Annotated in this window: 50 protein-coding genes (1 of these 50 running past the window's edge); 28 read left to right on the top strand and 22 right to left on the bottom strand. The window is 57.5% G+C overall.

What is annotated here, in order from left to right; genetic code table 11:
• A protein-coding gene (locus KR51_RS08990) for an RnfABCDGE type electron transport complex subunit D (RefSeq protein WP_022606990.1) crosses the window boundary here: on the top strand, nucleotides 1-58 show its 3' portion. 929 nt of this gene lie to the left of the window's left edge; only the last 58 of its 987 coding nucleotides appear in the window; its start codon lies beyond the left edge, outside the window; it ends in the stop codon at nucleotides 56-58.
• Nucleotides 1-1332: a DUF2330 domain-containing protein gene (locus KR51_RS08985; protein WP_022606989.1), complete on the top strand. Its 1332-nt coding sequence runs from the start codon at nucleotides 1-3 to the stop codon at nucleotides 1330-1332. The genes KR51_RS08990 and KR51_RS08985 overlap by 58 nt, the downstream gene beginning before the upstream one ends.
• Before the next feature lie 225 nt (nucleotides 1333-1557).
• Nucleotides 1558-2892: a DUF2330 domain-containing protein gene (locus KR51_RS08980; protein WP_022606988.1), complete on the top strand. Its 1335-nt coding sequence runs from the start codon at nucleotides 1558-1560 to the stop codon at nucleotides 2890-2892.
• Between the two features lie 32 nt (nucleotides 2893-2924).
• Here the strand turns inward: KR51_RS08980 and KR51_RS08975 are convergent, their stop codons facing one another.
• A complete protein-coding gene (locus tag KR51_RS08975) occupies nucleotides 2925-4352 on the bottom strand; it encodes a serine/threonine protein kinase (RefSeq protein WP_198016739.1) in 1428 nt (475 codons plus the stop codon).
• A gap of 56 nt (nucleotides 4353-4408) precedes the next feature.
• Between KR51_RS08975 and KR51_RS19600 the strand changes: the two genes are divergently transcribed.
• Nucleotides 4409-4579: a hypothetical protein gene (locus tag KR51_RS19600; RefSeq protein ID WP_156915052.1), complete on the top strand. Its 171-nt coding sequence runs from the start codon at nucleotides 4409-4411 to the stop codon at nucleotides 4577-4579.
• A 42-nt stretch (nucleotides 4580-4621) separates the two neighbouring features.
• On the opposite strand, the gene KR51_RS18720 is transcribed toward KR51_RS19600, so the two are convergent.
• Nucleotides 4622-4945 (bottom strand): type II toxin-antitoxin system HicA family toxin, encoded by a 324-nt coding sequence (locus KR51_RS18720; protein WP_022606986.1) that lies wholly within the window; start codon nucleotides 4943-4945, stop codon nucleotides 4622-4624.
• A 361-nt stretch (nucleotides 4946-5306) separates the two neighbouring features.
• On the opposite strand from KR51_RS18720, the gene KR51_RS19595 reads away from it, so the two are divergent.
• Nucleotides 5307-5462 carry a hypothetical protein gene (locus KR51_RS19595; RefSeq protein ID WP_156915051.1) on the top strand — a complete coding sequence of 52 codons (156 nt, stop codon included), beginning with the start codon at nucleotides 5307-5309 and terminating at the stop codon, nucleotides 5460-5462.
• Between the two features lie 32 nt (nucleotides 5463-5494).
• Here KR51_RS19595 and KR51_RS08965 read toward each other — a convergent pair whose 3' ends face one another.
• On the bottom strand, nucleotides 5495-6859 hold the full coding sequence (locus KR51_RS08965) for a serine/threonine protein kinase (protein WP_022606985.1): 1365 nt from the start codon (nucleotides 6857-6859) through the stop codon (nucleotides 5495-5497).
• Between the two features lie 241 nt (nucleotides 6860-7100).
• Here KR51_RS08965 and KR51_RS08960 point away from each other — a divergent pair, with 241 nt between their 5' ends.
• Nucleotides 7101-8471, top strand: a complete 1371-nt coding sequence (locus KR51_RS08960; RefSeq protein ID WP_022606984.1) for a GTP-binding protein — start codon at nucleotides 7101-7103, stop codon at nucleotides 8469-8471.
• 172 nt (nucleotides 8472-8643) lie between these two features.
• Here KR51_RS08960 and KR51_RS08955 read toward each other — a convergent pair whose 3' ends face one another.
• The 4 genes from KR51_RS08955 to KR51_RS08940 form a co-directional block, all read right to left on the bottom strand.
• Nucleotides 8644-9285, bottom strand: a complete 642-nt coding sequence (locus tag KR51_RS08955; protein WP_022606983.1) for a class I SAM-dependent methyltransferase — start codon at nucleotides 9283-9285, stop codon at nucleotides 8644-8646.
• An 804-nt stretch (nucleotides 9286-10089) separates the two neighbouring features.
• The gene (locus tag KR51_RS08950; RefSeq protein ID WP_022606982.1) at nucleotides 10090-11238 is read right to left on the bottom strand and encodes a CO2 hydration protein; all 1149 of its coding nucleotides are present in this window, start codon (nucleotides 11236-11238) and stop codon (nucleotides 10090-10092) included.
• A 71-nt stretch (nucleotides 11239-11309) separates the two neighbouring features.
• On the bottom strand, nucleotides 11310-12821 hold the full coding sequence (locus KR51_RS08945) for an NADH-quinone oxidoreductase subunit M (protein ID WP_022606981.1): 1512 nt from the start codon (nucleotides 12819-12821) through the stop codon (nucleotides 11310-11312).
• Between the two features lie 109 nt (nucleotides 12822-12930).
• Nucleotides 12931-14784: an NAD(P)H-quinone oxidoreductase subunit F gene (locus KR51_RS08940; protein WP_022606980.1), complete on the bottom strand. Its 1854-nt coding sequence runs from the start codon at nucleotides 14782-14784 to the stop codon at nucleotides 12931-12933.
• Nucleotides 14785-15485: 701 nt separating this feature from the next.
• Between KR51_RS08940 and KR51_RS08935 the strand changes: the two genes are divergently transcribed.
• The 8 genes from KR51_RS08935 to KR51_RS08900 all read left to right on the top strand — a co-directional run bounded on the left by KR51_RS08935 (nucleotide 15486) and on the right by KR51_RS08900 (nucleotide 22407).
• Nucleotides 15486-15791 (top strand): carbon dioxide-concentrating mechanism protein CcmK, encoded by a 306-nt coding sequence (locus KR51_RS08935; protein WP_022606978.1) that lies wholly within the window; start codon nucleotides 15486-15488, stop codon nucleotides 15789-15791.
• Between the two features lie 182 nt (nucleotides 15792-15973).
• On the top strand, nucleotides 15974-16312 hold the full coding sequence (locus tag KR51_RS08930; protein ID WP_022606976.1) for a carbon dioxide-concentrating mechanism protein CcmK: 339 nt from the start codon (nucleotides 15974-15976) through the stop codon (nucleotides 16310-16312).
• On the top strand, nucleotides 16312-16611 hold the full coding sequence (locus KR51_RS08925) for a EutN/CcmL family microcompartment protein (protein ID WP_022606974.1): 300 nt from the start codon (nucleotides 16312-16314) through the stop codon (nucleotides 16609-16611). Before KR51_RS08930 ends, KR51_RS08925 begins: the two co-directional genes overlap by 1 nt.
• A 116-nt stretch (nucleotides 16612-16727) precedes the next feature.
• Nucleotides 16728-18788 carry a ribulose bisphosphate carboxylase small subunit gene (locus KR51_RS08920; RefSeq protein WP_022606972.1) on the top strand — a complete coding sequence of 687 codons (2061 nt, stop codon included), beginning with the start codon at nucleotides 16728-16730 and terminating at the stop codon, nucleotides 18786-18788.
• Nucleotides 18789-18848: 60 nt separating this feature from the next.
• Entirely contained in the window at nucleotides 18849-19490 is a 642-nt protein-coding gene (locus KR51_RS17500; protein ID WP_022606970.1) for an LbetaH domain-containing protein, read from the top strand.
• 570 nt (nucleotides 19491-20060) lie between these two features.
• Nucleotides 20061-21476, top strand: a complete 1416-nt coding sequence (locus KR51_RS08910) for a form I ribulose bisphosphate carboxylase large subunit (protein ID WP_022606968.1) — start codon at nucleotides 20061-20063, stop codon at nucleotides 21474-21476.
• A 48-nt stretch (nucleotides 21477-21524) separates the two neighbouring features.
• Nucleotides 21525-22004 (top strand): chaperonin family protein RbcX, encoded by a 480-nt coding sequence (locus KR51_RS08905; RefSeq protein WP_022606966.1) that lies wholly within the window; start codon nucleotides 21525-21527, stop codon nucleotides 22002-22004.
• A gap of 67 nt (nucleotides 22005-22071) precedes the next feature.
• Complete coding sequence (locus KR51_RS08900) at nucleotides 22072-22407, top strand: ribulose bisphosphate carboxylase small subunit (protein ID WP_022606964.1); 336 nt, start codon at nucleotides 22072-22074, stop codon at nucleotides 22405-22407.
• Nucleotides 22408-22620: 213 nt separating this feature from the next.
• Here KR51_RS08900 and ccmS read toward each other — a convergent pair whose 3' ends face one another.
• On the bottom strand, nucleotides 22621-23046 hold the full coding sequence (ccmS, locus tag KR51_RS08895; RefSeq protein ID WP_022606962.1) for a beta-carboxysome assembly chaperone CcmS: 426 nt from the start codon (nucleotides 23044-23046) through the stop codon (nucleotides 22621-22623).
• A gap of 223 nt (nucleotides 23047-23269) precedes the next feature.
• Here ccmS and KR51_RS08890 point away from each other — a divergent pair, with 223 nt between their 5' ends.
• From KR51_RS08890 to glyQ, 5 genes are all read left to right on the top strand, one after another.
• Complete coding sequence (locus KR51_RS08890) at nucleotides 23270-23992, top strand: BMC domain-containing protein (RefSeq protein WP_198016740.1); 723 nt, start codon at nucleotides 23270-23272, stop codon at nucleotides 23990-23992.
• 917 nt (nucleotides 23993-24909) lie between these two features.
• The gene (locus KR51_RS08885) at nucleotides 24910-26763 is read left to right on the top strand and encodes a serine/threonine phosphatase (protein WP_022606958.1); all 1854 of its coding nucleotides are present in this window, start codon (nucleotides 24910-24912) and stop codon (nucleotides 26761-26763) included.
• A 135-nt stretch (nucleotides 26764-26898) separates the two neighbouring features.
• Complete coding sequence (gene psbZ / locus KR51_RS08880; protein WP_022606956.1) at nucleotides 26899-27087, top strand: photosystem II reaction center protein PsbZ; 189 nt, start codon at nucleotides 26899-26901, stop codon at nucleotides 27085-27087.
• 339 nt (nucleotides 27088-27426) lie between these two features.
• Nucleotides 27427-28011: a 6,7-dimethyl-8-ribityllumazine synthase gene (ribH, locus tag KR51_RS08875; RefSeq protein ID WP_022606954.1), complete on the top strand. Its 585-nt coding sequence runs from the start codon at nucleotides 27427-27429 to the stop codon at nucleotides 28009-28011.
• Between the two features lie 40 nt (nucleotides 28012-28051).
• Nucleotides 28052-28954: a glycine--tRNA ligase subunit alpha gene (gene glyQ, locus KR51_RS08870; protein WP_022606952.1), complete on the top strand. Its 903-nt coding sequence runs from the start codon at nucleotides 28052-28054 to the stop codon at nucleotides 28952-28954.
• Nucleotides 28955-29324: 370 nt separating this feature from the next.
• On the opposite strand, the gene KR51_RS08860 is transcribed toward glyQ, so the two are convergent.
• A complete protein-coding gene (locus KR51_RS08860; protein WP_022606949.1) occupies nucleotides 29325-30551 on the bottom strand; it encodes a DUF790 family protein in 1227 nt (408 codons plus the stop codon).
• Nucleotides 30552-30647: 96 nt separating this feature from the next.
• Nucleotides 30648-31052 (bottom strand): NINE protein, encoded by a 405-nt coding sequence (locus KR51_RS08855; RefSeq protein ID WP_022606946.1) that lies wholly within the window; start codon nucleotides 31050-31052, stop codon nucleotides 30648-30650.
• Nucleotides 31053-31315: 263 nt separating this feature from the next.
• On the opposite strand from KR51_RS08855, the gene KR51_RS08850 reads away from it, so the two are divergent.
• Nucleotides 31316-31636, top strand: coding sequence for a DUF1825 family protein (locus KR51_RS08850; RefSeq protein WP_022606944.1), 321 nt, complete (start codon nucleotides 31316-31318; stop codon nucleotides 31634-31636).
• Between the two features lie 56 nt (nucleotides 31637-31692).
• Here KR51_RS08850 and KR51_RS08845 read toward each other — a convergent pair whose 3' ends face one another.
• The 4 genes from KR51_RS08845 to KR51_RS08830 all read right to left on the bottom strand — a co-directional run bounded on the left by KR51_RS08845 (nucleotide 31693) and on the right by KR51_RS08830 (nucleotide 38345).
• On the bottom strand, nucleotides 31693-32568 hold the full coding sequence (locus KR51_RS08845) for an alpha/beta fold hydrolase (protein ID WP_022606942.1): 876 nt from the start codon (nucleotides 32566-32568) through the stop codon (nucleotides 31693-31695).
• Nucleotides 32565-33374: an SWIM zinc finger family protein gene (locus tag KR51_RS08840; protein WP_408638106.1), complete on the bottom strand. Its 810-nt coding sequence runs from the start codon at nucleotides 33372-33374 to the stop codon at nucleotides 32565-32567. The genes KR51_RS08845 and KR51_RS08840 overlap by 4 nt, the downstream gene beginning before the upstream one ends.
• Before the next feature lie 169 nt (nucleotides 33375-33543).
• The gene (mnmG, locus tag KR51_RS08835; protein ID WP_022606939.1) at nucleotides 33544-35448 is read right to left on the bottom strand and encodes a tRNA uridine-5-carboxymethylaminomethyl(34) synthesis enzyme MnmG; all 1905 of its coding nucleotides are present in this window, start codon (nucleotides 35446-35448) and stop codon (nucleotides 33544-33546) included.
• Nucleotides 35449-35615: 167 nt separating this feature from the next.
• Entirely contained in the window at nucleotides 35616-38345 is a 2730-nt protein-coding gene (locus KR51_RS08830) for a valine--tRNA ligase (RefSeq protein ID WP_022606937.1), read from the bottom strand.
• 124 nt (nucleotides 38346-38469) lie between these two features.
• On the opposite strand from KR51_RS08830, the gene KR51_RS08825 reads away from it, so the two are divergent.
• The 4 genes from KR51_RS08825 (at nucleotide 38470) to KR51_RS08810 (ending at nucleotide 42789) form a co-directional block, all read left to right on the top strand.
• On the top strand, nucleotides 38470-38736 hold the full coding sequence (locus KR51_RS08825; protein WP_040655697.1) for a HAMP domain-containing histidine kinase: 267 nt from the start codon (nucleotides 38470-38472) through the stop codon (nucleotides 38734-38736).
• Between the two features lie 134 nt (nucleotides 38737-38870).
• A complete protein-coding gene (locus tag KR51_RS20210) occupies nucleotides 38871-40634 on the top strand; it encodes an RDD family protein (RefSeq protein WP_022606932.1) in 1764 nt (587 codons plus the stop codon).
• A gap of 90 nt (nucleotides 40635-40724) precedes the next feature.
• A complete protein-coding gene (gene rbsK / locus KR51_RS08815) occupies nucleotides 40725-41681 on the top strand; it encodes a ribokinase (RefSeq protein WP_022606930.1) in 957 nt (318 codons plus the stop codon).
• 382 nt (nucleotides 41682-42063) lie between these two features.
• Nucleotides 42064-42789 (top strand): lysophospholipid acyltransferase family protein, encoded by a 726-nt coding sequence (locus KR51_RS08810; protein ID WP_022606928.1) that lies wholly within the window; start codon nucleotides 42064-42066, stop codon nucleotides 42787-42789.
• 233 nt (nucleotides 42790-43022) lie between these two features.
• Here the strand turns inward: KR51_RS08810 and KR51_RS08805 are convergent, their stop codons facing one another.
• Complete coding sequence (locus KR51_RS08805) at nucleotides 43023-43367, bottom strand: thioredoxin family protein (protein ID WP_022606926.1); 345 nt, start codon at nucleotides 43365-43367, stop codon at nucleotides 43023-43025.
• A 92-nt stretch (nucleotides 43368-43459) separates the two neighbouring features.
• Nucleotides 43460-44173 carry an NnrU family protein gene (locus KR51_RS08800; RefSeq protein ID WP_022606925.1) on the bottom strand — a complete coding sequence of 238 codons (714 nt, stop codon included), beginning with the start codon at nucleotides 44171-44173 and terminating at the stop codon, nucleotides 43460-43462.
• Between the two features lie 239 nt (nucleotides 44174-44412).
• Here KR51_RS08800 and htpG point away from each other — a divergent pair, with 239 nt between their 5' ends.
• Complete coding sequence (gene htpG, locus KR51_RS08795; RefSeq protein ID WP_022606923.1) at nucleotides 44413-46377, top strand: molecular chaperone HtpG; 1965 nt, start codon at nucleotides 44413-44415, stop codon at nucleotides 46375-46377.
• Nucleotides 46378-46525: 148 nt separating this feature from the next.
• Nucleotides 46526-46666: a hypothetical protein gene (locus KR51_RS19590; protein ID WP_156915050.1), complete on the top strand. Its 141-nt coding sequence runs from the start codon at nucleotides 46526-46528 to the stop codon at nucleotides 46664-46666.
• Between the two features lie 392 nt (nucleotides 46667-47058).
• Here KR51_RS19590 and stpA read toward each other — a convergent pair whose 3' ends face one another.
• From stpA to KR51_RS08780, 3 genes are all read right to left on the bottom strand, one after another.
• Complete coding sequence (stpA, locus tag KR51_RS08790; protein ID WP_022606921.1) at nucleotides 47059-48348, bottom strand: glucosylglycerol 3-phosphatase; 1290 nt, start codon at nucleotides 48346-48348, stop codon at nucleotides 47059-47061.
• 242 nt (nucleotides 48349-48590) lie between these two features.
• Nucleotides 48591-49700, bottom strand: a complete 1110-nt coding sequence (mraY, locus tag KR51_RS08785) for a phospho-N-acetylmuramoyl-pentapeptide-transferase (protein WP_022606919.1) — start codon at nucleotides 49698-49700, stop codon at nucleotides 48591-48593.
• Nucleotides 49701-49804: 104 nt separating this feature from the next.
• Nucleotides 49805-50035 (bottom strand): DUF3134 domain-containing protein, encoded by a 231-nt coding sequence (locus KR51_RS08780; RefSeq protein ID WP_022606917.1) that lies wholly within the window; start codon nucleotides 50033-50035, stop codon nucleotides 49805-49807.
• Nucleotides 50036-50448: 413 nt separating this feature from the next.
• Here KR51_RS08780 and KR51_RS08775 point away from each other — a divergent pair, with 413 nt between their 5' ends.
• On the top strand, nucleotides 50449-51114 hold the full coding sequence (locus tag KR51_RS08775) for a nitroreductase family protein (protein WP_022606915.1): 666 nt from the start codon (nucleotides 50449-50451) through the stop codon (nucleotides 51112-51114).
• Between the two features lie 570 nt (nucleotides 51115-51684).
• Nucleotides 51685-51882, top strand: coding sequence for a DUF4327 family protein (locus KR51_RS08770; protein WP_456300044.1), 198 nt, complete (start codon nucleotides 51685-51687; stop codon nucleotides 51880-51882).
• Between the two features lie 89 nt (nucleotides 51883-51971).
• On the opposite strand, the gene KR51_RS08765 is transcribed toward KR51_RS08770, so the two are convergent.
• From KR51_RS08765 to infB, 3 genes are all read right to left on the bottom strand, one after another.
• Nucleotides 51972-52928, bottom strand: coding sequence for a ribonuclease Z (locus KR51_RS08765; protein WP_022606911.1), 957 nt, complete (start codon nucleotides 52926-52928; stop codon nucleotides 51972-51974).
• 48 nt (nucleotides 52929-52976) lie between these two features.
• Nucleotides 52977-54143 carry a low-complexity tail membrane protein gene (locus tag KR51_RS18265; RefSeq protein WP_022606909.1) on the bottom strand — a complete coding sequence of 389 codons (1167 nt, stop codon included), beginning with the start codon at nucleotides 54141-54143 and terminating at the stop codon, nucleotides 52977-52979.
• Nucleotides 54144-54224: 81 nt separating this feature from the next.
• Entirely contained in the window at nucleotides 54225-57314 is a 3090-nt protein-coding gene (infB, locus tag KR51_RS08755) for a translation initiation factor IF-2 (RefSeq protein WP_022606907.1), read from the bottom strand.
• Nucleotides 57315-57671 lie beyond the last annotated feature (357 nt).

The following is a 57671-nucleotide window of genomic DNA, read 5'->3' as shown; positions in this document are numbered from 1 at the left end:
ATGGAACGCTTCACCCGCATCGTTCGCACGCTCGGGCTCGCGATCGCCATTGTCTTAGCGGTTGCCGCACCCGCTCGCGCATTCTGCGGTTTCTATGTATCGCAAGCAAATGCCGAGCTATACAACCAAGCCTCGCAAGTCATCATCGCGCGGGATGGCGATCGCACGATCCTGACGATGGCCAATGACTTCCAAGGCGACGTACAGGACTTCGCACTCGTCGTCCCCGTCCCCGTTTTGCTGACAGAAGATCAAGTGCGCGTCGGCGACCCGAAGATTATTCAGCGTCTGGATAGTTTTAGCGCTCCGCGTTTGGTCGAATACTTCGATGCAGATCCTTGCGCGCCGCCGCGACCCTATGCATTTTCGTCCCCTGCCCTGGAGGAGGCAGCCCGCACGATGTCACAAGCTGATGCGCAAGCGCGCAAACGGTATGGTGTCACGGTTGAAGAGCGCTTCACGGTGGGGGAGTACGACATTCTCATCCTCAGTGCCAAAGAATCGAACGGTCTCGAAGACTGGTTGCGCGCGAACGACTACAACATTCCCGCAGGCGCAAGCCGCTTGTTGCAACCGTACATTCGCCAAAACTTGAAGTTCTTCGTCGCAAAGGTCAATCTCGAAGAATACGCGACGAGCGAGTTTCAATCTTTACGCCCGTTGCAAATGGCCTTTGAGTCACCGCGCTTCATGTTGCCGATTCGGCTGGGAACCTTGAATGCCCAGGGTCTGCAAGATCTGCTCGTCTACTTACTGTCACCAACCGGACAGGTCGAACTGGCGAACTATCGCACGGTTAACGTGCCCAGCGATGTCGAGATCCCGGAGTTCGTCCAAGAGAAATTTGGCGACTTCTACACGTCGATGTTCGACAAAACCTACCAGCGCGAGAATCAGCGCGTTGCCTTCCGCGAATATGCCTGGAACATGGCTAATTGCGATCCCTGCTCGGCTCCGCAGTTAACGCCGGATGAGTTAAAGGCAGCTGGTGTTTTCTGGGCCGAACCGGGAATGGTTCCGAACGTATTCATCACGCGCTTGCACGTGCGGTATTCGATCGAAGACTTCCCCGAAGATCTGCGTTTTCAATCGACACCCAACCAGCAGTTTTTCCAGGGACGGTATATCATTCGCCATCCCTATCGCGGCGACACTAGCTGCGCGGCTGGGCGCGACTATCGGCAGCAAGTGCGCGATCGCCAAGAACGTGAAATGCAAACCCTGGCCCAACTCACTGGCTGGGATCCGACCGAGATCCGGCAACAAACCGATCTCATTGATGTAACTGCCGGGGGCGATTCCCAACCCTGGTGGCGGCGCATCTGGAATTAATGGCAAATTCTTCGTTCGGCTGTTCGGAACTGCTCGCTGACCCCGCTTGCAGGGGGATACAGGGCACCTGCCCAGATTGACTGGCGATCGCGTTCGGAATCTACACCCGACGCGATCGCACCACCCAAGGCAGCGTAGTTCGAGATGCGATCGCTCCGTTCGCCGGCCCCGGCAAGACTCTTGCCAGCGGTTTTCTCATCGCTCGGATGCTAACTGGAAGGAATCATGAAACGCTTTATCCGGATTGTGCGCGCGCTCGGATTCGCGATCGCGATCGCCCTATTGGTTGCCGCGCCCGCTCGGGCATTCTGCGGCTTCTACGTGTCGCAGGCGAATGCCGAACTATACAACCAGGCGTCGCAAGTCATCATCGCGCGGGATGGCGATCGCACGATCCTGACGATGGCCAATGACTATCAGGGCGACGTGCAGGATTTTGCTCTCGTCGTACCCGTGCCCGTGTTGTTAAAAGAGGACCAAGTCCGCGTGGGCGATCCGAAGATTATCCAGCGCTTGGATAGCTTTAGTGCCCCTCGCCTTGTTGAGTACTTCGACGCAAATCCTTGCGACCCAGTGGTCATACGCGAAGTTTCACCCTCCAACTTAAGAGCGGCGCCGTCGGATGTCAGCAACGATGCCGAAGGGCAGTTGGGCGATCGCTACGGCGTCACCGTCGAAGAACGCTTTTCATTAGGCGAGTACGACATTCTCATACTTAGCGCGAAAGAGTCGAACGGACTTGAAGACTGGCTGCGAGCGAACGACTACAACATCCCGGAGGGTGCGAGCCGGTTGTTGCAGCCGTACATTCGCCAAAATCTAAAATTCTTTGTCGCCAAGGTCAACCTCGAAGAATATGCTGAGAGCGAGTTTCAATCGTTGCGACCGCTATTAATGGCGTTCGAGTCGCCGCGGTTCATGTTGCCGATTCGCTTGGGTACGGTCAATGCTAAGGGTCCACAAGATCTGCTTGTATATTTACTGTCACCAACCGGACAAGTAGAGTTGGCGAACTACCGCACGGTAAACGTGCCCAGCGATGTTGAAATCCCGGAGTTCGTTCAAGGGAAATTTGGCGACTTCTACACGTCGATGTTCGACTTAGCCTATCAGCGCGAAAACCGTCGAGTTGCCTTCCGCGAATATGCCTGGAACATGGCAAACTGCGATCCCTGCTCGGCTCCCCAGTTAACGCCCGACGAGTTGCGGGCAGCGGGTGTTTTCTGGGCAGAACCGGGAACAGTTCCAAACTTATTCATCACTCGCCTGCACGTGCGATATACATTTGATGATTTCCCAGAGGATCTGCGCTTTCAGACGACGCCTAACCAGCAGTTCTTCCAGGGACGTTACGTCATCCGCCATCCCTTTCGCGGTAACATCAGCTGTGCGGCTGGACGTGAGTATCGTCGGCAACTCCGCGCTCGCCAACTGCGCGAAATGCAAACCCTGGCGCAACTCACTGGCTGGAATTTGCCCGAGCTCCGCCAACAACCCGAATTTATTGATACACCTACCGAGAGCGATTCCCCACCCTGGTGGCGGCGTGTCTGGAATTAGTCGGGGTGATTATATCAGAAGTGACCGGCCCGCTAGGGACTGGGAGGCGATCGCAACCAGTCCTGAATTTCCTGCACCAGCCAGGCACATTCTTCTTCACCGAGTGCGCCTCCGAGACTGATGTTGCCGTCCCGCGATCGCAGGTAGACATCAAAGGCACTGCCCTGCTGGCGCATAACTACACCGAGGATGCTGTCGAATGCGAGCTCGCGTTTGCGATCGAAAATCGGCAGGGTGAAATGACGCAGCCTCAGACGTGCGCGATCGGCAACGATCTGCGTGCGCTCGCCGAAATACTCCAAAAGCTTCCACAACCCCAACACCCATGCGGCTGCAAGCGGTAAGGTCAGTGGTGAAAACAGCCCCAGAACAAGAATCGAAACCCCAGCGAGAAACATCAGCAGCCACGCACCCAACACCAAATTCAGGCAGCCGCGGACAATCCCTAATTGCATCACCTTGCGCAATCCGGGAGCGGGAATGTAAACCTTGAGACGATCGCGAGTCTGCCGACAGTCAATCCGGCTGTAGGGCGGTGCTGGCAAGCGATCGCGTTGCGAGGCGGTCAGGGGCAAATCCGTCGCGCCCGTCTGCAGCGTAGCGAGGGCATCGCGAGCGTTCGCATAGCGATTGTCGGGCTCGACCTCGGTTACCGTCTCCAGCCAGAGCGCGAAGCTCGGCTCCACTTCGAGGCGATCGCGAAACCGAATCCGCGTCCCGTTTGCGGTCAGATCGATGGGCGGCACGCCCGTCAACAAGTGGATCAGCGTTGCACCGAGCGCGTAGAGATCCGATGCAGGTAATGCCCGTCCCCAGAATTGCTCCAGCGGTGCATAGCCGCCCGTACCCACGACCGTAAAGGTGAGACCGGTGACGGCGGCCTGGGCCTGCACTGCCCCGAAATCTACGAGGTAGACGCGATCGTCATCGCCCCAAATCAGGTTGCTGGGCTTGAGGTCCCGATGGAGAACGGGCGGACTTAGTTGGTGTAAGTAAATTAAAATTCGCAGTACATCCGTGGCAATTTGCTTGACTTGCCACGGTTTGAAGCGCTTGCCAGCATCGAGCATAGCCTGCAGGGAAGCACCGGGAATGTAGCTTTGCACTAACCCAAACCAGGTCAGTCCGCCGCTAACCTCAGCGTCGAGGGCAAAATAATCGAGGTAGGACGGGATGCGCGGGTGGTCGAGGGCGCGCAGGACTTCCCCTTCACGCTCGAACAAGCGTAGTTCTTCCCACTGCAGATGCGGTCCAAATGCCAACAACTTGAGCACTACCAACTCGCCAGCCTGTAGGTCGGCAGTCAACCAGGTTTGGCGGCCGGCACCCGTTTGCCCGAGTCGGGTTCGCAGTTGGTAACGCTCTTGCAATACCTGGTTTTCCCTCAGCATGGCACGCATCACCTCTTTGGTCTCTAGACCTTTCCCAGTATTCGCCATGCCCTCAGCGGATGACAACATTCGCCGCACGTTCGTCCCAACGCTAGCAGGGGCCCGATGCAGAGACCGAGCGCGCCATGACTCGCGGCGATCGCCCCGCCGACGAAGATCTCCCCTGCCGCCCAGTGACTCGAGTGTGGGGCTACCCAGACCCCTTGTCCGTAGCGGAACTAGGTTGCGATCGCGGAGAGCTGGATGTAGCAACCGAGTGGACTAACGAGGATGCCTCCCAAAAGAACGATCCCTAAAACAATCCAGACCTTAGCTGAGAAGTAAGGGTAAGAGCCAAACTAACGTCCATAAGGCAAGCTGATTTGGGAGCAGAAGATTGAGATGGCTGAGTAGTGCTCGTCGGCTTCGGTAAGCAATGCAGAGAAGCTACGACCTCGAACCCGCTTGGTACAGGGCAGCCGGATAAATTCTTGATCAGTAACACCCAACTGCTTCAGAGTCTCTTGGAATAGCCAACTCCCGATTTCAGCCTTGCCATGAATTGGGACCGTCGACGCTCTTCCATCGAGTTGCTGCCATCTCGCGTGACTGCCTTTCTGGCGAACTTTTTTGAAACCAAACTTTCGATCGACTCGTTCGATTTCACTAGCTTTAGCCGGCATGAATTGCCATTAACTCAGCATCTTTCGACAACCTCGATTAGCCTATAAATACTCGTCTCGAATCATCTTAAATACGTTTGAGAGTTCGGCTTGGGCTTCCTCTAAGGTCTACCCCCATTCCTGACAACCAGCGATCGCCGGGACATAAGCAACGAAAGTTCCGTTGACATCAGGGCGCAGCACGATAGTGTAGTCTTTAAGCGATCGCATAGAACTACGCGAAAATGCCTATACTCTCAAGCTAGCATATGCCCTCGGTACATCAAATACTAACTGTGACGTTTACTTGGGGATAACCAGATATTAAAGCGAATCTCGGTGTCTTGGAGCCGACTGCGACAGGAGTAGAAAGTCAAAAGTATTGAGCGGAAATCGTCGGCAAGTTCGAGAGCGCCAAGAACGCAAAATGCAAAACCTGACCTACCTCACTGGCTTAGATCTGAAAGAGATCCTACAACAAACCGATCTCACTGCAGAGGGCGATTACCAAAAATGCTGGCAGCGTATCTGGAATTAGTCGTAATCGTTTTATCAGTAGTGAACGATCTGCTAGGGACTGGAAGGCGATCGCAACCATTCCTGAATTTTCTGCACCAGCCAGACACTTTCTTCTTCGTCGAGTGCGACTCCGAGACCGATATTGCCGTCACGACATCGCAAACAGACATCAAAGGTACCGCCCTGCTGGCGCATAACTACCTCTAGGATGCTGTCGAGTGCTAGCTCGCGTTTGCGAGCGAAAATCGGGAGTATGAAATGGCGCAGGTGCAGTCGCGAGCGATCGGCTACAATCTGCGTGCGCTCGCAGAAATACTCCAGCAGCTTCCACAACCCCCACACCCATATGACTGTAAACGGTACGGCAAATGACGCAAACGGCACTGATGCGGGAATATAAATTAAAATCACCACCATCAGCCACGCAACAAATGTCAAAGCTATGCCGCCAGGTATAGTTCCCACTCGCATTAACCTGTGCAATCCGGGTGAGGGAATGCACACCTCCAAACGGTCGCGCGTCTGCCGGCAGACGATCGGGCTGTAGGACGGGGCTGGCAGGGGATCGTGGTGCGAGGCGGTCAGGGGGGAATCCGTCGCGCAGGATTGCAGCGCCTCAAGGGCATCGCGAGCTTTAGCATAGCGATTGTCATTCTCGACCTCGGTTGCCGTCTCCAGCCAGAGCGCGAAGCGCGGCTCCACTTCGAGGCGATCGCGAAATCGAATCCGCGTCCCGTTTGCGGTCAGGTCGATGGGCGGCACGCCCGTCAACAAATGAATTAGCGTTGCACCGAGCGCGTAGAGATCCGATGCAGGTAGTGCCCGTTCCCAGAATTGCTCCAGCGGTGCATAGCCGCCCGTGCCCACGACCGTAAAGGTGACCCCGGTGACCGCGGCCTTGGCTTGCACCGCTCCGAAATCTACAAGGTAGACGCGATCGTCCTCGCCCCAAATCAGGTTGCTGGGCTTGATGTCGCGATGGAGAACCGGTGGACAGAGTTCGTGTAAGTAAATTAAAATCCGCAGCACATCCGTGGCAATTTGCTTGACTTGCCAGGGTAGGAAGTGCTTGCCGGCATCGAGCATGTTCTGTAGCGAGGCACCGGGTATGTAGCTTTGCACCAACCCAAACCAGGTCAGTCCGCCGCTAACCTCAGCGTCGAGGGCAAAATAATCGCGGTAGGACGGGATGCGCGGGTGGTCCAGGGCGCGCAGGACCTCCGCTTCGCGCTCGAACAAGCGCAGTTCTTCCCACTGCAGATGCGGTCCAAATGCCAACAACTTGAGCACCACCAACTCGCGAGCCTGTAAGTCGGCAGTCAACCAGGTTTGGCGGCCGGCACCCGTTTGCCCGAGTCGGGTTCGCAGTTGGTAACGCTCTTGCAATACCTGGTTTTCCTGCAGCATGGCACGCATCGCCCCTTTAGTCTCTCGACCTATCCCAGTATTCGCTATGCCCTCAGCGGATGACAACTGCCAGGAACTGTGTGCCCGACCCCAAAGCACTTGCCTGACAGCGCAACGGAGATCGACACAACCAACTGTCTCGGGTTCCATCGCTCGAGATCGCAGCTTGACATCGGGTTTGCTTTACAGGGTTGCACTCGCAGATTTGCAATCATAGAAACGAAGTTCGATCCGGTCAGGACGCACGACTTTGACTCAATCCGCTTCGCACCGTCAGGAATCGCACGTCAATCAAGCGCGGGCTAGCTTGCAACAAGCGCTGTCTTGGTACGGCAAAGTTTACCGACACGGTCCCTATCCACCTGATGCCACCCTGCAAGCGGCCGTGCGCGATCGCCTGCGCACGATCGAGTCTGCCAGCGAGAAGCTCGACGACAAGACCGTCCGCATTGCAACGTTTGGGTTAGTCAGTCGCGGCAAATCGGCGGTCATCAATGCCTTGCTCGGGCAGAAGGTAATGCACACCGGACCCCTTCACGGCGTAACCCGCTGGCCGCAGTCGGCAAGGTGGACGCCTCCCAGCGGCAAAGTCATCGTGGAGTTTATCGACACCCCCGGGCTCGACGAGATCGCCGGTCAGGAACGCGCGCAGATGGCGCGAGAGGTGGCCGCGCAGTCGGATTTGATCTTGTTCGTGGTTGCGGGCGACATTACCCGCACGGAATACCAAGCATTGTGCGAGTTGCGCGCGGCACAGAAGCCATTGCTGATCGTGTTCAACAAGGTCGACCTGTATCCAGATGCCGATCGCGAGCGAATTTACCAACAACTGCAGCAGCTCGGTGCGGGTGAAAGCGGTCGCCGCTTGCAGCAGGTGCTGTCTGCCGACGAAATCGTTACGGTTGCGGCAGCACCCGCGCCAATGCACGTCCGCGTCGAGCGACCGGACGCACCCGACAGCCATGAATGGGAAACGCCGCCGCCGCAAATCGATGCGCTCCGCGCCAAAATCCTCGATATTCTCAATCGCGAGGGGCGATCGCTACTGGCCTTAAATGCCCTGTTTCAGGCCCGAGAGGCCGAGGTCGCGATCGCTCAAACGACCCTGCAGATGCGGCGCGAGCTTGCCGAAGCTCTGATCTGGCGCTACGCGCGCAATAAGTCCATCGCCGTGGGGATAAATCCCATTGCCGTGCTCGACGCCATCGGCGGCGCGATCGCGGATTTGGCGCTGATTCGAGCGCTGGCACGGTTGTACGGATTGCCAATGACAAGCCACGAGGCCGGCAAACTCTGGCGCACGATTCTGTTTAGCTCCGGTGGCCTGCTGCTCGGAGAATTGGTCAGCAGCGTGCTGTTGGGGTTTGGGAAGAGCGCGTCGGCAGTGGTGGGCTGGGACGGCTCGGGATTGGCGGCGTTTGGCGGTACGGCGTTGCTGCAGGCAGGGATTGCCGGGTACGGAGCTTACGCGATCGGCCGGGCAGCGCAGGATTATCTCGAGCGGGGTTGTAGTTGGGGTCCGCTGGGTCCGAGCACGACCATCCGCGACATCCTCGAACAGGTGGAGCCAAACGCGATCGTTTATCGCCTGCGGCAGGAACTCGGGCAACAGCTTGCATAGCGATACCTCGGGCTGGTCTGCGCCATAAGGTTGCTTGAGGAAGCCAGAAGATTTCGGAGAGGTCAGGATCGCAAATCGCCGGTTTCTACGAGCGATCGCCTACTCAGAAAACGCGTTCTACGCAGCTCCGGTACAGCAAACAGTTCCATCCGCGATCGAAGCAAACCGATGGCTAAAATGTGATACTGGATTGCTTGCGTGCAGTTGCGGTCATCAATCCCCAGAGCCACGTAACCTTGTATTTTTCGAGCTGGATTTGACTGGCTCTTGCGGCTTCGAGCAAGGCTCGGCATTGCGACAGACCATACATCCGAAAGTGCGAAGGATCGAACCAGCGCAGGTAGATGTCGCACAGCTTGCAAGTAATGAAGTCATCGCACCAGTCAGTGATAACTAACGTTCCATTGGGGCGAAGAACGCGCAGCATTTCATCGAGCGCGATGCTTGGCTGCCGAATGTAGTGGAACATGTTGCAAGATACAACTGTGTCGAAAGAATCATCATTAAAAGGCAAGCTTTCAGCCCAGCACTGTTGAAGTTTGACTCGAGTTGGCAAGCGCGATCGTGCCAATTCAAGCATTTCCAAGGATGCATCGACACCGATGACGTCGGAACGAGGAAACTCGTCGAGAAGGCGTAAGATGAGCGTGCCAGTCCCACAGCCGACATCGAGTACGGCACCGGGTAGTGGTGGAATGCGCTCTATTGTTGCGTCAGTTGTGGCCCGAATGTAGGAAGACCATCGAGAATCGTATTCGCGTGCCAGTTTCGCGTATTGTTGAATGACCGCATTGCGATCGCGGTTAAAGCTCATGGTCGAAGGTCATGAAGAATTCTTTCCACGAACAGCCTTTCTCATATCTACCCGGCAAGCCTGAAAGATCGATCCTTGGTAGCAGAAATATTGAATATAGCAACAAACTTTACGGTCTTAGATCCTGTTAGAAAAGTCGATTTGCGCGAAATCGGGTACAGGTCTCGCGGCAAGAAAATAGGATTTTCGAGGCTTTTCTATTGGTCGCTCTGGATAGTCTGATACTTGATTAGACCCTTTTTAACAGGCTCTTAGGCATACAGCCCTTACCAAGCTAGTGAGTTACCCATGTTTTTTATATTGGCTGAATGGCAAGGGTTCGAGAAGTGCGAGCGTACCTCACAAGACCGAAAGATGCCGTACCACTCCCATTTGCCTCTCTGACATCCTACTCCTCGGGACTCTCTCAAGCTAGTGCTCTGACAAGAGGAGTTTTAGGGTAGAGAGTCTTCAGTTTCGGCGCACATCGTCCACTTGGAACTGCCAATCTATCCCTCGCTGGCTCTCGTTCCTCATTTCCGCCCATGCTTGCGATTCCGCTCTCAGTTCCTCGGTTGACTCTCAGCGAAACTGCCATCTCTAACGCCCAATCTCCCTAGTCTGCTGCGGACGCGACCTGAGCTGGTCAAAAGTGTCGCTCTCGGCAGCACTGAGACAGACGATACATTTCGTGGGAACGGCAGTTGTTCCAGCAGCGCAGGTTGAGCAGTCCCCGCTTCCCTAATCTTTCCTTTTGACAGAGCACCAGACCCACGGAACGACTTCGCTGCAGTTCGGGTGGCGAGATCGGGAAGGGGGTCGAATTCAAGATGGCGCGGGACAGCCGGCATTGGCAAAGGCAATGCGCGTAGGGGCGATCTTATCCATCCACCCTTCGAGATACTGTCGATTGGCACGTTGCTGCTCGGGGTCGGTCGTCTCGAGTGGATGCGGTGCGAGTCCGCGAATGGCCGCGGTCGTTACACAAAACATGGATTTCTGAAAGCTGCGGCAAATCTTCACTAGCAGATCGCCTTCGCCGCGCAGCGTCTTCCGGTAAAGCTCGTGTAGGTAATCCGGCACGTAGTGGCGCATGTCCTGCATCAACAACGTCGGCGGGACTCCAGCCGTGCGCGTCGGCAGTGGATCGGCATTCAGGGCGCCGTAGGCAAAGGCAGCTTGCTCCGACGGAATCTGTCCTGCTTGCGCGTTGTACGACACCGTTCCCAGGAACGGCGTCCCCCTGAAGAAAATTGCCTCGACGTAAGGAATCGCCGTATCCGGCAAGAACGTCAGCCCCGCCGACCTCGGCAGCAGGTCGAAGGTCTCGCCCCGCACCGTAACGCTATAAACGATCGGACGTGCCGCATCCGCTACTAATCCGTCTTGGATGTGCTGCACTACTTCGGCGAGCGATCGCACTTCGCCGCGGTCGTAGCGATCGCTCAACGACGTGAAGATATCGCTCATCACCCGCCAGAACTGTCCCAGCCCGCTCAGGTATGCCATATAACGCATGTGCTCGACGGTAAAGTCGCCAAACACTCGATGGACTAAGCGGATGGCGGGATTGAACTTAAATTTTTTCCGGACTAGCCGATCGACCGTCGCGCGAAAGTCCGGCGTGTCCAAGTAATCATCCAGCCCGCCGCCGCCGTGCCACATCATGCCGCGTGCCGTGTACTCGGCATATTCGTAGTTGATGCGATCGCCCCACCAGTGACGCAGCAGCTTTGCCAGCGTGATTTCGCCGTTGCAGTACTTAAAGAAGTCGAAGAAGACTAAGAATTGATAGTCTCCCATGTAAATCAAATTCTTAGAGTAAGCATCTAGCACAATACCGTAGCTTGCCAAGATGCCGACAACTTCGAGGAGGTGATCCGGTGAGTCCTTCAACAGTGCCTCACCGGCTTCAAGCCGATAGATATCCTCGGCAAGCGGGTGGTGGGATGGTGAAAGGGGAGTCGCAACCATAACTGCGATTAAGCCTCGTAGACATCTCTAATCTCTAATCTCTCGCGGACCGAACGCTAGCAAATCGCGCGCTAATTTGCCACGGGACCGGCAGTGGCGGCCGACAGCGAGGGCGAAGCCTGCACTGCAGCTACCGGACGATACAGCACAGCTGTCTGGCTTTCACTCCAGCGTAACAACCAATTCGGCTGAATCCCGAGGACGACAATTGCCACCGCCAGCGCGATCGCCGGCACGCGATCGGACCACGGGACCGGCGGTAGTTCGGCAAACTGCTCTGGCAGGCGTCCGAAGAACACCCGATTGATCATTAACAAGAAGTACACGGCTGTTAGACCGGTTCCCACCATACACAGCAGGGTCGCCACGGGGAACGCCGAGAAACTGCTGCGAAACACCAAAAACTCCGCAACAAAGCCAACCATGCCCGGAATCCCCGCACTGGCCATCGCCCCGACGATCGTCAGGCTGCCCACAATGGGCAGACCGCACTCGGGATTGAGCAATCCGCGCAATACATTTACATCGCGCGTGCCGGTTTTCTTGCCGACAACCCCGACCGCCAAAAACAGCAGTGCTGAAATTAATCCGTGACTGACCATCTGCGCGACGGCCGCCGTCAAGCTCAGAGGCGTTGCTGCTGCTGCTGCCAACATGATGTAAGCCATATGCGCGATCGACGAATAGGCAACGACGCGCTTCATGTCTTGTTGCGAAATGGCTGCTAGCGCCCCGAATAGCGCGCTTACAGCTGCCCAAATTGCCAATCCCGGCGCAAGTGTGGCCCAAGCGTCCGGAAACAGCCCTACGCCAAAGCGTAACAGCCCGTAGGTGCCCAATTTAAGCAGCACGCCTGCCAACAACACCGACACCGGTGTGGAGGCCTCTACGTGGGCGTCCGGCAGCCAAGTGTGGAGGGGGAACAATGGAATCTTGATTCCAAATCCGATCAGCAACACCACCAGTAAAGCGATCTGAATCCCCAGCGGCAGCCCGACCGATCGCGCGACTTCGTAATCGAAGCTTTGCGCCCCAGAAAACCACACCAGCCCCAAAAACGACGCCAAGATCAGGACGCCTGAGAGGGCCGTGTACATCAAAAACTTCGTGGCAGCATAGGCGCGCCGCACGCCGCCCCAGATGGCAATTAGTAAGTACAGCGGCAGCAGTTCGACTTCATAAAACAGGAAGAACAAAAGCAGATCCATCGCCAGAAACGCGCCCACCGTGCCCGCTGCTAGCAACAACACCAATGAGTAGAAGAAGCGCGGTCGTTCGATCGCGCGATTGGTGCTGTAAATAGCCACCACCGTCAGCAGACTATTCAAAAACACCAGCGGCAACGATAACCCGTCCAGGGCAAGGTGATAGCTCAACCCCAAGTTCGACAGCCACGGTACGGATTCTTCGAAGCTCGAACCTACCTGCGTAGGATCGACCTGCACCGCCAACACCAGCGTCCATCCGAACAATGCAACCGCGACCGCCAGCGCCAGCGACCGACCGCGACCGACCAGCGACTCAGGCAAAAAAGCTACGAGCACTGCACCGACTACCGGACCCCAAACCAAAACACTGAGCATTGTTTCCCTTGCGCGATCGCCCTCCGAGCGTTTGCGTTCCTGCTGGTTCCGAACACACCTCGAGACAGCGCGCTGCCGCAGCAGTTGCGCCGTACTCCAAAGCAGCTTGCTAAAACTGCCAGTTCATCAAAAGCGCGAATAGTAACGCCCCACCGACGAAAATCGTCAGCAAGTAGAACTGTAGCTGTCCCGACGCGCTGTATTTCAGACCCTGACCGCTTAGCACCGCACTCAAGCCCACTAAATTTACCAAGCCGTCCACGATATAGCGATCGAGCCAGTCGGCAAGCCGTGAGAATCCGCCCACCAGCTGCACTACCGTCGCGCGGTAAACCCGATCGATGTAGAAGTCATAAGCGAGCAAGTCCTGAATGAAACGGGATGACGCTCGCACCGGTCGCGACCACGTGCGCGGGAGAACGACGACGGCACCCAGCGCCACCCCGAGTATCCCCGAAAGCACCAACAGCAACACGTCGCTCCGTGCGAGCACCTCACCAGCTGTTGCCAGCGATCCCGTGTCCTGAAACCACGGCTGCCAACGCTGCGGTACGAGGGGGGCGAGCAACGCCACAAACGTTAGCGTTACCATCGGCAGTGCCATCGGCCAGGGAGCTTCCGGCGCGCGGCGCGTTTTGGGATGCGGAGTCCCCAAAAACACCAAGCGGAATACTCTGGTTAGGTTTACCGCACTGAGCCCGTTGACGGCTAGCAACAGCACTAACAGCAATGGCGAATCGAACTCGTGCAGCCACTGACCCATCACCCAAAAATTCCCCAACGGCAGCAGCATCACGAGTCCCGAAGAACCGACAACAAATGCCGAGGTCGTTGCCGGCATCCGCGACCACAAACCGCCCATCTCGGTAATGTTTTGATTGTTGCTGCTCAAAATGACCGACCCAGCACTCATGTATAACAGCGCCTTGGCGATCGCGTGAATCAGCAACAACAGCAGCGCGATATCCAGCTGCCCGGCCCCGACCGCAACGAACACCAATCCCAGATACGCGCTCGTGGAGTGGCTGAGCGTGCGCTTGAGATCGATCTGGGCAATCGCTACCAGCGATGCCCCCACAGCTGTCAGCGCGCCAATTGCGATCAGTGAGTCGCTCACGACTGGCGACAGCGCAAAGATCGGTCGCAGCTGGATCAGCACATAAGCACCGGCCGTTACTACGACCGAGTTCCGCATCAGCGACGCGGGATTCGGCGCTTCCATTGCCTCATCCAACCAAAGGTTTAACGGGAACTGCGCGCATTTAGCCACGGGAGCGGCAATCAGCGCCAGTCCGAGCAGCGCCGCGAACATTGGCGGTAACTCCGCACGTGGGGCCCACGTGTCAATCTCCGAAAATGTCAGCCCCACTCCATAGCTCGAGAGCGCCACCAAACCCATTAACAGAAAAATATCGCCGACGCGCTTGGTTAAAAACGCATCTCGTGCAGCTGTCACGACCAGTGGCTGGGCATACCAGAAACCGACCAAGAGATAGGTAGAAAGCGTCAGGAGCTCCAGCAAGCCATAGCTGAGCAGCAGCGAATCGCTCAGAGCAATACCCGATAGTGCTGCCTCAAAAAAGCCCATCATGCCGAAGAAGCGAGCCAGAGACCAATCTTTCTCCATGTAGCCGAGCGCGTAGATCAGGGTCACCAGCGTGATGCCCGTGATCAGCCCTAGTGCGCCCAAGCTGACTGGCGAAACCCTGATCGCTAGGGTGAGCTTGAAATCAGCGGCGTGCAACCACGGCACCACAATCTCGCGTGGCTCGCCGCCCCAGCTAGCCGTGAATGCAAGGGCACCGTGAATGAAGGCAGCCGCCGAAGTTAATAAGTTGAAATACGCAGCTGGGCGCGGTCCGGTACGCTGCACCAATCCCATCGACCACGGCAAAGTCAGCACCGCCCCCAACAAGCCATAAAAGGGAACGATCCAGATATATCGCACTAGAAAATCGAGCATTTAATTTGCCTTGTATTGGGATCTAGTTAAGTTTTGTAAACTAATTGCCGATCCCGAACGATTGCCGTTTAAGTCAGCCGAGAAAAAGCTCGCTACGCGGGCCGGCTGCTTGCGATCTCCATCGCAGAACAGATTGTAACCGCCAGAGAACCCGAGCGCCTCGCTGCTGGTAAGCCCGCTTCAGCCAAGCGATCCCCGCAGCTGTCGCGATCGCTACTCATAGGAAGGACGCCGGTGCACGATCTTGGCTGGATTGGGATCCATAGGCTACGCCAGCTGTGCCAGCAAACTGGTGCTGAAGAAATTATAAAACAGCCGTAACTCCCTCTAAATGGGGGCAGCAACTGGTACCTATAGAGTGGCACGAACGCGGGCGCTCGCCAACAGTTAAACTTTCCTAAACAGTCGAATTTAAAATAATAATGATCTCTTATATTGTCAAAGGGAGCATCCTTTACTATGCTTTTCTTGGTACGAGAAATTCGCTCCCACAAGCCCATGTGCACTCGCGAGTTTGTAGCTCGCTAACGCAATTTTCTGCGGCGGGGCGGCGGCACTCGGATCTTTGTCGGTCAGTCGATTCGGGCTATTGCGTTTGGTCGGTTGTTGGCAGTGAAGCGAGCGCGTCGGGTGCGTTTTTGCCCGTACGAAATTCACGAAATCAGTAGTGAGCTTGGGCTCTAACGGAGAGGAAGGCAAAAATGCCTATTGCGGTAGGAATGATCGAAACGCGCGGTTTCCCCTCTGTGGTAGAAGCAGCGGATGCGATGGTGAAAGCCGCGCGCGTCACCCTCGTAGGCTACGAAAAGATTGGCACGGGACGCGTCACGGTTATCGTGCGCGGCGATGTTTCAGAGGTGCAGGCGTCCGTCAGTGCGGGCATCGAGGCTGCCAAGCGCGTCAATGGCGGTGAAGTGCTTTCAACGCACATCATTGCTCGCCCCCACGAGAACTTGGAATTCGTTTTACCCATTCGCTACACCGAAGCAGTCGAGCAGTTCCGATAGTTCCAGCAGCCGCGCCGCCTACTGCGGATGGCGGTCGGGCACGTCTTCCAGTTCCTCCCGTCTGGCTCCGCTCCTCAATTCGAGGGCGGTCCCGACGCTCCGGTAGGGAATTGGACTCAGATCGAGATCGCGTCCGCACCGGACGCACGCGGAAGTACACAACGATATTTAAGGAGGAGCATATGGCAGTTGCAGTTGGAATGATCGAAACGCTGGGTTTCCCGGCTGTGGTTGAAGCCGCAGACGCAATGGTGAAGGCTGCTCGCGTCACGCTTGTCGGCTACGAAAAGATTGGCAGCGGTCGTGTCACGGTCATCGTTCGCGGTGACGTCTCCGAGGTTCAGGCCTCCGTCAGTGCGGGAACCGAGTCGGTCAAGCGCGTCAACGGCGGTCAGGTTCTCTCGACGCACATCATTGCCCGTCCCCACGAAAACCTGGAGTACGTGCTCCCGATTCGCTACACCGAGGCTGTGGAGCAATTCCGCGAAGGGGTTGGTTCGCCGCGACCGATCGGACGCTAATGCAGATCGCGCGCGTTTGCGGCACGGTAGTCGGCACGCACAAACTTCCCAGCCTGACCGGCGTGAAATTCTTGCTATTGCAGCTTGTAGATCTCGACGGTCGGGTGCTCCCAGAGTACGAGGTCGCGGCCGATCCGGTGGGGGCAGGCATCGGTGAATGGGTGTTGGTGGCACGCGGGAGCGCTGCCCGTCAGGACGACCGGAGCGATCGGCGACCGCTCGATGCTTTGGTCGTTGCCATCATCGATACGGTCAGCGGTGAAAATGGCCGCATCTACAGCAAGAGTGACAGTTACTGAAGCGGACAACCTTCGGGCATGGTAGTTGCCGGTCGAACGGGTCCGCAATCCCGATAGTTTGCCAAGCGCCAGCAGGGCAAGTTAGCCAGCAGACCCCAGCCCCGACCGAGCTATCGATGCAATGGGAGATCGAGAAGACTATGAAAGCCTACAGCCAGCCTGCCCCGCCAACCCCCTGGTCCCACGACCTAGCCAAACCTGAGGTTGACGAATCCGCATTCGTTCATTCGTTTTCCAATTTGATCGGCGACGTCCGCGTGGGTGCCGGCGTGTTGGTTGCTCCCGGCACGTCTATCCGCGCCGACGAGGGTTCCCCGTTTGCGATCGGGTCGGGGACTAACATTCAGGACGGCGTAGTCGTCCACGGTTTAGAGCAAGGGCGTGTCGTCGGCGATGACGGCAATAGTTATTCGGTCTGGATCGGTCGCGATGCGTGTATTACGCACATGGCGTTAATCCACGGGCCGGCTTACGTTGGTGACAAATGCTTTATCGGTTTCCGCTCGACGGTATTCAACGCCCGCGTCGGTGCCGGTTGCATTGTCATGATGCACGCCCTGATTCAGGACGTGGAAATTCCCCCAGGTAAATACGTGCCCTCGGGTGCGGTCATTACCACGCAGCAGCAAGCCGACCGGCTGCCGGACGTACGTCCCGGCGACGAGAAGTTTGCCCGTCACGTGGTTGAAGTCAATGAAGCGCTGCGCGCGGGCTATCGGTGCGCGAGCGACGAAGCTTGTATTCGCAATGTTCGCGATTCGGAGGTACCGGAGATGAGCAGCAACAACGGAAACGGAAACGGCCGCTACGGTGGCAGTGCGCTATTGAGCGACGAGGCGATCGCACAGATTCGGTCCCTGCTCGCACAAGGCTATCGCATCGGAGCGGAATACGCCGACCAGCGGCGCTTCCGCGTCAACTCTTGGCAAAGTTGCCCGCCGATCCTCAGCCAGCGCGAGTCCGAGGCAATCGCGACGCTAGAGGGATATCTTGCCGAGCACGCTGGCGAGTACGTTCGCGCGATCGGCATCGATCCGGCAGCCAAGCGGCGCGTGCTAGAGATGACGGTGCAATACCCCAATGGCAAACCCGCACCAGTGCGCGGTGCGACAAAAATTGCTGCCCGCGCGACAAATGGAGCTGTCGGTAACGGAAACGGTGCGAGAAGTGCTGGCTTCGGAGACGATTTGGTCGGACAGGTCCGTTCGCTGCTAGCAAGCGGCTGCCGCGTCGGGTACGAGTACGCCGACGACCGCCGCTTCCGCCGCAATTCGTGGCAGAGCGGCACGCCGATTCAGTCCCAGACCATCGACCGCGTCATGGCCGAGCTTCAAACCGGTATTGCCGAGCACGCTGGCGATTACGTGCGCTTGCTGGGCGTCGATCCGCGAGCCAAGCGCCGCGTTGCCGAAGTCTTGATTCACAAGCCGGGAGCCGCAGCGACCGTTGCCCGCGGTGGTGGGTCGGCAGTTAACGGCCGTCAAAGTATCCCGAGCAATGGTGCGTTCCGCGAAGCCGCTCTCGATACCGCCATTGTGGAGTGGTTGCGCGCGCCGGTAGCTCAAGGTTGCCGGATTGCTACGGAGTATGCCGATCCGCGTCGCTTCCGAGTTAATTCCTGGCAGAGCGAGCCGCCACTCACGTCAGCAAGCTTGCAACAGGTAGTGTCGGAGCTCGCCGCGCGCGTGCAGGCTCACCCCGGCGAGTACGTTCGCGCGATCGCTATTGACGCCAACGTTAAGCGCCGTGTCGGTCAATTGGTCGTGCAACGACCGAACGGCAAAGTCTCCACCTCTGCGGGTTCATTCAATGGAGGCTCCGCTAACTCTTTCAACAGCTTCGGGAGCAGCAACGGCAACGGCCATGGCAATGGACTGAGCAATGGCAATGGCTACAGCCGCGCGATCGACAGCACGCGGCTGGGCCGCGAAACGCTGGAACAAGTGCGGTCGCTCTTGGCTCAGGGGTACCAAATCGGCACGGAACATGCCGACAAGCGCCGCTTTCGCGTCAACTCTTGGCAAAGCTGCTCGCCGATTCAGTCCGAACGCGAGCGCGATGTAGTTGCCGCTCTAGAAGCTTGTTTGGACGAGCACCAGGGCGAATACGTTCGCTTGTTGGGCATCGATCCGAAAGCCAAACGGCGCGTACTCGAAACCACAATCCAGCGTCCGTAAACTGCATTTGCAGCTGCGACGGACCTCTACGCTCGCCGCACGCGAGGCACTTACACCGCCATGCTCTTGCCCTCCCTGCCAACGGTCATTCGTCGCGACGCTTGTATTTGCGGTGACGTTACGGTGAGCGATCGCGCCACGATTTCGCCAGGGGCCGTGCTCCAAGCCGCCCCCGGCAGTCGAATTGTCATTGGCGATGGTGCGTGCATCGGAGCAGGAGCGGTGTTGAGTGCCTGCGGCGGCACGATCGCAATCGAGACCGGCGCCATGTTAGGCGCAGGGGTGTTGGTGTTTGGGTGGGGGACGATCGGTAAATACGCTTGCATCGGAACGGCCGCAACGATTTACCAAACTGACGTTGCGGCAACAGTTGCGATCGCCGCCGGACAGATCTTCGGCGACCCCACGCTTCCCAACAGTAACCCGGCGCAGCCGCCAGCTGCTGCGGACGAAGCCGAGGACGCTCCCGCAGCTAGAGCAGAGGAGCCGCCGCCATCGCCGCCGGCCGCTGCCACCGACTCCAACGATGCAGAGGCGAGCGACGCCGACAAAGCAACAGACACTAAATCATCAGCTACCAATGCCCGGGCGGAGGGCAATGGGTCGGCTACGCGTAACGGCCATATCGACGTTACTATCTACGGCCGCAGTTATGTTGAAAGCTTAATATCGACCATTTTCCCGCATCGCAATCAGCCATAAACTCACGCGATCGCTTTTAAGGCAATCGCAATAGTTTTGATTTTGCCGACGTGTATTTGATTGTGGCGATGCACTAGCCAAACTGTGAATTTTTGTAAACCAGTCGAGCATTCTCAGTCCGAAAGATTGTCGGCGCAAATTCATTTAAGTCCAACACTTTCCACTACTGGGCTGACACAGCTTAGTGGTGGTTTGATAAATAGGATACTGAGTGATTGCTCTTATGGTTCGAATCGCTCTATTCTCGGTGGAGAGGGGGTTCTCGTTGCAGATACCATCTTTCTGCTAGAGGTTCTAAGCTTCGGTGTTGGTTGCGTTGGCGTTACGATTGATAACTAAAACGGATTTAATAAAAAATTAATCTTGATAGCTATGTGCGTACACCCTCGTGTTAAAGTGTGAACTGATGAACAGCGCTAACTCACGACGGAACCGAGCGTCGGTTTGCTGAGTTTTCGGGAGGTGCATTGTTCGCACGGGCATCTCTGGCGCGCAAGAGCACGCGAGCGCTCCTTCTCAGACTTGCACGAACTTAGCTTCAAACGACTTCTCATCAGGAGCACAGAGGACATGGTACAAGCTAAATCCAAAGGGTTTCAGGCTGGGGTAAAAGATTATGCCCTGACCTATTACACTCCCGACTACACTCCGAAAGAAACCGATATTTTGGCGGCATTTCGCGTGACGCCGCAGCCAGGGGTTCCACCGGAAGAAGCTGGCGCAGCGGTAGCAGCAGAATCGTCTACCGGTACCTGGACGACGGTATGGACCGACGGTCTGACAGACCTCGATCGCTACAAGGGTCGCTGCTACGATATCGAGTCGGTGCCCGGAGAAGACAACCAGTACTTCATGTTCGTGGCATATCCCCTCGACCTGTTCGAGGAAGGCTCCGTCACCAACATGCTGACTTCGATCGTCGGCAATGTCTTCGGTTTCAAAGCACTGAAAGCACTGCGACTGGAAGATCTGCGCATTCCGGTCGCTTACATGAAGACCTTCCAAGGTCCGCCCCACGGCATCACTGTCGAGCGCGATCTGCTCAACAAGTACGGTCGTCCGCTGTTGGGCTGCACGATCAAGCCGAAGCTGGGTCTCTCTGCGAAGAACTACGGTCGCGCTGTCTACGAGTGTTTGCGCGGCGGTCTTGACTTCACCAAAGACGATGAGAACATCAACTCGCAACCGTTCATGCGCTGGCGCGATCGCTTCCTGTTCGTCGCCGAAGCCGTGAAGAAGGCGGAAGCCGAGACCGGCGAAGTGAAGGGTCACTACCTGAACGTCACCGCGCCCACGTGCGAAGAGATGATGAAGCGCGCGGAGTTCGTCAAAGAGTGCGAGATGCCGATCTTGATGCACGACTATCTGACCGGCGGCTTCACGGCGAACACCACCCTGGCACGCTGGTGCCGCGACAACGGCGTGCTGATGCACATCCACCGCGCCATGCACGCGGTCATCGACCGTCAGAAGAACCATGGCATGCACTTCCGCGTGCTCGCTAAGTGCTTGCGCATGTCGGGTGGCGACCACCTGCACACCGGTACCGTTGTGGGCAAACTGGAAGGCGATCGCGCCATCACCATGGGCTTCGTAGACCTGATTCGCGAGGACCACATCGAAGAGGATCGCGAGCGCGGCATCTTCTTCACCCAGGACTGGGCGTCGATGGCTGGCGTGATGCCGGTAGCATCGGGTGGCATTCACATCTGGCACATGCCGGCGCTGGTGGACATCTTCGGAGACGACTCCTGCTTGCAGTTTGGCGGCGGTACCCTCGGTCACCCCTGGGGCAACGCACCGGGCGCAACGGCCAACCGCGTCGCGCTGGAAGCTTGCATCCAAGCGCGTAACGAAGGTCGTAACCTGGCCCGCGAAGGCAACGACGTCATCCGCGAAGCCGCTCGCTGGAGCCCCGAGCTGAAAGTGGCGTGCGAGCTCTGGAAGGAAATCAAGTTCGAGTACGAGACGGTCGACACGCTCTAAGCACGCGATCGCGTCCAGACCGATTCCGGCCCGCGCAGGAGGCTTCGATTGGATTTAGACCGCATTGTCCGCGAGACGGCCAAGACGCTGCAAGATTATCTGACCTACCAAGCCGTACGCCAGATTATCGCCCAGCTGTCGGAAACCAACCCCCCGCAAGCGATTTGGCTGCGGCAGTTCTCGGACGGCAGCGGCAAATTCCAAGACAGCGAAGCCTACTTGCAATCCCTTATCGTCGAGCGCAAAGATTTGGTGTTGCGGATCCTTACCGTCCGCGAGCACATTGCCGAACGCCTCGGGGACGGGCTGATGGATTTGGTGCGCACTCGTCTGCGCGAGAGCAACCGCGTCACGCGCTGTCAGCTGCTCGAGCGCCTCACGCAAGTGCAATCCGACTCGGCAGAGCCGCTCTCGGAGGTCCCGCCGCCAGATGCGCCGTCAGCCGAGAAGCCAGCTCCCGAACCGCCGACCGATGCCGCCCGCAGCGATGACGACCCGCCTGCCAGCGATGGTGAGGCTGCTACCTGAGCGCTGCCAGTGCTTGTTTCCTCCGACCGATTCGCACTTTTCGTACATTACCTACGAGATTGGATCCATGAAGACGTTACCTAAAGAGCGCCGCTACGAAACCCTGTCCTATCTGCCGCCGCTGACCGACCAGCAGATTGCCAAGCAGATTCAGTTCATGCTGGAGAAAGGCTTTATTCCAGCGGTGGAATTTGAAGAGGAGCCCACGCCCTACAACCACCACTGGACGCTGTGGAAGCTGCCGTTGTTCGATGCCACCTCGGCGCAGGAAGTCGTTAACGAAGTACGCGAGTGCCGTTCTGAGAATCCGAATTCTTACATTCGCGTCATCGGCTTCGACAACATCCGTCAGTGCCAGATGGTTAGCTTCATCGTGTACAAGCCGGACGCCATTCGTTACTAACGATCGCGGCTGATTCGAACGCCTGCGGGTGGCGCGGAAGATCTTGTTTCTTCCTGCCACCCGCTCGTCTTTAGGGCAATTCTCGTTCGGGAATTTGTCGTTAGGGAAGTTATCGAAGGGGGCTATGAAGCCCGTCCGCTAAATGCCGTCCGGTCGATGCAGGTGCTCGGTTGCCCGAGCTCGGTGTCGCTCCGCGAGCTTGGTACCTGCAATTTAGTTCTGTAGCTGAACTTGTAACTCGCGTTCTAATTCAGTTAGCAGTGTATCGAGGTCGCAGTCGACTTGAGCGAAGCAATCGGGTGGAGCCAGGTCGGGTTCGTAGTTGACGAGTTTAATTTGCCCTTCTCCGATCGCGATCAGCAGCACTTCTTTTTCGGGCTTGTGGCCGTCGACAATTCCGAGAAGTTCGCGAAGCATGCCATTAGCATTGCGGTTGAGAGTTTCGAGTGCCTCGCGCGTGCAGGAGACAAAATGCGGCTGCGGCCGTAAATCGATGCCGATAGTAACCGGACGATCTCCCCATTCTTGCTGTAAACCCCAACAGAGCGCTGCTAGTTCGCGGGCGCGAATCTGGGCAAAGCGATCGAGGTGCGATCGCCAATCGGGAGGGCGTTGCTGTGAATCGTTTTGTGCGAACATGCCGTCTGGTATGGCTAGGTATTCGTGCGTATTGGATGTGAGTTTCGATTTGTATTTTTATTGTCCTAGGCTTATCGCACCGGCCGCCGAGTTTTGTTGGGCCAGTTAAGATTTCATTATGGAACAACCAGCTGCCATGCTTTCGACCGAGAACCGCCAGCCTCCTCCTAGCAACGGCGCACTGGGCAGCCGCCAGCGCCCCCAAAGCGACGGTGCTTTAGGCATGGTCTCGACCCGCAGCTTCCCCGCCATCGTTGGCACGGCAGACATGATGCTTAAATCTGCTGACGTGACGCTGGTCGGGTACGAAAAGATCGGCAGCGGTTATTGCACGGCAATCGTGCGCGGTCGGACGGCTGATGTGCGCTTGGCGGTTGAGGAAGGTGCCAAGACGGCGGCCCAGTTTGGGCAGTTGGTCCAGAAGATAGTCATGGCTCGCCCGATGCCCAACCTAGAGGCGATTTTTCCCATTGGAACGCGACTGGCAGAGCTCGCACAGCAGGAGCGCGGGTACAGTCGGCTAAGCAATCGCGCGATCGGCCTATTAGAAACACGCGGCTTCCCAGCCATGGTCGGAGCAGCGGATGCCATGCTCAAGTCGGCCGACGTGCAGCTTGCTGCTTACGAAACCATCGGCGACGGCTTGTGCACTGCGATCGTGCGTGGAACGGTTGCCAACGTGGCGGTGGCAGTCGATGCGGGCATGGCTGAAGCCGAGCGCATCGGCGAACTCAATGCTGTGATGGTGATTCCTCGCTTGCTAGAAGATCTAGAGCGAATGCTGCCGATCGCCAGCTGCTGGCTCGATCGCCCCGAACCGCTGCCAGCACTGATTCCGCGCGACGTCACCGAACGCCCTGCGCTCAACCTACCCGAATATGAAACGGTTCCTCTGCCCTTAAAGCAGGAGGAAGAGCAACAGCAAACATTCGAGCAACTCGATTAGCCTCGACATTGCGTGCCACGCTACTGCACGCAGGATATAAGCAACTGGGAACTCACTCCCCAGCGATTACCGGACAAAAAAGGAGGAGATGAAGTTTCGAGTTTTGTTAAGAGGCTAATGCCATCTTGGAACTATAGGTATTCGGCACAGCCTTAGGGCTGTGGGCGATCGCTCAAAGCAATTTGCCGAACGAGCAGTGCGAATTCATCGTCGCCGAGGCATCCGAGAGCAGTTTCGAGGGACTCGCGATGGGTTGCGGTCGTTTAAGAGTCAGCAATTGACTGGACCAGAAATCACAGGTGTTGGACGAGCCGATCGAGATTTTCAAAATTGCGGTGCGTTTGCCCAGTAGAATTTCGATCGTGCGTCGAACAGGCAGATCGCGCTCGAATTCAGAACAGAGAGCGTCTGGCTCGGGAGCGGGTTAAATTGGCAGATCCTGCAAGGCGCAATATACCGTCGGTTCGCGTAAGTTGATGGGACTCTCGCTCCTAATAAGTTATAAGCTGCAGCCCTGCAAGGATTAACAATTGATGCGCTAGGTCAAACAGACTGCAGAGCACGAGCAATACTAATTTATTGATTTAAGCTTACCGATACTTGCAAAACTGATACCTGCAGAAGCAGTTAAAATCAGACAATTTGCCACATCCTCGATATGGGAACGTTTGAGGGGAGGGGAGCGTTTGAGGGCTTTCGGTTTTTACTTGGATTTGAAGATCGCTCGCCGCAATCGTCCGGACAACCACTCGCCTGCGGTCTTTGGTATGACCTGGATTGAGCTTATGCTAGGCGATCGAAAGCAGTCTAACCACCTTAATTTCCCATAATTTCAGTGAGGCGCACCCGCGTGAAGTCGAGCTAAACTGGCGTACGAAGTTGCCTGTTGCGCGCAGCCCACTGCGATCGTCCCCGCTATGCTGATTTGTCCGCAGTGCCAGTTCGAAAACGCTCTCAATGCGGAAATTTGTCAGAGCTGCGGAACGTCTCTGACTCACGCGCCGTGCCCCGATTGCGGTGCGGATGTGGCGCGGCGCGACCTTATTTGTAGCAATTGCGGCGCGCAGACCGGCACTACATTACTAGCGATCTTAACTCCCCTTACACCCCGTTTTGAGGATGCACTGGGTCCGAGTACCCTTCCGATGCGGTCGCTAAAGTTTGCCGGCACGTTTGCTTCTGGTGCTAGCTATCTCGACACTAAACAGCGCTATCGATTGCTGGGGACGCCGCCTGCCGAAGTAGGTCCGGCGCGCGCGCGCGTCCTCGACGAACAGCCGCTCCAGCGCACCGGCCTCGATATCCTTGGCAGTCAGTGTCTTGGCAACAGTCGAGAGGTCTTTCAAACCCACGTCGCACCGTACCTGCAACTTGCCAAACATCTCATGCCGTCTATTCCCGCCATCCGTGAAGCCTGGCAATCGGGCGATCGCGTTGCGGTGTTAGTCAACGACCGTAGCGATTGGTCGATGTTGAGTGAGATCTGGGTGCGCGATCGGCCACCGCTGATGGAATTGCTGTGGTGGTTGGCAGCTATGGGCAAGCTTTGGCAGCCCCTCGGCGAAGTTGGCTGCCAACAGAGTCTGCTCGTTGCAGAGAACTTACGCCTCGATGAAGACCGGGTGTTGTGCTTGTGCCAGCTTTATCCCGATCCACCTAGGACTCGACTGTCGCTTCAGGATTTAGGCAGGCTCTGGCAGGGGTTTCATGCTAGATGCAACCGACTGGAAAAGCCCCTCCTGGCTCAACTCTGCGACGATTTGGCCGGCGGCGCGATCGCGACGGTAGAGCAGTTACAGCAATCCCTCCAGTCACTCGCGATGCAAGCTGGAAATGTTAGTGCGGGGGACGCTCGTGTCCCATTTGCCAGCGACGATGGTTGGGATGGAAGCGACGTGAAAACGGCAGCTCTCACCGGCTCCGAAGACGTCCCAACTGTCGCCCTGCCGCTACAGGTGCTCGCGCTGAGCGATGCTGGCTGTACTGATATCGGCCGCCGCCGCGAGCATAACGAGGATTTTTTCGGGATGGAAAGTCTCTGGGAGCGCCATGAGACTCCGCTCCAAGGTAGCGCCCGCGCGCGCGGGCTTTACATCGTCTGCGACGGTATGGGCGGTCACGCTGCCGGCGAAGTTGCCAGCCGCATGGCAGTAGAGTCCTTGCTGGAGTATTTCCACGATCGCTGGCACGATCGCCTACCCGATGAAGACACCGTGTGTGAGGGCATACTGACTGCCAACGAGAAGATTTTCGCGATCAACCAGGCGCAGTCTAGCTCGGGACTGGCGCGAATGGGCACGACCCTCGTGTTGGCGCTCGTACAGGACACGCAAGTTGCGATCGCGCACGTCGGGGACAGTCGGATCTATCGCGTGACTCGCAAACACGGTTTAGAGCAGCTCTCGGTCGATCACGAGGTCGGGCAGCGCGACATTCGACGCGGCGTCGATCCCGAACTTGCCTACAACCGACCCGATGCATTTCAGCTCACGCAAGCCCTCGGTCCGCGCGAAAGCAATTCAATTTCTCCGGAAATCCAGACCCTTGATGTGACCGAAGACACGCTGCTGCTGCTGTGCTCCGATGGCTTATCCGATCGCAACTTGCTCGAGTTGCATGCCGACGATTACCTCGTTCCGCTGCTCGGCTCAAAAGCCGATATCCGTCAGGGACTGCAAGCGTTGGTCGATTTTGCAAACGAATATAACGGTCACGATAACATCACGGCAATCTTGGTGCGCCTGAAGGTGCGCCCGCAGGTACATTCTTAGCGATTCTCGAAACGCAGCGTTCTTGCCTGCAGCAGACAGCAGGACAGGATTTCTGGTAGCTTATTTTCTAGGATACGTTCGCGTGTGGTTGAGGTACGCGTTCATAAGATTGCTGTTTGGGGAGAACCTGAAAAAATGTCGATTTTGTTCCAAGTATCGCTAGCAGCGTTGGTGCTTTTGTCTTTCCTGATGGTGGTTGGAGTACCCGTTGCGTATGCTTCACCGCAGAGTTGGAGTGCCTCGAAGCCGCTGCTGTTTGTTGGGTCCGGGCTGTGGGTGGTACTCGTCATCCTGGTCGGCTTGCTCAACTTTTTTGTGGTTTAGTGATTCATACAGTCTCAAGCCGGGGTTTCCGAGTCGACGCGGTTCCTCGGTTTGACCCTAACCGGTCTACCTGCAGGGACTCTACTAACGCTTTCTTATAACTCGGTCGTGCCCGCGTTCGGAATTTGCATCCGATCTGCAAAGCTGCTGAACTCCAGCCTTCTCCCGTTGACTGGCAATTGGTCTTGTTTGGGTCACGAGCTGTAACTCCCAGTAGAATCTTCACTCCCGAACCGAGTTGCGCAGACTGAGGTGGTGCTCTCGCTCCCTTGTGGACGGCCGCAGCGGGCAGCACATGCGAGGGGCTCTGGACTTTACGCGCATTCGAGCGCTTCTCTTATGGCTGTTTTTGAAGGATCGTTTGCCGATGCTGGATCCGCGCGGTTCGCGATCGCGATCGGCCGGTTTAACGACTTGGTTACGGGCAAGCTACTCGCGGGTTGTCAGGATTGTCTCAAGCGCCACGGCGTTGATGTCAGCCCGGACAGCACGCAGGTCGATTATGCTTGGGTGCCGGGTAGCTTCGAGCTACCGATCGTTGCCCGCCAGCTGGCACTCTCGGGGCGTTACGATGCCATCATTTGTCTGGGTGCGATTATTCGCGGTCAGACTCCGCATTTCGATTACGTCGCGAATGAAGTGGCTAAAGGCATTGCCGCGATCGCCTTTCAAACGGGGGTGCCGACCATTTTTGGGGTCTTAACAGCCGACACGATGCAGCAGGCGCTGGAACGCGCAGGCATCAAGAGCAATCACGGCTGGGGATATGCTATGAACGCGCTGGAAATGGCCAGTCTCATGCGCCAGATCGAGCCCCGCACGCCAGCATTTTTCGAAGAGGGCTCGACGCGGGTGCTGCCGCGTTCGGCGGAAGACGAGCTGCCAGCAACATCCGATCCCTCAGTCCAGCGCTACGACGGCTAGCGCGACCGGCCCGTTGCCGCTCGACCCATCGGAGGTAACCGTGTCTGCATTTTTTCAATCGTTTATTGCTACGCTGAACGAGTTTTGGGGTGCTCGCGGTTGCGCGCTCGTGCAGCCCTATGACACGGAAAAAGGGGCGGGAACGATGAGTCCCCATACCTTCTTGCGTGCGATCGGACCCGAACCGTGGTCGGTCGCCTACGTGGAACCGTGTCGTCGCCCGTCTGACGGTCGCTACGGCGAAAATCCCAACCGCTTTCAGCAGTACTACCAATACCAAGTTCTGATTAAGCCGTCGCCGGCAGGCATTCAAGAGCTGTATTTGGAATCGCTGCGAGCATTGGGAATTCATCCCGAAGACCACGACATTCGCTTCGTGGAAGACAACTGGGAAGCTCCGACGTTGGGAGCGTGGGGCGTGGGCTGGGAAGTCTGGCTCGACGGCATGGAAATCACTCAATTCACGTATTTCCAGCAGTGCGGCGGCATCGACTGCCAACCGGTGTCGATCGAGATTACTTACGGGCTCGAGCGCTTGGCGATGTACCTGCAGGATGTAGACGCGATCGCTAAAATCCAATGGAACGATCGCCTCACCTACGGAGACGTGCACTTGCAGGGAGAGATCGAGCAGTGCGTCTACAACTTCGAGGCGTCGGACCCGGAAATGTTATTCGAGCTGTTCGGGCTATACGAGGGTGAAGCAAGGCGGCTTTGCGATCGCGGGTTGGTGCTGCCGGGTCTCGATTACGTCCTCAAGTGTTCGCATACATTTAATCTGCTCGACGCCCGCGGCGCCATTTCGGTGACGGAGCGCGCGCGCTATATCGGGCGCATCCGTTCGCTGGCAAGGAAGGTGGCGGCGAGTTATCTCCAGCAGCGAGAGGAGTTAGGGTTTCCGTTGCTGAAAGGCGATGCAGCACTGATCGGTGCGGCAGGATAGCGAATACCCCAAACCATTGGGAGCGATCGCTTGACATTCAGCCGTCAACCGGGAATGAGTCGACATCTGCGATCGCACCTAAGCCGAGCTTGGATGATTGATGCGTCTTCACGCTGTTGAATCGAACATCGCTGGCGTCGGATCGGACATCAAAGGTGTTGAATCGATTATTGCTGGCGTCGACTCGGACAACGCCGATGTTGAATCGACCCTCGCCGGCGTCGGATCGACGCTGCTGCTATTGCCCGCGTCCACTCCCCGCGAGCGGGCAGATCCCGAATCGCGGTTTTGGTGTTGGGGCACCTTCGCGATCGCAGCCAACAAATGGGTGCTCGTTTACAGTCCGGAAAGGAACGGCAACGCCCAATGCTCAGGACCTGTCGGATGCGATTGCCTCCAGGACGGCTTTCGGAGCGAGCTTGTCTTTGAACCAAACCACGCGGGCGGGCAGTTGCGCCGTGTTAATCTCGGCTTTTTCTAAGTTCAAACGCTCGGAAATCGCCAGCACCAGGTTTGGAATGTTGGCGCGGCGGACTTTTGCGAATTTGCGCCGCAGGTACTCCAACCGCCAGTAGCCGACAATTTCTAACAAAAAACTGCGTCCGTCGGGATGCACGAGTCTAAAGTCGGGAATCATCACGCTACCGGGGATTGGAACCAAATCGACTTCGCGCTCCAGCTGCCAGGGTGTCTTCATTTTTGCCCAGCGCTTGGCAAACGATTCTTCCAACAAACTGTCGAACGGCTTGCCCGGCGGGTAGTGACTGGTTAAACTGCAGTCGCTGTCGAGCTGGAAATATCCCTGTCGCCGCGTGCCATCGAAGGGATTGCGCCGATTGAGTTCGGCCTTGAGGCTCCAGCGGGTGACGTGCAGCAATGCCGGAATCAGTTTTGCCAGTGAAAGACCGTAGCGCGTACTGGCTTTGAACAAACTGGCCGGACCGTCGATCGCGATTGTGAACCCGCAGTCCGCATCGCCTTCGATATACGCCATCAACTGAAACAGCTTGAGATAGCGAAACAGTAGCTTGTATTCGCCGGGGTCGTTCCGGTGAACGTCGATCGCGACGTGGGTAGCGCGGTAAAAAATCCCCTGCACCTGTGCAAGGTTGTAGCGCTGGAGCAAGCCCTCGGGGGTTGGCGCGTCAAATTGAGTCAGGATGCGGTTTGCTTGGAGATCTGCATACAGCCCGGTTGCAATGTCGGCTGGCAATACCTCGCGACCGAGTTCGCGGCTGAGAGCGTGGCTCAGTTCTTCTAGCGTGCGATCGCGGCGATCTCGGCTCGGCAAGCGTTCGGCCGCGGCCGCAAAGACGCGCTCGCGCAGCAGCAGCGGCTCCAGCGGGCTGACGACCTCAAACGTAGCGAAACTGTTTTTGAGCAGGTGCGCCAAACCCCGCCGCAAACGGTAGTCCGGGCTGTCACCTTCCAGGTCGAGGAGCTGGGCGTCGAGCGCCGCTTGCGTATTGCCAACCGCCGCTTGAAAGCAAGCGATCGATGCGAGTGCGAGGTCGCGGTGCCGAGCATCGAGCGGCAGGTGTTTGGGCGCAACCGACTCGCCGTTCTGACGGTGGACGAGCAGATTGCTCGGCAGCATAGCGGTTTGCAGTTGGTAAACGTTGGATGAACCGGAGTCGCGATCGCCTTGTAGCGGAGCGACGCAGGTTCTCTTCAGGATTCTATTCAGGGGAATCTATTCAGTGGCGATGCAATCGAGAAGTTGACGGCGCTTTTGCTCGAACTCGCATTCGGAGAGCAATCCTTCTTGCCGCAGGCGATCGAGCTGGCGGATCGCATCGGCGGCGGCGCCGACTTGTGTTGGGTCGAAGGTGGACTGTGCCGAGGTGATGGGGACGTCTGGATTAAAACGGCGATCGAACTCTGTCTCGCCCTGTAATAGGTACCATACAGCTTCTACCCCACTCGCCACATGGGGAATCGGCGTCCAAAACAATGCCAAATAAGCCGCGCCCCATACCGGCTGACCGAGGTAGAACTTATGCAGTCCTGCGAGCGGCGTCACCGTACCGACCAGGGCTAGCACCGCCGAGAGCTTGGGGTTCTTGGGTTGTTGGAACCAATGCTGGAGCGCAGTCATAGCCGTGCAGATCCGCAATCGCGCGGGCAAGAAGGGTCATTATTAATGATAGAACCGGTAACACTGGGAGAGTGCCAACAGGCGATCGCGCGGGATACGGAAAACCGACTTGATGGTGGCTTCGGCGCTCTTCTAGAATTTTCATTGAAGTCTGGTCCGGTTAAATACTCGCACAGGACTTGCAATCCGTTTGTTAACAAATGGTGCCGGTTTCGTTACTGGAACGGCATGGATACATCAAAGACCTCGTTGGCACAACCATTATGGGATTTTTCGATTCGGATGTCGTACAAGCAGAAGCCAAACAACTGTTTGAAGACTATCAAGCCCTCGTGCAGCTAGGCGGACAGTACGGTAAATTCGATCGCGATGGCAAGATCATGTACATCGACCGCATGGAAGCGCTGATGGAGCGCTACCGGATTTTCATGAAGCGCTTCGAGCTGTCTGAGGATTTTATGGCTCGCATGTCCGTAGAGCAACTCAAAACACAGCTCCAACAAGTGGGCATGACCCCGCAACAAATGTTCGACCAAATGCAGGCTACGTTAGAGCGCATGAAGTCGGAAATTCCTGACCTCTAAGCCCCGGACTCTAGTTCTAAATCTTCGATCGAAGTGACTGGGGCTAGCGAGTGTACTCAGGAGGGACCATTTGCACCGGCGCGCGATCGCTCCGAACAGCCGCCAACAACATCGGGACGCGCGTGCAGCCAGGCATCCACATCATCGAGTACGCGCACCGGTACTTCCCAGGGAAACAGGTGCGCAGTGTCCGGATAGCAGCACCACTGGCAATCCGGCAGGAGATCGGCGGTGGCGCGACTGGCAGCTGCCGCGATATGGCGGTCTTCTGCACCCATCAGGACTAAGCAGGGAACTTCAATACGGTTGAGGTTGGCACTGCGATCGTAGCCAGCACGAATCGCCCTATCCAATGCCTGCTGGGCGTGGCGCGAAGTTTGTAGATAAGCAGCAACCCCTTCTTCGGCGAGGTAGCGATAGGTGGCGGGCGTGTGCTGCTGCACGAGATAGCGGAAGAGCGATCGCTGCCCGAACTGCTGGATGTTCCATTCCCAACCGGGTTTGAGCCAGTTCAGCACGCCAGCAATGCCGGTGTAGAGCAAGTCGAGTTTGGAGATGGGCGGGTGAGTGCCGCGCGGTCTCGCGGCCGAGGCCACGAGGATCGTGCCACTAAAACGCTGAGGCTGAGCCAAGATCGATTCCAACGCTAGGATGCCGCCGAGCGACCACCCAACCAACAGACAGCGCTCGATATCGAGGCGATCGAGCAACGCGGTCAGATCGTCGAGGTGATCGTGCATGACGAATGGTGCGGATACTTGACTCCGCCCGTAGCCCCGAAGATCCGGCGCGATCGTTCGATAACGCGGTGCCAGATGCTCTACAAACACCCCCATACTGCGTCCGCGTCCGGGATGTCCGTGCAGGCACAGGATCGGATACCCCGCACCCGCAGTCTCGACGTGGGCGATCGCGCCGGCAAATTGAGTCATGTTGCGGCTTCGGATGCTTCGGGTTTTGGAGCGGACTCCCGAGCGCGTTCGAAGGTTTGCTGCACTAGCATGCGCACCGCCCGGGCTTCTTCTGCCGGCAGCGGCAGCCATCCCAATAACTCCAACACAGTACTGTTGTCTTGAGCTGCGATCGCCGCCAATGACGAATCGAGGGGTTCGTCGTAATGCCAGAATCGATTGAGGAGAAGGGTTTTATCGTCAGGATCTGAAGGTTCGGCAACAGCATTGTCCGCAATGGCTGCCTCGACGGGCGGCGCTTTTGGTGCGGATTGCGATCGCCGCTCGCGAATGGCATCGAGAATTTGCTCGCGCGAGCGCCCGCGTAATTGAAATAATACAAAGGGATCTTCGCTGAGGCGATCGCCGAGCTCGTAATACACTGCTGCAATGTGCTTGCACGGATTTTCTGGGTCGGGACAGCTGCAACGCGAATGTACTTCTGACAGCGAAAATGGAAATAAACTAGCCCCACTCGCTACAAACGCGTCATCCACATCCTCCGGCATCTCGCTTGCTAGCAATTGTGCGGAATATCTGGCTTTCTGGGCGAGATTGTCGATGATGACATCCCAATCCTTATTGCTAAAGCGATCGAGCCAAATTGCCAATTCGTAGGGTTCTTCCGCACTCCCTTGTACGATTGCTTTGACTTGCGCATCCTCGAATTTGATGCTGAGAATGTAGCCCTCCCGGGCATAGCGTCGACCGCGCTCCAAACGTTTTTTGAAGCGATATTTTTCAAGTAAGTCGAGCCAGCGCAGCACCCACCATTCGCGATGCGGAATGTCAAAACTCGTCATCATCTCAATTGAGGACCGAATATATCGGCCCGTCAAGTAGTGTTATGAACGCGTCTCTCAAGCTTAGCGCTTGTTGCCAATTTACTGGCGAGTGGCTCAAGCCCCCACACATCGCCCTCCAGCCGCAGCAACGCGATCGCGTTATGTCAGAAACCTAGGCTCGGACGGGAGCGGGGCGCGAACGGAGCTCCAGATACACCAGCAGCGCGTTGATATCGGCCGGGTTGACGCCGCCAATGCGCGTTGCTTGACCCACGGTAAGCGGACGTACTTTCCGCAGCTTTTCACGCGCTTCCATCGACAGGGTCTGGATCGCGGTGTAGTCGAGGTCGGGCGGTAGTTTGCGCCCTTCGTTGCGCGCGATTTGGTCGATTTGGGCTTGCTGGCGCTGGATGTAGCCGGAGTATTTGAGGTCGATTTCCGCCCCTTCGCGTTCGGCACGCTCGAGGTTGCCGTCGCCCAACCCATAATGGTCCAAGTCGGCGTAATGGAATCCCGGCCGTCGCAACAGGTCCGCCAGGGTTGCCGAGTTTTTGATGCGCTGTCCGGTTGCCTCAACGATCGCCATGCCAATGGCATCGTGCTCCTTAACCCGTAGGGTTTGCAGGCGCTCTTTCTCAGCAGCAATGCGTGCTTGCTTGCGTTGAAACAGCTCCCAGCGGCGATCGTCGATCAGCCCGATGTCGCGACCGAGGGGTGTCAGGCGGCGATCGGCGTTGTCCGACCGCAATAGCAAGCGATATTCCGAACGCGAGGTGAGCATGCGATAGGGTTCGCGCAGCTCTTTGGTGCATAAATCGTCGATCAGCGTGCCGAGGTAGCTGTGCTCGCGCGGGAAGACAATTGCGTCGCGATCGCGGGCAAAACGTGCGGCGTTGATACCAGCAACGAGCCCCTGCGCGGCAGCTTCTTCATAACCCGTCGTGCCGTTGAGTTGCCCCGCACAAAACAGTCCGGCAACCTGCTTGGTCATCAGCGTCGGGAAGCATTGCGTAGCTGGCAAATAGTCGTATTCGACGGCGTAGGCCGGGCGCAGCATCGTGCAGCTTTCTAAGCCGGGAAGCGATCGCAACATCTGCAGTTGCAAGTTCTCTGGCAATCCTGTTGAGAAACCTTGAATATACAGTTCGGGAATGTCGCGCCCTTCTGGCTCGATGAAGATTTGGTGGCTTTCCTTATCGGCAAAGCGCACGATTTTGTCTTCGATGCTCGGGCAGTAACGCGGTCCTTTGGCATCGACCCACCCGCCATACACGGGCGACAAATGCAGGTTGTCGCGAATCAGGCGATGGGTTTCAGAGGTGGTGCGTGTCAGGTAGCACGGCATCTGCTCGCGCTCGACCCAGACGTCCGGATCGAAGCTGAACCAACGCAGGTCCTTGTCCGGCAGCTGCGGTTCGAGCTTGCTGGTGTCGACCGATCGCTTGTCTACGCGTGCGGGTGTACCGGTCTTAAGGCGATCGGTTTCAAACCCCAATCGTTGCAGAGTGTCGGTCAGACCGACGGCGGCAAACTCTCCGGCTCGACCGGCGGGCATGGACTTGTTGCCGACCCAAATCCGACCGCCGAGGAAGGTGCCCGTGGTCAAGACGACGGCGTTTGCTTTGAAGTTCGCACCGAAGTAGGTTTGAACGCCGATGACGTCGCCGTTTCGCCCGATCGCTAAGTCGGTAGCCATTCCTTCGCGCAGCACCAAGTTCTCTTGATTCTCGACGATGCGACGCATGACGGCAGCGTATTCGCGCTTGTCCGTCTGCGCCCGCAGCGCCCATACAGCTGGACCGCGCGAGGCATTCAGCACGCGCTTTTGCAAATAGGTGCGATCGGTCATCTTGCCGATTTCGCCCCCGAGCGCGTCGACTTCGTGGGTGAGTTGCGATTTTGCCGGACCGCCAACGGCCGGATTGCACGGCTGCCAGGCAATCTTGTCCAGATTCAGCGTCAGCATCAGCGTGCGACAGCCCAATCGCGCTGCGGCCAGAGCCGCCTCGCAGCCTGCATGTCCAGCACCGACGACGACGACATCGAACTCGTCTTGAAATTCCACCGGAGAAGTCACGGCTAAAGTTCGTACCTACAGAGTCTTCAACAGAGTCTCTAAGCCGATTGTAACGAGTGCAGATCGTACCCCCGATGCTGTCGGGCAGGGCAGTGAACGTGCCAGACATCGTGAAGCGATCGCCTAAGTCGCGGCGATCGCGTTCGTTCGGAGACGAAAAACGCTCGTTACAGGCGCTGCAAACGGTCTCGCAAAATTGCGTGCTGCTTTTCGAGTTCGGCTAACTCGTCGCGCGCGCCCTGCACGACGGCTGCAGGGGCTTTGTTTGCGAAGTTCGGGTTGTCCAAGCGCTTTGATAGCGACTGGATTTGACCGCCAATTTTACCGAGGTTCTTTTCGATCTTGGCGTGCAACGCATCGATATCGGCCAAGCCGCCGAGGGGAATCAACACCTGCACCGTGCCGACCACGCCCGCGATCGCCTGCTTCAGTTCGGTTTCCAAAGCAGGGACAATGCTGAGAGTTTCGACTTTCGCGAGATCCTTGATGTAGGCACTGCCGCGGGTAAGGATGTCGCGTTCGCGATCGCTATCGCTTTGCAGCACGGCGGTGACGGCAACGCCCGGCTTGATGTCGGCTTCGGCGCGCAGATTGCGCAAGACGCGGATCGTACCGAAGAGCAGCTCGAAATCCATTTCCAGATCGGGAGCGACGAGTGCGGGATCGGGCTGTGGGTAGGGTTGCGTTGCTAGGGAGATGCTGTCGGTTGGTTGTGCCAACGCGTGCCAGAGTTCTTCGGTGACGTGCGGCATGAAGGGGTGCAAGAGTTTAAGGATACCGTCGAGCACGAAGGCGATCGTTTGTTGTGCCACGAGGCGCGAGGTGGCGTCGCTGCCCGATCGCAACCGCGATTTGGTCAGCTCGATGTACCAATCGCAGAAGTCACCCCAAATGAATCCGTACAAACCTTGGGCGGCTTCGCCGAGTCCGTAGGCTTCGATATGGTCGCGAGTTTGCTGCACGATCCGGAAGTAACGGGACAGAAGCCAGCGATCGCTCAGCTCCAGTTGCTCTGTTACCGGTTGTCCGAGCTGCTGCGGTGTTTTGCCCTCCAGGTTCATCAACACGAAGCGCGACGCATTCCACAGCTTGTTGGCAAAGTTGCGGGCGGCTTCAACCGAGCTGGATTCGTCTTTTTTGCGATCGTATTGCAGGCTGATGTCTTGCCCGGCCCCGGTCACCTCTTTAATCAGCGCGTAGCGCAGCGCATCGGCACCGTACTTATCGGTCATCAGCAGCGGATCGATCCCGTTGCCGGACGATTTCGACATTTTCTTGCCGTTCTCGTCGCGGACGAGTCCGTGGATGTAGACATCCGTGAAGGGCATTTTGTCGGTAAACTGCCCCGCCATCATCGTCATGCGCGCCACCCAGAAGAAGATGATGTCGAAACCCGTGATCAGGACGTTCGTCGGATAGTATGCGGCGAGGTCGTCGGTTGCGTCCGGCCAGCCCAGCGTCGAAAACGGCCATAATCCCGACGAGAACCAGGTGTCAAGAACGTCGGGGTCGCGTTCGAGTTGGGCGTCGGGACCGAACGTGGCGATCGCCTGCTGCTGCGCCTCTTCCTCATTGTCAGCAACCACAAACGGCGTGTCGTTGGCGATCGCCCCACCGGTTTCGCTAACGACATACCACGCGGGGATTTGATGTCCCCACCACAACTGCCGCGAAATGCACCAATCGTTCAGACGCACCAACCAGTCGCGATAGACTTTCTTCCAGCGTTCGGGTACGAAGAACGGCGAGTTGTCGGCGTCGAGGTCGTTGAGAGCGCGTTTGGCAAGGGGCTTAATCTTGACGAACCATTGCGTCGAAATCAGCGGCTCGACCGGCACCTTGCCGCGATCGCTGTAGGGAACTTTGTGAGCGTAGTCTTCAATCTCAGCGAGCGCGCCGAGGTCGCGGAGGCGATCGACGACTTTCTGGCGCGCGTCAAAGCGGTCCAATTCGGCAAATGCACCCGCGTTTTCGTTGAGCGTGCCGTCCTCATTCATGATGTTGATAAACGGCAGATCGTGGCGCTTGCCCATCTCGAAGTCGTTGTGGTCGTGGGCGGGCGTAATCTTCACGCAACCGGTGCCGAATTCCATGTCTACGTAATCGTCGGCGATGACGGGAATCTCGCGACCGACGATCGGCAACTTTACGTACTTTCCGATGAAATCGCGGTAGCGATCGTCGTTGGGATTCACCGCCACGGCCGTGTCGCCGAGCATTGTTTCGGGGCGGGTCGTGGCCACTTCCACGCTGCCGCTGCCATCAACAAGCGGGTACCTGAAATGCCAAAGATGGCCGTTGACTTCTTTGGGTTCGACTTCGAGATCCGACACGGCCGATCGCGAGGCCGGGCACCAGTTGACCATGTACTGACCGCGGTAGATCGACCCCAGTTCGTACAGTTTGATGAAAGCGGCGCGCACGGCTTTCGAAAGTCCATCATCCATCGTGAAGCGCTCGCGGCTCCAGTCGGCAGAAAGACCCAGACGCTTGAGCTGTCCGACAATGTCGCCGCCGGATTCAGTCCGCCATTGCCAGGCCCTTTTCAGGAAAGCGTCCCGGCCGATCGCGAACCGATCCGTGCCCTCGGCTTTGAGCTGGCGATCGAGGATTGCCTGAACGGCGATGCTGGCGTGGTCTGTGCCGGGCAGGCAAAGAGTATTGTTCCCGCGCATCCGGTGGTAGCGCACCGGCACGTCGATCAATGCGGACTCGAAGGCATGCCCCATGTGCAAACGTCCCGTCACGTTGGGGGGCGGGATAACGATGCAATAACGCTCGCCGTCGCGGCCGGGGTCGGCGCGGAAGACCTGATGGGTTTCCCAGAATTTTTGCCACTTTGCTTCGGTGGCGATCGGGTCGTATTGGCTCGGCAGTGTCGGGGCAGTTGCGGTCATAGCGGAAGCGCTGGGATCTCTGCGGGAATTTGTGAAATTTTATGTTCGCATTGTGCCATGTTTCCCCAGCGCACCGTCGATCGCTCGACAATCCCGCAGGACAGTTCCACTCTCTCCAGACAGCTTGGGTAAAGAACTACGCCAAACATCGGGACTCGGCCTCGCCGTCGCCCAAAATTGCCTGGAGCTAAACGGCGACAGCATTGAGGTTGCCAGTGAAGTCGGGGTGGGGACGACGTTCGCGGTTACCGCGCCCAATTGCCGTCACCCCGACGCGATTCCCCTTCTGCCAAATGCAACGCAACCCGCGGTGGTGAAGCACTCGCGTCCTCGACTGCTTTGGCAAGAGCGCGAGGAGAATGGCGCGATGGACTTGTCGCCAGCGACCTAGCGCTCAGCATTCCGACTCATTCGCACCAAGCGAGGTGCTTCCAACCCTGACTTACACACCCTGCCGGCGGTCGCATCCCCGACACGTCAGCGGTATCGTAAGCGATAGCACCTGTCGCTCGCGTTGTACCGCAGATGACTGCTGAAGCTAATTCCTCTCCGCCCCCCGTTCCCAGTCGGACCGCACCGCCTCCCGTCCCACCCCCAGAAGTTGCACCGCCAGCTGCGTCGAACGGTGCATTTATCGAGCCGCTGAGCATTGGCGACACTGCGAGTGCAGCTGTACGTCTCTATCGTCGCCAATTCCGGACGCTGTTCTTAATGGCAGTTGCCGCGCATTTATGGTTGTTCGTACCGGTCTACGGCTGGGCGAAGTTTTTCGTTTGGTCGGGGGCGATCGCGCGTTTAGTCTACAACACCGCTGCGGGGCGTCCGGAAACCTGGAAAACCGCTCTGCGCCGAGTACAGTCGCGTAAATGGGGCTTGCTGGTGGTGGGTACGGTGGTCACCGCCACTACCATCGGCTTGTCGTTTGCTGCACTGCTTGCTTTGCTCGGCGGAGTCGGGGTTCTGACCCTGTTTGTGGGGGGCATGATGGGTAGCTTAGACGGAGTAATAATCGGAACTGCCGGCTCGCTCCTCGTGTTGATGACTCTAACCTTGGTAATGGGATGGATATCATCCCGTCTCGTGCTAGTGGACATCCCGCTGGCAGTCGCGACGCAGACCAACTGGCGGCAGTCGCTCGCGCGCGGCTGGCAGGTGACGGGCAATGCCGTATGGCGCGTGCAAGCAGTGGTTGCGGTCGTAGCACTGGTGTTACAGCCGATCTCGTTTGCATTGCTGACGTTGCAAAGCGTCTTGCCGCTCGTTTCGGATGCAATGCTGCCGGGTGCAGAAATCGAGAGCAACAGCATCTTCGAGATGTCCTGGTTCGTGCTCGGAGGGTCTTTATTGCTGCCCTTGGTTCAAGGCATGCGCGCGCTGCTCTACTACGACTTAACCCGCCGCCGGGATGGCTTCGACTTGAACTTGGACGCGTCGGCAATCGCTGCAACATCGGACTCGGCGCCGTCGCCGCTGCTCGCACCCATTGAGCTGGCAACGCCGGAAAGCATCGACTTGGAATTCGAACTTGCCGGTATCGGTCGTCGTGCCTGCGCGCTCGCGATCGATTACCTGCTGTGGTTGCTGCTGCTTACATTTTTGATCTTGGGATGGGCGCTGGCGTCCGAACGAATCACGGAGCTGCTATCGCACTTTGTTGATGACGAATTCCGCCTGTACCCCTGGCTGATTGCAATCCAGCTCCTGCTCGGCTTCGCGTTCTACGTCGGGTACTTCGTGAGCTTTGAAACGCTCGATCGCGGGCAAACCCCTGGCAAGCGCATACTCGGTATCCGCGTCATTCGCGATGACGGCCGGCCGGTGCGCCTGCCTCAGGCCGCCCTGCGATCCTTGCTCAGACCGCTGGACGACGTGCTGCTGTCGGGCTTGGTGGGCGAGTTGTTTATCGTGTTGACCGAGCGTGAAAAGCGCATCGGCGACTGGCTAGCCGGTACCCTCGTCATCCGTCAGGAACGCCCGAGCAGCGACCGCCGCCGCATACAACTCGCACCGGAATCGCAAGCAATCGCGTCACACCTGGTGGAAACGGCTGCGATCGCGCGTCTGGGACCCCAAGACTTTGCCATCATCCGCACCTATCTACAACGCCGCAAGACCCTCGACCCGCATGCCCGGGTGGCACGCTGCCGCGCTCTTGCCAAGCAACTTTGCGATCGCCTTGGGTTGGACGATTTGCCCGAAAACGTCTCACCGCAGATGTTCCTGGAAGGGGTTTACCGCGCTTGTCAACAGCAATTGCCGTTACGCCTGCAACTTCAGTGCCGCCTCTAGGTCGGTGTGCTCTCACTGCCCATCGGATCGGGCGAGCAATCCCGGCTGTCCTCACACCAGCTCGCCGAACACATTGCCACGAAAATCGCCATGAACTCACCTCACGTCGTTGTTTTCGGCAGCCTGAATGCGGACCTGGTCATGAGCGTGCCGCATCTGCCTCAGAGTGGAGAAACGTTGTTGGCCGGCTCGTTCACCACCGTTCCCGGCGGGAAAGGAGCAAACCAAGCGGCAGCACTCGCGCGGCTGAACGTACCGACAACTTTGGTCGGGCGCGTGGGGGATGACGACTTCGGGCGGATGTTGCAAGCATCCCTCAAACATGTTGGCGCGGACACGTCTGGCGTGGCGGTCGATCCAGACGCGCCAACGGGCCTGGCGTCGATCGCGGTTGCAACGGGCGGCGAGAATCACATTATCGTCGTTCCCGGTGCGAATAACCGACTCGATGCTAGCGATATCGCACGACTGCGCAGTTTTCTGGATGGAGCGGCAATGTTACTCCTGCAGCTGGAAGTGCCCCTATCAGCGGCGATCGCAGCTGCGCAATCAGCCTGCGATCTCGGCGTCCCGGTGCTGCTCGATCCGGCACCGGCACGTGCACTACCACCCGAACTGTATGCTGCGGTTGATGCTATTTCGCCCAATGCCACTGAAGCTGAGGTGCTAGTGGGGTTTGCCGTTACCGACAGTGCCACGGCCGCGCGCGCGGCGGATGTCTTGCTGCAGCGCGGCGTCGGCCTTACCCTAATGACGCTCGGCGAGCAGGGGGTGTATTGCGCCACAGCGCGTGAAGCATTTTTTGCGCCGGCCTTCCCGATTGCGGGGGTAGATACCGTAGCCGCAGGCGATGCGTTCAATGGAGCGTATGCGGCCGCGCGCTTCCACGGGCTTGACTTGCAGCGTGCGGTGACCTGGGGGCAGGCTGCCGGGGCGATCGCGGCATCGCGACCGGGGTCGCAGTCGTCATTGCCCACAGCCGACGAGTTGCGTTCGTTCCTAAGCGATCGCGGCATCTCCTTCGGAGTTCTAGCAGGAATTGAGTAGTTGACTTTGCCAGTTCTGGGCCGCGGGTAGGCGTCGGCTAGGCGATCGGACTCTAGCGGCAGGGCACTAACTAGACACGTTTGGGCGCGAGCGATCGCGCTCGGGCGAAATACTAGCCAGCAGTTTGATGAAGTGATGAGGGCTGCATGATTTTCATTCAATTCAAGTAATTTTTGCCCGAACACTGTTTTGTGCCAGAAAACCATTTGTCCCCAGCCGTGACAACGGAGGAACTGGTCCGGGGCGATCGTGGGTCGGCGAGGGCAACCGATAAGGTGGCATTGTAATCTCCCAACTCCAAAGTCTGATGCTTCCGTTCCATGCGATACCACCAGATCCAATTAACGTTTCAAATAGCTAATTGAAAATAGCAAAGTCTGTCATGTCTGCACCGAGTACCTCGAACTCGATTCCTCCTACTGCTCGTGTCGTTACCGCGCGCGTCTCGCCGTGGCTTAGCGCGATTAGCTACCCACTGATTCGCCGATTTCTCTTCCCGCTCTACTTCGGCAAAATCGTCGTGAGCGGAGCCGAAAACATCCCCCGCAGCGGTCCGCTGATCGTTGCCCCCACGCATCGTTCTCGCTGGGATGCACTCATTGTGCCGTGTGCCCTCGGCCGGCCGGTTACAGGTCGCGATTTTTGTTTTATGGTGTCGGCAAATGAGATGGACGGGTTACAGGGCTGGTTTATCAGGCGCTTAGGGGGGTTCCCGGTCGATCCGAAGCATCCGAGTCTGCAGAGCGTCCGCCATAGCGTCGAGCTGCTGTCTCGGGGTCGGGCACTCGTGATTTTTCCTGAGGGTAATATCTTTCGCGACGGAAATGTCCGGTCATTGAAGCCGGGACCGGGTCGCATAGCTTTGCAGGCGCAAACCCATCAGACGGAGAAGGGCGAGAGCGTCAAAATCGTGCCCGTCGGGTTGAGTTATTCGCAAGCCTATCCCACTTGGGGTTGTGACGTTCGGGTTGCCGTTGGCAAGCCGCTTGATACCCTCGACTACAGTCAAGGGTCTACCAAGCACAACGCGCCGCACCTGATGGCCGACCTCGAGGCTGCACTGCGCGAACTTAATGACGCCAGTGTTCTTACCCAAGCTATGCCTTGACGCCGCGCCGCACTAGTGCTGAGATTTAGAGACTCAGTGATAGAACGTAGATGGGTAGGGACCCCCTGCTCGATCGAGTTATCAAACGCTCGCCATCTAAAGCTAGGGGCGACCTACCCCAACTCCAAGGCTGGTTATCATTAATCGCGCCCCGAAGTTCGGTTAGCCAGATTTAATGCCTGCAGCGATCGAGCACGAGCAATTGCACTGACTCCCGCCCAGCAAGTCTGCAACTAAGCAGGGCTCGGCAGCGGCAACATGGGCATGGACTCAAGGATGCGGAGCAACTCGTCGCGCCGACCGATTTCCTCCAACCGGTAAGCCACGTGCCCGCCGTCGAACAAAATCAACGTCGGCAGATTTGTGAGGCGGTACTGCGTAGCCAGGCGCAAATTATCGTCGGCATTAACACTAACGAGGCCGATCGCATCCGGACCGGTTTGCGATCGCGCGAAGGCGTTGAGGGTCGGTAAGATCAACCTGCAGGCACCGCACCAGGGAGCCCAAAAGTGGACGAGTATGGGTCGGGGCGCGCTCAGAACTACTTTTGAAAAAGTATCATCGTTAGCCGCAAGCATTGCGATCCCGCTTTTTTAATAAAGACTTCAAAATTGCTGTTGCATAATGCTACACCATTCGGGATCGCTTGCGAAACAATCTTGTCCCTTCTTTAGATAACTTTTTCCGCCGCCACTAACAACCACGGATGCGCCCACCACAGTAAACCGACGAAGAGAGCAACTCCCAGATACGCCGGGCGTAAAAACTCTTGCCAGTGCAGGGATTGCCGTCCGTCGAGAGCAGCTCGGAATGGGATGATGGAGGTGCGCGCTTTCGCGGCCGCAAACGCGTCGCCATACCGCTGCTGCCAACGGCGATCCCCGTGCCAGACCGCAAACAGGTGGTGGGCGATCAGTCCGAAGCAGGTCACGAGTGTAAACGTCGTTCCCAGCCAGAGTGCGTGGGCAGCACACCAAATAATCTGCCCGACCATTTGCGGGTGACGCGAAATGCGGACGATACCCGCTTCGTAGAGGTGAATTTCCGGCTTCTGGATGGCGGCAATTTCAAGCAGGTTGAAGGTCGCTGGATAGAGGAAGACAAACGATAGTGCTGAAAGGGCCCACACCAACGCTCGCACGCCGGGTACGCCCTGAAGGTGCCATAACATCAGTCCGTCGTAGCGGTGGGCGATGAAATACAGTATCAACACCGCAGCAAACGGCACGCTGGCAAGCGCGAACAGAATGCGGTAGAAGCGCGCGCCCAGGAGCCGCTCGCCGCGGGATCGCAAAGCAGCCATGCCGCTGTGGACGACGGCGAAGCCGAGTATTAGGGCAAGTATCGTCCAGTGACTGGGCGTGAGCCAAGTTAAGTCGCTCATGGGAAAGCCGATTGTGGAGGAGTCGGGTGCGGAGCGGGATCGATTGTAGCGCCCAACGTTGCTGTCGGTTGGAATAAGTACGCTAAGGAGCGCGTGTGGCGTTGGGATCGCGCGCCAGTCGCGCGTCATCTGGGGGGAAAACCGTATGGCGGCAGGACGGCGATCGCGGATCGAACTCCGGTGGGGCGATCGCGCACAATAGATTCGATTAGATAGAGCGTCGCGAGGCAAGGAGCATTATGACCGTTCTCAAGCAAGGCAGCATCTCGATCCACACCGAGAATATCTTTCCGATCATTAAGAAGTCGCTCTACACCAATCACGAGATTTTCTTGCGCGAGCTGATCTCGAACTCGGTGGACGCGATCGCCAAGTTGAAGATGGCAACGTTCGCCGGCGAGGTGGCGGGCGAGCTGGACGAACCCAGAATTAAAATATTTATCGATAAAAGTAAGAAGCAGCTGTCCGTGACCGACAACGGCATCGGCATGACGGCTGAGGAAATCGAGAAGTACATCAACCAGGTAGCGTTCTCAAGCGCCGAGGAATTCGTTCAGAAGTACCAAGGCAGTGAAGAGCAGTTGATCGGGCAGTTCGGTCTCGGGTTTTATTCGTCGTTCATGGTGGCGTCGAAGGTGGAGATCGACACGCTGTCAGCGCGTCCCGACTCGCAGGCGGTGCATTGGTTGTGCGATGGGTCACCGGCATTCGAACTCGCGGAATCCGAGCGCGCACAACGAGGTACGACGGTGACACTAACGCTGCTGGATGACGAGTTGGAGTACTTAGAGCCCCAGCGCATTCGTCACCTCATCAAGACCTATTGCGATTTCATGCCGGTGGCGATCGAACTCGATAACGAGACGATCAACAAGCAACGCGCAATTTGGAAGGAGTCACCGCAAAACCTTACGGATGAGGACTACCTGGAGTTCTATCGCTATCTGTATCCTGCCCAGGAAGATCCCTTGCTGTGGGTGCATTTGAATACGGACTATCCGTTTCTGCTCAACGGCATTCTCTATTTCCCCAAGTTGCGCCCGGACGTAGACGTCACGCGCGGGCAGATTTCGCTGTATTGCAATCAGGTATTCGTTAGCGATCGCTGCGAAGAAGTCGTGCCCGAGTTTTTGCTGCCGCTGCGTGGGGTCATCGACAGCACGGATATTCCGCTCAACGTGTCGCGGAGTGCGCTCACGGCAAATCGGACTGTGCGCCGGATTGCCGACTACATTGCCAAGAAGATCGGCGATCGTCTCAAGTCTCTATATCGCGAGGATCGCGCTCAGTACATTCGCAGCTGGCAGGATGTTGGCACGTTCGTGAAGTACGGCACAATGCGCGACGAGAAGTTCAAAAAGCAGGTCGAGGACTCGATCGTCTATCGGACGACGGCGAAGCTTGCGGGCGACGTACCGAAAGTTGAAGTGCAATCGGCAGAGGGTGACGTTTGGGAGTCGACGGATGCAGAGGCGGTGACGGACGATCGCGGCTATTCTTACACCACGCTGCAAGCGTATCTCGATCGCAACAAGGACAAGCACGAAAACCGCGTGTTTTACTGTACCGATCCGAGTACCCAGGCAACCTACCTGAAGCTCTACGAACAGCAAGGCTTGGAAGCGCTGTTCCTGGATTCATTCATGGATGCAAACTATTTCATTCCGTTCCTAGAGCACGAGCATTCGAATTTGCAATTCGTGCGCGTGGATGCAGAACTCGATGGGAGTCTCGTGGAGCAGGACCAAGCAGGCGAATTAGTCGATCCGGCGACGAACAAGAGCCGCAACCAGGCGATCAAAGAGCTTTTTGAAGCGGCCATTGCGGATCCAAAGGTGAACGTGAAGGTTCAAGCACTGAAGTCGGACGACCCCCAAGGCACACCGCCGGCGATGGTGTTGCTGCCGGAAGCAATGCGGCGCTTGAAGGAAATGACCGCGTTGATGCAGCAGAAGGCACTGGAGTTTCCAGACGATCGCGTGTTGGTGGTGAACAGTTTGCATCCGCTGGTGCAAAATGTGGTGAAGCTCGCTCAAAGCAGCATCGTCTCTGCCAGTGGCGAGTCGCCCTCGGCTGAGACGGCACGCTTGATGTGCTGTTACATTTACGACTTGGCGTTGATGGCGCAGCAGGCCCTCGATTCAGAGGGCATCGAGGCATTCGTAGCGCGCTCGAATCAAGTGCTTACCCGGCTGACGCAGTAACGGGTTCGATTGTCGATTCAGTTAAAGGCGATCGCGACCGAGCCTACCACCCGCTCGCGATCGCCTCGCGCAGGGAGACATCAAGAAGGGTTGCATCGTGTGCCCTTCTGGCAAACTCGGTCAGTACATGGTGTAAGCTCGCACTGGCTTGCGGTTACGAGGTGGTCGGCGTCGCGAACGCCGTGTCGAGAAGCTGGTGCGGTTTCAGGAACGCATCGCAATCGTGCTGGGTGCAACCAGCGATCGCGCGGTCATCGAACAAGCCTTGAAGGGTGCGATGCCGTACTGACCGTGCTTGCGCCTTGGGGGAATGCTGCAGAACTCATCGAGAACGGCTCAGTCCGTTAATTCGCTCAAGAACAAAGGTCCACACCGCAGCACGGGCATTTTGCCGTCGGTAAAGTCGATAAACCAAAGTCCGACATTTGTTTGAGTTTCGCTTTATATACTTGTCCGGCATAAAGATGTCCGACCTGACTCGAACGAGTATCTTTTGTTTCAACTATTCTCTGCCCGTAGGATCTGAAAATGCTTGAATGCAGAGGTCCGGCGTCATACGTTGCAACAAGAGTCCCTGGAATTAGTAGACTTCCCCGTACCTCTTTTGGAACTAGCGTCCACTCGGCGAGCGACTGCCACATTGGCATGAGATGACGGTCGCTATTGCTCCCCCACTCTCAATTAACGACCGTCGCGCTTTGTCGTGCGATCGCGGGCAGCGGTTTGCAATAAGGTCGTGTATTGCTTGTGACCGCCTGGAAAGACAATGTCGATTGCCAACGGATCGTCACGATCGCTGGGGTCGCCGGGACCAGCAATAACGGTGTTGCCGTCGTTGCTGAGCACTAAGGGTTTGCGGTTTTTAACTTCACCTCCGCTGCTGTCCACGTAGACGACGATGTTGTCTCGACCGATCGCGCGGCCGATTGCTTGGACGAGCTCTAAGAAGCCGCGATCGCTGCCGCCGCGACGAAATTCGTTGCTGCCGTGGACGGTTTCCGCCCGCGAGGTAACCGTGTCGCCGACAGCGATCGTGACGGGCATGAGGTCGGGGTCGAGGCGTTCGCGGACGAGGGCAAGCAACTCGTCGTGTCTGTGGGGAGCCGAACGGACGTTGAAGTCGGGACCAAACGGATACGTCCCGGTGCGACGATGGTAGTAGCGGTTGAGAATGGCAAGAACGCCGACTTCCTTGAGCGCGCCACGCAACATAAACTGAAAATCCGTCGTACCGGAGTCGCTGGCGCTGACGGGATAGAGTACCTCGCGACCCCGAACGTCTTTACCGAGGTTGGGAGCGAGATGAACAAAAAAGGAATCGCCCAGTCCCTGTTCGGCAGCAGCCTGCAGCAACTCGTCCATCAGCGACTCCATCGCTCGTTGCAGACGACCGTACGATTTCACATCGCCGTGCAGGCAATCGTAGAAGGTGTTGAGGTTGGCCGTCGGTGAAGCCACATTATCTAGAACAGATGCGGCGATCGTCTTTTCGACCAGTGCCGGCGCGATCGCCTCGGGATAGCGCTGGCAGAAGTCGCAAAGGCGCGCGCGCAGACGTCCGGGCACGGAACGTAAAAAAGCCAGCTCTGCCTCGCTGACGCCGGGATGCGAAACGTTACCGTAGCAGTCTTGCCACTGTACGCCACCCGCCGCCAGTCCGGGTAGATATAAGCCTCGCTCGCGCACGAGCTCGGCCCCGCCAAAGGCGCGCTCGACAATGCCGTTCACCCCACGCTGACCGCAGTGTTCGCCGTTGGTCAACACGAAGAAATGACCGTCGAAGGCGCGCGTCGCCCAAACGTACTCGGGCGCGATCGTACGAGTCAGGGGATCTTTGACCAACCCCATGCATACGCCGTCGAGATCTTGAATGACGAGGAGATTGTCAGCATCGGTCAAAATACGGGCGAGCTTCTCGTGTTTCTGCGGCAGTGAATCGTCGGGAGACAAAACGGGGAGGCACGTTTCCATCGACTATCTTCTTGCTTAATCGGGAGACTCATTGCCCGAACTATATCATTCCCGCCGCGACATCATCACTGTCGCAACTGGAGCTGCCCGCATCTGAATACGAGCAGAATGGCAAGGCGAGAGTGTTTCGACAGTGGTTATAGAAAGGACTATTGAGCGATGGGCGTCGCTAACAAATACTATTTTTAAGCATCGAGTGTTTTAAGCATCGCGTGCGGGACTTCCACCCCAATATCAATACTTCAGGTAATGCGCGCGATCGCAACAGTTGCCAACGTCAATCCCAAGGCAATCGCGTAGAACGCACCAACAATTTGCGTTTCCGTCCAACCGCTGAGCTCGAGATGGTGGTGCAGCGGAGCCATTTTGAGCAAGCGCTTGCCGACGCCGTCTGGTCCCTTCGTCGCTTTGAAGTACCAAACCTGCGCGATGACCGATAGCGACTCGATGAAGAAAATCCCGCTCAGCAAAAACAACCCCCACAAATTTTGAGCGAGGATGCCCACAGCAGCCAGCGCGCCGCCCAAGGCCAGAGAACCAGTGTCGCCCATAAACACTTTTGCCGGGTTGCGATTGTGGATGACGAAGCCCAAGCACCCGCCGCTCAAGCACGCGCAAAACGTAGTGAGATCTGCAGATACGGGAGCCGCGATCGCACCCAAACCCAGTAAGGCGATGGCGCAGGTGCCCGCGGCCAACCCGTCTATACCATCGGTTAGATTGGTCGCATTGCTTTCAGCTGCGAAGACGAACAGTACCAGCGGCCAGAACAGCCAGCTCAGGTCAAATGAGATCCCAAACGGCAGGTTCAGAGCCGTCAGAGTTGCATCTGGGTGCGAAAGGAACAGCCACGCGCAGAATAGCGTTGCCACCGCGATTTGCAATCCCAACTTCAGGCGCGGAGAGACGCCTTTGGTGGACTTTTTCCTGAGAATCAGCCAGTCGTCCCACCAGCCAAGCCCTCCGAACGCTAGCGTCAGTGCTGCGACGGCCATCGCATCCGCTGCAAGCCCCGACCAAAGTGCTGCCACTATCGCCGAGACGGGCACGAATAATAGACCGCCCATCGTCGGGGTCCCAGCCTTTTTGAGATGGGCTTGCGGACCGTCATCGCGGACTACCTGACCGGTTTTGAGCTTGCGCAGCCAAGGCACACCCCACACTCCTGCGATCGCACTGAGTGCCGCACAAACGAGCAGCGGCAGGAGCATCGTCGTTGCTGGGTCGCCCCATTGGTCGGTCAGCGTATCGAACGCTGTAGCGAAGGAAACGAGGGCGATCGCTAGAACAACGAGCAATCCCTTGCCCGACGGATTGCAAATTGCGCTGGGATGGGACAGTTTCGTTTCCACAGATCCTCGCTTGCGAATTAAAGCCCGTTGGCAAATGCTGCGGGACGCTCGCTAACCGTTGCCCAACGAGCTCGCGCGCGTTGCAGCTGTTCGGTTCGCCAGACCTAATTGTCCATATCTTGTTCCTCGCTGGCATTGGTGTATTCGCGATCGTCGCCGTCCATCAGATCGGAAATTTCCTCATCCTCGGTTTCGAAACCGCTTTCTTCGACGGACTCGCGGGCGATGAGGCGATTGTTGCTCCGCAGCCAGTCCAACAAGGACTCGTCGCGCTGAACGGGAATCACGGCTGCCGGTTCGTAACGGGACTCCTGACGGAGAGAAGGATTTTGCATTGAAGTGAGCTTTCAGTCGTGCTGACTAACGTTGGGGACCGACCGAGGCAACCAGTACCGATACAGTTGTGCACCCATGTCGTAATTCAACCTTCATTATGCCAAGGTCGCGCTCTCACAATCGTGCTGCACTTCTGCCGATAGCCCCACACCGGACAATAGGCAAACGATGGAAAGGTTTTCCCTGCGAGCGATCGCGTTGGGAAGATGGTCGCTATTGTCCGCAAACTGTCGACACCGAGGCCGGACTTTCTTGCACTCGCCACGTGGTACCGCGGCCGATGTCATCCGGATCGATGCCGAACGAAGTTACTTTACGAGCGATCGATTGCCATCTAGAGTGTCTAAAGAGGTTGTCTTGCAGGAAATGTCAATTCAACCTCACAAAATTTCATGGGGAGGAGCCGAGCAATATGGCTGAAATTTACCCGAGCTTCGGTTCGATCGACGCAATCGAGCAGCGCCGGTCCGCACGTGCCTTTACGAGCGACCCCATCCCCACCGAAACGCTTCGGGAAATCCTGCGTTTGGGAACCTTCGCGCCATCCGGTTTTAACTTGCAGCCCTGGCGCTTCATTGCCGTCAAGAATCGCGCCAACCGCAAAAAACTCCAGTCCTGTGCCTTTGACCAGCGCCAAGTCGGAGAAGCCCCAGTTGTGTTAATTTGCTGTGGCGATCGCCGCGCAACCGCATCGGAAAATATCGAAGCCGTTATCGCTCTCGGTCGAGAAACCGGTGCAATCGACGATCGCTATGCCGACTTCATGCGCGAATCCGTTCCCCAAGTTTTTAAGACAGCTCCCAGCTTCGACAGCGTCGAAGCCTGGATCAACCGCCACGTTATGCTAGCTGTCTCGCAGATCATGTTTTCAGCCAAGCTGTTCGGCATCGATAGCTGTCCGATGGAAGGGTTTTCCGGTACCCGAGTCAAAGCAGCGTTCAACATTCCCGAAGATGTTGACGTGTGTTGCTTGTTAGCGTTGGGCTATGCGGACGAGCCGTTTAAGGAATTTGGCGGTCGGTTTCCCCTGGAGCACATTTGCTTCGGCGAAAGTTATGGCGAGGACGTGCATCTCTAAACCGTCGGAGCACAATTGACAGCAGCCCGATGGCTACAAACGCGCGCATCAATCTCGATGCTCGGCAAGCATGTCTGCAAGCGTTATGCCTTTGCAAGAGTACGGTATGGCTGCCAACGGTCTGACAGTTGCGACAGGATGTTACGAAGTCGCCTGCCATCGATTGCCCTTAGTTCGGATGGAGCGATCTCTAACTGCATCAATCGCCTTAACTCACCCAGTCCGTTGCCATATGTGAAGGGAAATCAGCTGTTTTCAGCAACTCCTCCACGCAGGTAAAGTGCCCAATAGACCTCCTGCCGACCGAGATTGCGCCACCCGTGACGAGTTAGCGCAATTGGACCGTTTAGAGTATCGATTTCTGTGGATCTCGACACATTGGTATGGATTTCCGCATTGCAAATCGCGATCGCCGTCTTGCCGAAGTACGTCGCAATGCGCTACAACTGCTAAAGTTGCTTACGAGATGCGCGAGCGAAGCACTATGAAACATTCTCCGCATCGAAGCATCTCTGTAGAAAGTTTTGCACGAGATAATCAAATATGATCGATCGAACTGTTGCTCACCCAATGGTGAAGCTGCAAAATAAGGTTCATTCGCTTGTGAAATCCGGCGTTTTGCAACCGAGCGATGGTATCTGGAAAATTGCGTTCCTCTACGGCGAGAGCTGGGCGTTTTGGAAGCAAGAGCTTGAGGATTTTGGCTTCGCGATGCAAGATCCTATCCGCGAACTTGTCCTGGTGGAAGCTTGGGAAGAGGAAGAGTAAGTTTCAACCGAATCCGCCTGCGCCTGCACTAAAACACCACACATCGATTTGCACTTATCGATTGGGTGTTTAGCAGCTGGCGCTGGCACTTAGGTGACAGATGCGGCGGTTTTTGTGCGGCGGCGCGGAACCTCGTAGGTCATAAAATCGCGAGCGAGGCAGGTCTTTGGAAAGATCGCACGCGCTTCGTCAAGCAAATCGTCAAGTTGCAGTGCATTTCCGGGCGCATAGCGCGGGCTGAAGTGGGTCAGGATCAACTGTTGCACACCAGCTGCTAGAGCGACTTGCGCCGCCATGGTGGATGTCGAGTGCAGGCGCTCGAATGCCATCTGTGCGTCCTGATGGGCAAAGGTTGCTTCGTGAATCAAGACGTCGGCATCCCGTGCGAGATCGATCGCTGCCTCACAGAAGACCGTGTCGGTGCAATAAACAACTTTTCGACCGATTTCGTCGGGTTCGCACAACTCGTTGCCGCGTATACGCCGACCATCAGGCAAAACGATCGTCTCGCCGCGTTTGAGTCTGCCGTAGATCGGCCCCGGAAGAATGCCCTGTGCGGCCGCCTTCTCGACCATGAACCGTCCGGGGCGGTCCTTTTCGACGATGCGATAGCCGAAGGCAGGAATGCGATGTTTCAAGGGCAAGCAGCTGACGAGATATTCGCTATCTTCGAACACCACGCCCGGTTGCGATTCGGTGACGTCGATTCGCCGTCCGAGGTTGGTGTGCGAGTACCTCGCGCAGGCGCGCAGGTAGCTATCTAGACCTTGGGGTCCGCACAAAGCGATCGGGGCACCGGTGCCAGCCAGACCGATGCTTGCTAGCAACCCCATCAGTCCGAAGATGTGGTCCCCGTGCATGTGGGTGATAAAAATGCGCTGAATCTGAGAGCTTTTCAGATCGCTCCGCAACAGTTGGTGCTGGGTGCCTTCACCACAGTCAAACAACCATACTTCGCCGCGCTGCGGAAGGCGCAGAGCCACGCTTGAGACATTGCGCGATCGCGTTGGGACGCCCGAGCTCGTTCCGAGAAAAGTGATTTCCACCGTTCTGTTGTTGGAATGCGTTTGCTAGGACTATTGTGCGACACGCCGTCAGGCTTGCGAGTTGCGATCGTCAATCTGCGGCTCGACTGCATCGATTTCGCGACCTTCAGGTTCGCCAGCCGTGTCGATCGAGATTTCGGACTCAGTCTTGGACTCGGACTCAGTCTCGGACTCAGTTGACTCGTCGCTATCCGAAGCGGCAGTGCCTGCGTCTGCCTGAGAGTCGTTCGTTTGCTCTACCGATTCTGCAGATGAGCTTTCCTGAGTATCAGTTCCCTCCGCGTCAAATGAAGGATTGCCCGGCTCGGTTGACGCAACGACGGCGACCTCGCCGGCTTCAACTGTTGGCTCGCCGCCGTCGCCACGATCGCTGTAGTCGAATAGTTCTTTAGTTGCTTCAAAAATCGTCTCATCAGTAATAGATTTTGCTGCAGGGGGTTCGTCTGTCGACTCGACCCCGTCGGCGCGATCGGCATCGTCGAACCGTTCTTCTGTAGCGGGCTCGGCAACCGGCTCGTTGCTGGCATCCCCAACATCTGTTTGCACGCGATCGCTCACATCATCGTCTCCGGGTTCATCAGCGGTCAGGGAGGCGATATCCTCGACACGCGGCGCAGGAGCGACGCTCGGCACAATACTCGCGACGCGAATTCCGGGTACGAAAAAGTCCTTGCGAATTGCTGCCACTGGATACGGTTCGAGTCCGGCAACTGTCGACTCGCCGGTCAGTAGCACGCCTGCCACGCTCAGCGGCACCTGCAGAAACAGGTTCGCCGCAAAAAAAGCAACGGCGGCTGCCACGACGCCAAGCCAATGCGAGTGTATCGGTGTAGTCACTGCAGCTGCCGGTGCGTATCGCGCGATCTGCCACAGAACAACAGGCATCACTACTGCCGCGATCGCGCACCAGATCCGTTGCTTAGGCAGACCGAACGCACGGAGGATACGACGTTGTTGCTCGGTCAGGCGCTGGGGCTGGATTGAGAACAGCAGAAGGCTAAAGATATCAAAAGGTTGCTGCCACTGCATCCAAGCGATCGGCACGCACCCAAATACCCCGACCAGGAGCACATCCAGGGCTACCGGCCAGACCGCACCTTCAGCCGCTAAACCCAACCATACTGCCAGCAAACACGCTGGCAATGCTCCCAGACCCGCAAAGTGAATCCAGAGATACGGGTCCAACCGAAACGAATCCGAAGCACGAGCGCGCATGCAGCCTCCCAGCACAGCGTCAGTCAGTAGGTTGCGAGTAAGTCGGGCAGTAAGTAGTTGCCGTCGCGGTTGGAGTGCGTCCTAACGTCGGCTGCTAGTAGCCGCCGCTGGCGTGAGGGTACGGCGCTTCATCACCATCTCGTATGCCTCGATGATGTCGCCTTCCTTCCAATCGTTGAACTTCGTCGAGTTGATCCCGCACTCGTACCCGGCATTGACCTCACGGGCGTCTTCCTTGACGCGCTTGAGCGAGTCGATATTCCCCTGGTAAACCACCTCGCTGCCGCGGCGCACGCGCATGAAGCGGTTGCGGACGATCTTGCCCGAGAGTACGTAGCAACCCGCCACAGTGCCGCGTCCGACCGGGAACATGGCCCGCACCTCCGCTTCGCCCAGTGGCTGCTCGACTTCCTCCGGCTCCAAGAGACCTTCCATCGCTCCTTGAACGTCGTCCAAGAGGCGATAGATCACGTCGTACTCGCGCACGTCCACGCCTTCGCGATCGGCAGCTGCCTTGGCACCGCTTGCGAGCGTCGTGTTGAATCCCAAGATAACCGCACCGCTAGCAGCCGCCAGATCGACGTCGGTTTCAGTTACTTCGCCGGGGGCAGCCATCAGCACGCGCACTTGCACTTCATTTTGCGGGAGTTGCTCCAGCGAGCCCTCGATCGCCTCGACAGATCCTTGCACGTCAGCTTTCACGATCAAGTTCAGTTCTTTTAGCTCGCCCTCTTGTGCCTGGGCTGAGAGCCCGCTGAGCGAAACCCGCCGCGAGCGCGAGGCTCGCTGCAGGCGCGTCTGGCGCTGCTCCTGCAGGCAGCGCTCGGCCAGGGCACGGGCTTCTTTTTCGTTGGCAAAGACCTCAAACTCATCCCCAGCAGCCGGCACGTCGGTTAGTCCCAACACCTCCACCGGGAACGAGGGCGGCGCAGACTCGACGCGATCGCCCCGATCGTCGATCATGGCGCGGATTTTACCGAACACAGGACCGGCGACGAAGGCATCACCAACGCGCAGCGTGCCGTTCTGAACCAAGAGCGTTGCCACCGGACCTCGGGCACGATCCAGGTTTGCCTCGATAACTGTGCCGCGGGCCAGGCGATTGGGGTTTGCCGACAGTTCCTCGACCTCCGTTACCAACAAAATCATCTCGAGTAACGTATCGAGCCCATCGCCGCGCAAGGCGCTCACCGGGACCATCACCGTCTCGCCGCCCCATTCCTCGGGCAGCAGCCCCAGTTCGGCTAGCTCTTGCTTGACGCGATCGGGCTCGGACCCTTCTTTGTCAATCTTGTTGATTGCTACGATCAAAGGTACTTCTGCCGCGCGGGCGTGGCTCACGGCTTCTCGGGTCTGAGGCTGAACGCCGTCATCGGCTGCCACAACAAGAATTGCTACGTCCGTAACGCGCGCGCCGCGCGCGCGCATAGAGGTGAACGCTTCGTGGCCCGGTGTATCTAGGAAAACCACTTGCTTTTGCTCGCCACCGCGATCGACATCGACGTGGTAGGCGCCAATATGCTGGGTAATTCCCCCGGCTTCACCTTGAGCCACCCGTGTTTTGCGAATGGAGTCGAGCAGGCTGGTTTTGCCGTGATCCACGTGACCCATAATCGTCACGACCGGCGGACGCAGCGTGAGGTGCTCTAGATCGGTGTCATCGAGCATTTCCGTGGTCTTCGTCGCCTCAGCTTGCTCCTCTGGCACGTCAACCATGACGCCCATTTCTTCGGCGATGGTTTGTGCTGTGGGTAGGTCAAGCGTCTGCGTGACGTTGATCGCGATGCCTTTGAAGAACAGACTTTTGACGATTTCCGTCTCGGGCACAGCTAACATCTCTGCGAGGTCGCGGACGGTCAGCCCCTCAGTTAAGACAATCAGTTCAGGACGTTGCGGTGCCTCGCGCCGATCGCGCCGACGCGATGCGCTCCCGCCACCAGCACCTCCCTGATCGCTACTAGCACGAGCAGCCCGCGAGATCGGTTTCTTCGGCTTGCTCTGAGGCTTGGGCGCGGGTTTGTTTCGGACTAATGCTGCCGGTTTCGGGGGTCGTTCAAGAGAAAGTGCATTTGTAACGGAAACATCCTTGTCGGCGTCGAGCCCATCCAGTTCGACGTCCTCATCTTCGTCGACCGGTTTTGGACGTCGCTTTGCCTTGGTGCCGCTCTTGGCGGCAGCTTGCTCCTTCTCTTCCTCGTCCCAGTCGCGGCGCGGACTGCTGGTTCGTGTTTCGGGTCGCTTGAGCTTGGGCGTTTGGCGCTTTGGCTTCTCTAGCAACACCTCCACGCTGTCATCTACATCATCTGAACTGTCCGTGTCGTCCGTTGCCTGCGCTTGCTGTGGCTTGGTTTCTGCGTACTCGTCCCGAGAGGGCTTGGGTTTCAGGGCGCGGCGCGGGCGAAGCGGCGACTGTACGACACTCACCGATGACTCAGACTCGCTGCTACCGTGACGGCTCGGTGGTGGCGTTGGTTCGCCAGCGCCAGGCTTGCGCGGGGCTGGCGGTCGTTCCGGCCGGGGTTTGGACGGGATAACCGGTTTGCCCGGAGGGCCGAGCAACCTGGGTTTTCGTATTGGTTCGCGCGTTGGTGGAGTCTCCAACGACGAAGGCGCATCAGCTGATACCGGTGGTGGCGACGGCTGGAGTGGTTTCAGAACTGGCACCGTTGGTGCGTTCTGTCCGGGCGGACCGATTAGCTGCGGCTTTGACTGAGGAGGCGACGCTGCAGAAGTCTCGGATGGGGCTACTGCTGACGAGGGTTGTGGCTTATTGAGGGCGGGCGGGCGCGGTGGCGCTACGAGCTGTGGTGCATCGCCATCTGCATTGGTCGGAAGCGGAGGGGCAGGACGTACTCCCTTGCGCAAAGCAAGGATTTGTTGCTGGCGCGGCTTTTTCACGGGTGGCTGTACTTTTTTGCTGCCGCTAGAGCGCAACTGTGGCTTGGCACCGCCACCACTACTACTGCCATTGCCGCTCGCTGAGTTGCCACCGCTGCTAGCTGCTCCTTTGCCGCCGTTCCGCGCGCGCACGCGAATGCGCTCGGCATCGTCGTCAGTAATCGTACTGCTGTGGCTTTTAACGTTGATGCCGAGATCCTCGCAAATCCCGAGAATGTCTCTGTTATCCAGATCCAGTTCCTTGGATAGCTCGTAGATCCTGATTTTGCTCATGCACTGTGTCCCGTGGTCTTGCCCGTGTATGCGTTCGATGATTGGATGCGTGATGGGGTCGATGGTGGTTGCGTGGTGTTTACCCGTTTGCGCTTCGGTTTAAGTGCCGGAGGGACTGCGTAGCCCTGTCAAATCAAGCGCTCGCCCAGATAACTCGCTCGGCGAACTCGAGTTGGAATGGCAGGGAAGAGCTAGCAGCTGAAATCGAGAGTGAGGCGTCAGATACGGTAACTTCCAGCCACGCGTTCCCGATAGTCCAGTAAATCCGCAGGGCACTTATGGCGGTCTTCGCCTCAAGTTATCCTAGCGATAACAGTGGGTAACCCCAATAGCTCTGGCTAAAACCCCTAGCTCTCG

The sequence above is a fragment of the Rubidibacter lacunae KORDI 51-2 genome, assembly GCF_000473895.1.
GTDB lineage: Bacteria > Cyanobacteriota > Cyanobacteriia > Cyanobacteriales > Rubidibacteraceae > Rubidibacter > Rubidibacter lacunae.
The sequence above is the reverse complement of the archived record's forward strand: the minus strand, read 5'-3'. Positions and strand labels throughout refer to the sequence as shown.

What these genes read in the sequence shown, in the direction of transcription:
- KR51_RS08985 (WP_022606989.1), top strand. Translation starts at nt 1, where the DNA reads ATGGAACGCTTCACCCGCATCGTTCGCACGCTCGGGCTCGCGATCGCC.
- KR51_RS08980 (WP_022606988.1), top strand. Translation starts at nt 1,558, where the DNA reads ATGAAACGCTTTATCCGGATTGTGCGCGCGCTCGGATTCGCGATCGCG.
- KR51_RS08975 (WP_198016739.1), bottom strand. Translation starts at nt 4,352, where the DNA reads ATGTTGTCATCCGCTGAGGGCATGGCGAATACTGGGAAAGGTCTAGAG.
- KR51_RS19600 (WP_156915052.1), top strand. Translation starts at nt 4,409, where the DNA reads ATGACTCGCGGCGATCGCCCCGCCGACGAAGATCTCCCCTGCCGCCCA.
- KR51_RS18720 (WP_022606986.1), bottom strand. Translation starts at nt 4,945, where the DNA reads ATGCCGGCTAAAGCTAGTGAAATCGAACGAGTCGATCGAAAGTTTGGT.
- KR51_RS08965 (WP_022606985.1), bottom strand. Translation starts at nt 6,859, where the DNA reads ATGCGTGCCATGCTGCAGGAAAACCAGGTATTGCAAGAGCGTTACCAA.
- KR51_RS08955 (WP_022606983.1), bottom strand. Translation starts at nt 9,285, where the DNA reads ATGAGCTTTAACCGCGATCGCAATGCGGTCATTCAACAATACGCGAAA.
- KR51_RS08950 (WP_022606982.1), bottom strand. Translation starts at nt 11,238, where the DNA reads ATGGTTGCGACTCCCCTTTCACCATCCCACCACCCGCTTGCCGAGGAT.
- KR51_RS08945 (WP_022606981.1), bottom strand. Translation starts at nt 12,821, where the DNA reads ATGCTCAGTGTTTTGGTTTGGGGTCCGGTAGTCGGTGCAGTGCTCGTA.
- KR51_RS08940 (WP_022606980.1), bottom strand. Translation starts at nt 14,784, where the DNA reads ATGCTCGATTTTCTAGTGCGATATATCTGGATCGTTCCCTTTTATGGC.
- KR51_RS08935 (WP_022606978.1), top strand. Translation starts at nt 15,486, where the DNA reads ATGCCTATTGCGGTAGGAATGATCGAAACGCGCGGTTTCCCCTCTGTG.
- KR51_RS08930 (WP_022606976.1), top strand. Translation starts at nt 15,974, where the DNA reads ATGGCAGTTGCAGTTGGAATGATCGAAACGCTGGGTTTCCCGGCTGTG.
- KR51_RS08925 (WP_022606974.1), top strand. Translation starts at nt 16,312, where the DNA reads ATGCAGATCGCGCGCGTTTGCGGCACGGTAGTCGGCACGCACAAACTT.
- KR51_RS08920 (WP_022606972.1), top strand. Translation starts at nt 16,728, where the DNA reads ATGCAATGGGAGATCGAGAAGACTATGAAAGCCTACAGCCAGCCTGCC.
- KR51_RS17500 (WP_022606970.1), top strand. Translation starts at nt 18,849, where the DNA reads ATGCTCTTGCCCTCCCTGCCAACGGTCATTCGTCGCGACGCTTGTATT.
- KR51_RS08910 (WP_022606968.1), top strand. Translation starts at nt 20,061, where the DNA reads ATGGTACAAGCTAAATCCAAAGGGTTTCAGGCTGGGGTAAAAGATTAT.
- KR51_RS08900 (WP_022606964.1), top strand. Translation starts at nt 22,072, where the DNA reads ATGAAGACGTTACCTAAAGAGCGCCGCTACGAAACCCTGTCCTATCTG.
- ccmS (WP_022606962.1), bottom strand. Translation starts at nt 23,046, where the DNA reads ATGTTCGCACAAAACGATTCACAGCAACGCCCTCCCGATTGGCGATCG.
- KR51_RS08890 (WP_198016740.1), top strand. Translation starts at nt 23,270, where the DNA reads ATGGTCTCGACCCGCAGCTTCCCCGCCATCGTTGGCACGGCAGACATG.
- KR51_RS08885 (WP_022606958.1), top strand. Translation starts at nt 24,910, where the DNA reads ATGCTGATTTGTCCGCAGTGCCAGTTCGAAAACGCTCTCAATGCGGAA.
- psbZ (WP_022606956.1), top strand. Translation starts at nt 26,899, where the DNA reads ATGTCGATTTTGTTCCAAGTATCGCTAGCAGCGTTGGTGCTTTTGTCT.
- ribH (WP_022606954.1), top strand. Translation starts at nt 27,427, where the DNA reads ATGGCTGTTTTTGAAGGATCGTTTGCCGATGCTGGATCCGCGCGGTTC.
- KR51_RS08860 (WP_022606949.1), bottom strand. Translation starts at nt 30,551, where the DNA reads ATGCTGCCGAGCAATCTGCTCGTCCACCGTCAGAACGGCGAGTCGGTT.
- KR51_RS08855 (WP_022606946.1), bottom strand. Translation starts at nt 31,052, where the DNA reads ATGACTGCGCTCCAGCATTGGTTCCAACAACCCAAGAACCCCAAGCTC.
- KR51_RS08850 (WP_022606944.1), top strand. Translation starts at nt 31,316, where the DNA reads ATGGGATTTTTCGATTCGGATGTCGTACAAGCAGAAGCCAAACAACTG.
- KR51_RS08845 (WP_022606942.1), bottom strand. Translation starts at nt 32,568, where the DNA reads ATGACTCAATTTGCCGGCGCGATCGCCCACGTCGAGACTGCGGGTGCG.
- KR51_RS08830 (WP_022606937.1), bottom strand. Translation starts at nt 38,345, where the DNA reads ATGACCGCAACTGCCCCGACACTGCCGAGCCAATACGACCCGATCGCC.
- KR51_RS20210 (WP_022606932.1), top strand. Translation starts at nt 38,871, where the DNA reads ATGACTGCTGAAGCTAATTCCTCTCCGCCCCCCGTTCCCAGTCGGACC.
- rbsK (WP_022606930.1), top strand. Translation starts at nt 40,725, where the DNA reads ATGAACTCACCTCACGTCGTTGTTTTCGGCAGCCTGAATGCGGACCTG.
- KR51_RS08810 (WP_022606928.1), top strand. Translation starts at nt 42,064, where the DNA reads ATGTCTGCACCGAGTACCTCGAACTCGATTCCTCCTACTGCTCGTGTC.
- KR51_RS08805 (WP_022606926.1), bottom strand. Translation starts at nt 43,367, where the DNA reads ATGCTTGCGGCTAACGATGATACTTTTTCAAAAGTAGTTCTGAGCGCG.
- KR51_RS08800 (WP_022606925.1), bottom strand. Translation starts at nt 44,173, where the DNA reads ATGAGCGACTTAACTTGGCTCACGCCCAGTCACTGGACGATACTTGCC.
- htpG (WP_022606923.1), top strand. Translation starts at nt 44,413, where the DNA reads ATGACCGTTCTCAAGCAAGGCAGCATCTCGATCCACACCGAGAATATC.
- stpA (WP_022606921.1), bottom strand. Translation starts at nt 48,348, where the DNA reads ATGGAAACGTGCCTCCCCGTTTTGTCTCCCGACGATTCACTGCCGCAG.
- KR51_RS08780 (WP_022606917.1), bottom strand. Translation starts at nt 50,035, where the DNA reads ATGCAAAATCCTTCTCTCCGTCAGGAGTCCCGTTACGAACCGGCAGCC.
- KR51_RS08775 (WP_022606915.1), top strand. Translation starts at nt 50,449, where the DNA reads ATGGCTGAAATTTACCCGAGCTTCGGTTCGATCGACGCAATCGAGCAG.
- KR51_RS08770 (WP_456300044.1), top strand. Translation starts at nt 51,685, where the DNA reads ATGGTGAAGCTGCAAAATAAGGTTCATTCGCTTGTGAAATCCGGCGTT.
- KR51_RS18265 (WP_022606909.1), bottom strand. Translation starts at nt 54,143, where the DNA reads ATGCGCGCTCGTGCTTCGGATTCGTTTCGGTTGGACCCGTATCTCTGG.
- infB (WP_022606907.1), bottom strand. Translation starts at nt 57,314, where the DNA reads ATGAGCAAAATCAGGATCTACGAGCTATCCAAGGAACTGGATCTGGAT.